This is a genomic window from uncultured Roseovarius sp. (genome assembly GCF_963972555.1).
Classification (GTDB): domain Bacteria; phylum Pseudomonadota; class Alphaproteobacteria; order Rhodobacterales; family Rhodobacteraceae; genus Roseovarius; species Roseovarius mucosus.
Window position 1 is genome coordinate 1 of the sequence record NZ_CAXAUM010000010.1, and the last position, 53,781, is coordinate 53,781.

The following is a 53,781-nucleotide window of genomic DNA, read 5'->3' on the forward strand; positions in this document are numbered from 1 at the left end:
CTCAAGTTGGGTCGGACTCTAATCGATGGTGGAGGAAAAATCCCGTGGCAGGTCACTATCCAAATCGTCCTTCGAATCAGAAACAGCAGTCGAAAAATCTCCAAAATCGACGTAGTCACCCCACCACAAGATTGGAGCACTGCTTCGAGTTTCAATTGACTGCCGGATTAGGGGCATTGACCGAAGATAAGTACTCTTTCCGGCACTATTCCTACCAACCAGGATAGTTATTGGTCTAATTTCAATAGGCGGCGTTTTTTTTAGACGCCGGAGATTCTCTACCGCATATGATATTTGCAAAATTTAGCACTTTCTGTACCGGTATGAGCCCTACTTTTAGCAACCCTAGTTCAAAGCTGTGGTTAGCACTGAATGAACCGTTCTTGGCATCGTCTAAACGAAACTGCAAAAAGATGCTAGAAAGGTTTCAATGCGCACGCAAGCCAGTTGTCACTGGCATGGCGACCACGCGAACGCACTCGGCTTTGACCTACAGCAGCGGACTATGTTTAGCTTGGGAAATGTGAGGGTCCGTTTCACCCCCTCTTTAACACCCCCCTAAACACCCCTTTCACTCCACATACCGAAACCCCTGCACGGCGCGGAAATGCCCGCCGTAGCCGGTCCCGGCGGGCTTGAGGCCTTTGCGCGCCCGTGCGGCGGCGAGGGTCTTCATGCTGCGCTCCTTGGATTCGGCGTAGAGGATGGCTGAGACCTGCGCCCAGAGGGGGTCGCGGCGGAGGGCTGCGGCGAGGCCGGGGTGCGAGGTGTGAAAGAGCATCGGCATGGGCCGCTCGTAGCGGTTCACGCCGCGCCGCCAGAGGGCGCAGACCTCGTTGAGAAAGCGCAGGCCCAGCCCCGCGCCCTGCCATTCGGGCATGACGACAAGGCGACAGGCGCGGCCCTCAACCAGCCCCGGCCGGGTCGAGACGGCGAGATGCGCCACGGGCGCGCCGTCGACGAAACCCACGTAGTAATTGGCCGCGATCATGCGGGGCAGCTTCAGGTAGTGATGCGGCTCAAAGGCGGGCCAGAAGGAGCCGTCTGTCTGGTGAATGTCCATGGCAATGCGCGGTGCCCGTCGAAGACGCCTCCAGCGGAACTCGGCCCGGCGGGTGTCGATCACCCAGTCGGGCTGCAACCAGGACACCACGTCCTCGTGACAGGTGACGGCGACGAACTGGCCTTTGCCGCGCCGCCACGCCTTGGCAAAGGCGGCCGCGCCGATCTGCGCCACGCGCCGGTCGATGGTCGAGGTGAACTCGTCGAGAATGGCAAAGCTCGGCCGCTCAGCCAGAATGCGCGCCAACTCAGCCCGGAACTGCTCGCCGGTGGAAAGGTGGCGGTAGGGGCGCAGCCAGCTCGGGACGGTGCCGAGGCCCACGGCCGAGAGTGCTGACGCGACCGCGTCGAACTCGCCGTCGGGATCAATCGCGTCGATCAGCGCGCCCTCGGGCCACGGGCGCGGATCAAGCTCAGCGCCAAAGGCCGCACGGGCGAGCGAGGATTTCCCGCTGCCCGAGGGGCCGACGATGAGGCCGATCTGCCATGGGCGGGCGGCGAGATCAGCCTCGACCTCGATGCGGAAATCCGCGTCGCCTTCGACGTTGAAGAGGCTAGAGACCCGGGCCGCGCGGTAGGTGTCGGGGATGGGGCTGGCGTGATGAATGGTGAGCTTCATGTCACCACCACGCGGCATTTGAAGCCTTGGCGGCGCAGGCGGCCGAAGGCGTCGATCTGAGCGGCCTCGTCTTCGAGCAGGACAATGACGCCATATTGCCGCCGGTAGCGGGTGCCCTTGGGCAGGCCCGGCGCACCGGGCGGCAGCTCAGGTTTCGGGAGGGTGGTCGATCTGGCCAAGTTTGGCTCCTTCTCTTAGCGCATCGCGCTTTGGGGGAAGGGCTCTTGGCCTCGGTGTGTTCATGGCCCGGCATCTTGGGCACTTGATCGAGATGCCGGATATCCGCGCGCCTCTCGAAAACTTGAATAACAAACGGCCGCATGCGCAGCAACGAGCATCTCGATCTTCCACTTAGAATCACCTCATAAGATCACCGCCCCCTTGGGGCAGGGAGCGGCCATGAGGTCTGTATGGTCGGCGGGGTCCCGTTTGGTGACTGGCCCCGTGCCCTAGGGCGCGTTCCAGAAGCGCGCGCCCTAGGGTCTCTCTCTAGCGCCACAGTGGGGCCAGCGGCCGGTGTGGTTCGCCAGTTTCGCGCGGTGCAATCGGCCATTCCAGATGAAGGATTTCCGAGGGTCCCACGGCCCCTTGCGCTGTTTGAACCCTTTGGCGCTGCCAATCTCTGAGCGGGCCGCCGGAGATACGCGTATCTCGCCGGGATGTGAACGGGAGTGAGGCCTTATGCAGCCCCGCAGATCTCGACCCTGACCACAGAATCGCCCATTGGTGCCGCCGCTCTCCTCCGAGCTTGGGGCGACGATTTGTTGTGCTGGTCGGCGGGGCCATGCGTTTTGCATCCTCGTGCCTCGGGACGTGCCCTCCCTGCGTCCCGAGGCCCCCAATAGAGGCTGGCCTATAAGGGCCACCAGTGGTCTGCGGCATAATCTGGCGGGACCGGGTCCATGGCCAGCAGCGCAGTCAGGATTTAGCTCTCGAACGCTGCTATTTCAGCCTCGAACTGCCCGAGCGCATCGTCAGTATCCGTTGCAGATTGTGCCAGGCTGATGGCCTGAATTGTTTCGATCCGCACCTTTTCCAACTGAGCGCCAATGCCTCTCCACTGGGCCGCCAGATTCAGAAACACTTGGGCAACTTCGTATGCGCTGCTGCCTGTAGATCCCACTTCTCCGGCGATGAACGGATATTGAGTTTCCCAGCCGGTCACCGTGCTTGGCTCTGGTGTCGCTGCGACATACGCCAAGGCCTCGGTTTCCTTGGCCATGTAGATCATGGATTGACCCGCAATCGGCGTGATGAACCTCGACCTGATCTGATCCATTCTCTTGTTGACGGCATCCTTGGCTTTAGCCTTGCAAACATTCAGTTCGCGCGCTTTGCTCACTTCGGAGCGGGACAATATGCGTGTCATTCAATTACCACCTCGGCAAATGTTGGAAGATGGGGAAATGGTGCTTCGACCTCGACCCGGTATGTTCCGGGGTCAATAAATTCAAATGTCTCCTCGTGGTCATCGGTTTCGGCAATGATGGTTGCCATGACTTCTTGACCAGTTTGATCAAATACATTGATCGTCGTCCCTTCGGAGCATGGCGGAACAATTATCTTGCCATCGCTTGAATAAGGTTGGGGCGACTTTGGTCTTGAAACAAGGATACCTTCGACAAGCATCATGTTACTCAGCTCATAGAGAGTCACCGGAACGGGTGTTTGAATCTCGCCGTCCCCTGGCTGATCGACCACAACCCTCATAAATCCCTCGGGTTGACCGCTGGTAGAAACTGCTTCCTGGACAATGCCCTGTTCGTTCAATTTCACAAAATATCCCATGTTACCTCCTTACTGCCCTTAGACTAATGGCTGCGTTTCTCAGGCAGTTTTGGGTTGTTGACAAACCTCCAGCCGAAAAATCATAGACCGTCAAAAGACGAAACTGGACGCTGTCCGCATTGTAAATTCGATTGGTTACAAGGTGTCTTTGAGTGTAAGTCGCCCCGATACCGCCGACAGCATAACCACTATTGTAAAGGTTCGCCCAAGCGCTCCAAGAGCCCGCAAAGTTGATCCGTTCTTGTAACAGGAATGCGGTGTTCACAACTCGGCCATCAAAAGCCGATGTTCCCGCTGGCCTATGTTCAAAGAAGGTACCAATTGTGTACATTGACTCTGGTGTGGCGTCTCCGGACGAAAGTGTGGTCAGGCAGTGAACTGAGTTATGTGCAACGTGCTGAGCGGCCGTGCTAAGTGCAGTTCCCCCATCAGAAACAGAACCTTCGACAAGCGAAGATCGAACGATCAAACTGTTGAATTCGGCGCTGCCGTTTTTGTTGATCTGCCATCCAATAGAACCGGCAGAAAAATCATCAGATTGAAGAGCATCACCAAAGAGAGCCAGACCAGCGGCCGCGAAACTTCCAGTGTTGATATGATTGGATTGAATCTCACCATCAACAATCAGCTTTCCAGTATTCATACGGCGCACCATGACGCCACCTATGTAGCAGTTGGTGGTGCCGTTGTTGCCTTTGATCAGACGAATGCGCGCGAACTTGAAGCCCGCCGGAACATTGATTGCGCCCTCGACCTTCGTGATAGAGGTAGAGGAGACGGTGCCAATATTCGCGAAGATATAATCGGTTCCGTTCACGCCGGAAAAGGTCGGGTTTCTGGACAACTGCAGGTCCGCATAAACGTTGCCTGTTCCGGCGACGATCCGTGCGAAATAACGGAAATAGAGGGTTTCCCCTTCACCGTTCAACTCAATCGTAAAGAGGCCATTGGATACGGTGTAGGACGTGCCCACCCCTTGCAAGCGCGCAAGGTTGGTGGACCCCCAGCTCGTGATGGCAGCGGTCGTGATCCAGTCGACGCCAGCAGGGTTGGACCATGCGGAATGATCATCAAAGTTGGCGTCGATATTCAGGTTGTCGAAGGACCCGATGGCCATATTCCGTGCGCGCACGGCGTTGACCGCCAATTGATCCGCGCCAATTGCCCCGGCTGCGATAGACGCCGCCGTGAATTGCCCCACCACGTCGGTGCTGGCGACCGAGGAGACGTAGGCCGTGCCATTCCAGCGATAGATTTTGCCGCCAAACGCGACCAGCTCAGTCGATTTGACCGTGGGCAGAGACCCCACAACCGTCACCGGCTCCAGACCCGCCGCAAAGCTCGTCGCGTCAATCAGCCCTTGAAGTGCCTCCTGATTGATCACGTCGCCCGTCGCGCGCGCGGTGGCCGTGACCCTCGCAGACCAGCCTGATTTGTTGCCCGAGGTGTCGACCGCGCGCACCCAATAGTTCAGGGTCTGGCCTCCTGTCAGGTTCTGGCTGATAAACTGCGGCGTGGTGGTGATATAGGTCGGCACAGTGCTGACGCCCGGAGCCGTGGCCGACACCCGCTCGACGATCTCATAGCGCGACAGATCGCTTTCGGTGTTGGCGGTCCACTTGACCCAGATGCCCTCGAACATCCCCTCGGCGGTGATGCCGCTCGGGACGGCGGGCGGTATCGTATCGACCGCCGCCGTGATGCCAACCGCCGCCGACCAAGCCGACTTGGTGCCAATCGCCGACACCGCACGCACGCGGATTGAGATCACCGTGCCCGGCACCCCATCGCGAGACCACGCAGGCCCTCCGGCCGGAAAGATCGTCTCGGTCCCGCCCGTGGTGACCCCCACCTCGTAACTGACCGCATTCGCAACAGCACCCCAGACGGCGGAGACCCGCGAGAGGGCGTCGGCGACCAGCACCGTTGCCAGTGCCAGCCCCGTCGGCACGGTCACGGTGGTGAATGCCGGATCAAGATCAGCGCCGGTCATGCGCAGGTCGGGCGTGGTCACGCTCAGCCATGGCGACCAGGCGGTCGGGGCATCCGCCACGTAGCGGGCGCGCACCTCGTATTCCGTGGCGGCGATCAGATCGCCGCGCACCAGCACGCGGCCACCGTCCACCGGCTTGATCCCCTCGGCGACGATCTCCTGCGTTGCTCGGACGCGGACCTCATAGCGCAGGTTTCGGATCGACGGGAACGCATCGTCGACCGTCCAGGTCAGCAGGATTGCCGGGCGGCGAGCATTGCCCGCATCGTCAGACAGATCAAAGGCCGCAACAGACAGCGCCACGACCGCCGGAGTGGGCGGCGTTTGCCCGTTGGTGGGCAGGGGGGCCGCGACTTCAAGCTCCGGCTTGATCGCAACGTCCCCCGCTTCGCGCTCGCGCACAGTCACGACCTGCAAGAGCGTGTCGGTGCGGTCCTCGACCTCGATCACCTCGAACACTTTGCTCGTGTAACCAAAGGCCTCGGAGGTGAAGCTGATGGAATCCAGCGGCTCGACCAGGGCAAAGGACGGCGGCAGCGTCATCTGATGCGTGCGAAACCGTCGCCCGTCCAGCAGATAGGCGTTCAAGAGTTGCTGCGCCTGCGCCTTGACGCTTACGGCTGGCAGGCCAAGGCTCGAGACGCGCTGACGGCCATCCTCGGCCACCCAATCCTCATTGAGGATCAGATCGGCGTCCCGACCCTCCCAAATGTCGTTTGGCTCAACATAGGTGCCGGTGATGCCGTTGGTCACGGTGTCGAACGCCGGGAACGGTGTCAGCACAGACCCTTCCGTAATCACGAAATCCGCGTCGGTCACATGCAGGACCGGGGCGGCGGGCGCACCCACGCGCACCCGGAACACACCGCCAAACTCGCTCATCTGGGCAAAGCTGGCGCGGTTCATTTCCTCGATCACATCGACGGGCTCCATTTCCTCGACGTTGATCTCGAACCCGGCCACGTATTGCTTGCGATCCCCCACGAGCACGTCGCACTCGTTCATGGCGGCGAACCAGTTATCGAGGGGCAAATCCTCTGCATCGACCCGCCCGCCCCAGATATCGCCGGTGGGCAGGGTGATGCCGCGCAGGATGTTGTAGTTGATCACTTGCGGATTGTCGGACCACTCCCACGTTGCGGGATCATCCCAGCGATGCGGCCCGGAGCCGCCCACGGTCGTATCCTTGCGCGGGTCATAGAGCTTGATGCCCTGCACCTCGAAACGCACCGAGGGCAGGCCCTGATAAATCTCGGGATCAAGCGCGAACTCCAGCACAGCGTAGGCCGTGCCGTGCAAGACGTGATCGGTTGTCCAAGGGCGGTCAACGTGGTGTTCGTAATAGCGCACCAGAGGCTCGGCGGCGGTGGTCTGGGTGCCGTCATAAAACCACAGCCACGCGGTTGGATCGGTATCATCCTGCCGGAACGCTGTCAGGATGCGGCGGCCAGACCCGGTAAACACTTCATTGAACGGCCCCGCGCTATCGGAGGGCGCTTCGATGTCGGAGTATTTCCCGTTGATCACGATCCGCCCGGTCAGGCCGCTGACAGGGACATTCGAGACCTCCAGAATATAGGTCAGGATGCCGTTGTTCTTGAACCGGGAATAGGCGGGTGCGACCGCGTGACCCTCGACGGCGTAGGTGCCAACGACGAACTTGGCGGGTGTCACATCGCCGGTGGTGGTCTGCTCTGTCTGGATGCCCTGGCCGTTCACCTTCGGCTTCTTGGCGAAGGCTTGGCTCAGCAGCGACAGGCCCGCGCCGACGATGATCCGCGTCGCAAAAGCCCCGAGCGCGCCGAACCCGGCCGCGATTGCGGCAAAGGTGCCGGCCCCCGCGCTCGATGCGGCCAGAGCGATGGCAATCGCAGACGAAATCGGCTCGGCCAAAGCTCCGGTGGGCGCTGCGATGAATGCCGCGAGGATCGCAAAGAAGAGGATCATATCTGGAAGGCCCTCGCCGCTTTGAGGCGGGACAGATGCCCAAGCCCGTCAGGCCGCAGCACGAACACGCGGTCACTGGCAAAGATGCCCATGGCGTTGCCCTCGCACACCGCCAGATCGCCCAACTGTGCGACGGCGGGCGGGATTTCCGGGAACAGGCTCGCGATGTAATCGACATGGCTGGCAAAGCCGTCCTCAGCCATCACGCGAGCGAGGCCTGCCATGCTGCGATAGCGCCCGCGCCACCGCTCGCCGTGATCGACGCCCGTCGCCACCTTCACCCATCCGGCCACATACATGCCGCAGTCGTGCGAGCCGGGCCGAAACCGCATGGCCCGCACGGCGTCGAGATAGTTGATCAGTAGCATTGCCCGGCTCATCCGCGATTGTCTCCGCTGCCCGAAAAGCCGCCTGTGCGGTCGTCTGCCGTTGGCGTGGCAGGCGCGGTTGCCGTCGGCGGCGGTGTGCCGTTCTGCGACTTGCCAGCCCCCCAGAACACCGGCACCGCACCGGAGACAGCCGCATATTCCCGGCCCCGATCCGCCGGGTTGATGCGTCGTTGTGCGGAGTCCGATTTCTTGAGGGCCACGGTGCGGGTCAGGGAGCGGGCGGCGCTGGCCACGGTCATTTCGATTTCGGCGCTCTGGCCCTCCGCCGCGCGCGGCAAGGGCATCTCCTCGACCGACCCCTTGATCACGCGCACCGGCTGGCCCACCTGCACGGCCTTGACCGGATCGAAAAACACGCGATGCACCTCAACGGGTGCGCCAAGCAGATGATAACTGTTCAACAGGTTCAGAACCGTGGCCGGGATGCCCGAAAACCGGATCGTGTGCATGCGCACGTTCAGGCCCACCTCGCCCCGGATCGGATCAAGCCCCAGCAGCGACCCGGCCGCGGCATAGCTGCGCGCCTCTGCGCCCACCGTGAACTGGCGCACATCGAGGCCATTCCAAAACCCGGCCGCCTCAATCAATCCGGTGTCGCGTCGCCGGGGCCGGACCCAGACCAGATGCCGGGTAATGACGCCGGTGAGGTTGGCCAGCATGGTCTCAGCGGCGCTGCCATAGTCGCGCATCTCAGACCCCCACGATCTGCACGAAAGAAAACTGTGCGCCTTCGGCCCTGCCTGAGCGATGCGCGCCGTAGGCCGGATTTGGTTCAAGCCGCGCCTTGATCACCGGCTTGATCAGCGTCACGGGGTCACCGACGACAACGCCGGGCTGGATGGGCGGCGTCACCTGAAACCACTCGGTCGTGCCGAGCGCTCCTGATTGAATATCGCTCACAACGCGGTGCAGGGCGTAGCGGGTGGGGCTGCTGCCATATTGCCAGCCAATGAAATCCCCTCCGCGCAGCCAGTATTGGCCCGGCAGGCCTTGCAGCTTGACCATCCGCGCATCGTCCGCGTCGAGTTGCGCAATCGTCGGTGTGGCCGCGCCCAGGATCGTCCCGGCCGGATCATCGGCCGGGTGCGTCTTGACCGGATCATAAACGAGAAACGATGCGCCCGGGGTGTTGAGCACGGACAAGAGCGCGTCGATCCGGGCCGCGTCCGAGCGGTTGTTGGTGGGGGGAAGAGAAAACGATCCGCGCCAGTTGCTTTCGCCTGTCTGGGCAGGGAGTGGCACACCGCCCGCCGTGCGGTCGATCTGCATGGGCGTGTTGATATAAAATTCCGAGACCGAGATTTTCAATCTGGCCTGAAACTCCGCGAATGAAAGCGGGAATGCGAGCGGGTCTGCCATTAGCCGCGCCTCTTGGGGTCTTTGTTGATCCTGTCGACGGCCTGCGGCAGGCCGTCGCGCATGAATTGCTTGATGCCCATCTTCGTGACTTCAATCGCCATGTCGCGCGCGCGCTCTTCGATCACGGCGTGGAATAGCTCGGATGGCTCGATGCGCAGGCGCGTGACGCCATTGCCCTGCGCGCCCGCACCGCCCGCCGCCCCGGCGCCACCCCCAGCCTGCGCGGGCAGGGGCAGGCCGCCCCCGGCAAAGCCCGGAATAATGGCCCCTGCATTCATGGCCTCGAGCAGCGTGCGGTTGCGGGCCGTGGCCTCGGCCGTCATGATGAATTCCCCGGCGCTGACCAGCGCGGGAATCTTGTCGCCCCGGCCCGTGCCCGCGCCCAAAAGGATGCCAGGGCGGGTGACAAGAGGATCGCCGCCGGTGGCGAAGCCGGGCAGGGCGGCGGCGGGCAGGCCGCCGTTTGCGAAGGGCAGAGACGAGCCGCCGGAGAACAGACCAAAGAGACCGCCGAGCGCGCCGCCACTGCCGCCGCCGAAGATCCCGCTCAGGAAGCCTCCACCGCCGCCAAAGAGGCCCGAGAGTGGACCGGTACCGAGGATCAGTGCCTCCTTGGCTGCGCGAATGATCATGTCGCCAATGCCTTCCCAGACATCCCGCAGGCTTTCGGCCTCGAGCAGCACGTCATCCACGGCGCGGCCGAACTCCTCCTTGCGCTCCAAGGCCACGCGCTCGGTCTCATGGGCCGCGATGAGGGCCTCGATCTCTTCGCGCTGCTTTGGGGTCGCGGCGGTCAGGCGCTCGCGCAGGCGGATCAATTCACGCTGGACCGGATCGCTCTCGCGCAGGGCCTCGATCTCGCGCCGCTTGCTTTCGATCAGCCGGTCGAGCGCCTGCTGTTCGCGCAGGGTCTCGTTGGTCGATCCGCCGCGCGCGCCGCTGGTGGAGCGCGCAGGCCGGGCGAGTTCATTGAGACGCGCGGTTTCCCGGGCCAGTTCAACCACAGCGTCCCGGCGCGCGTTGAGGGCGTCGACCGTTGCCAGATCACCGCTGGCCTCGCCTCTGATGACGGCGGTTTCCCGGTCGAACCGCGCCCCTGCCAAGGCCCCGGCGCGGCCCACTGGATCATCGCGGAACTCTGCCCGGATGCGGGCATTCTCCAGCCCCACTTCGCCTTGGGCCTGCAAGTCAGCTACCGCGTCGACCGCGCCGCGCACTTCGGCCGCAAGGCGCGAGGCCTCGTCGGCGGCCGCGCGGATGCCGCCGGAAATGTCGCTCGTGGCGATCTCGAATGCGGCTTGTGCCGCCTCGCGCAGGGCGTTTTTGGTCTCCACGCTTGCGTCCGAGGCATCGGCCTCCGCAAGTGCGGCATTGAGGGCGAACTGGGCGCGCAGGCGTGTCACGGCGGCGCTGTCCGCGCCATGCTGTGCGATGGCCTCTGCAATCGCATTCTGCTCAAGCATCGTCGAGAGCAAGGCCTGCGCGGCGGCCTCGGCCTTCAATTGCTCGCCGGTGGCCTTGGTTACCAGTTCGAGGAAGGCAAGCATTTCCTCATTCTGGCGGTTTTGCGCCGGGTCTTGGGATTGAAGCTCGGCCACCTCGGCCAGCCGAAGGCGCATCTGATCCAGCGTATCAAGCCGGGCCTGCTCCGCCGCCGAGATCTCGCCCGAAGCCTCTGCCGCGCGCGTGTAGCTTTCGATCAGCGCGTCAACGGCGGCGGCTTGTTCTTCGACCGTGCCTTGGGCCGCTTCTTGTAACCCGACGAGGTCGGCCAGAACGTCATTGATCAGGCTTCGGCTCTCTCGGCGCGCACGGCCGAAGAAGATGTTACCCAGGTCGAATTCCTGCGCAAGCCGCACCTGGTCGCCGCTGTCCGGGCGGGGCAGGTTGATATTGCCCTCTTCCAGAAAGCTGGTGATCCCAGCCGCCGCCTCACGCTGCGCCGTGCGCTTTTCGGCCTCGACGATCCGGTCGAGGATGTTTTGCGCGCGCTCGACGAAGCCTTCGCCGAAGCGCTCGGCCAATTCGAGCCGCGTGGCCGAGGCCTCCGTGATCTTGTCGCGCAGGCTGTCGATGCGGGTCTCTAACGCCTCGACGGTATCGGCAAAGCTCTCGCCCTCGTCAGTGGCGGAGGTGAACCAGTTGACCAACGCCGCCGTTGCCGCCAGCGCGCCGATGGTGATCAGATTGATCGGGCTCAGCATCGACAAGACAGCGCCGCGTAAGGCGCGAAACGCTCCCGCCGCCCCGAGAGGGCCGATCACCTGAGTGATTTGCGTGCCCTGCTGAATGGCGAGCTGAAACGGGTTTTGCCCCGCAGCCAGCATGACAAGCACATCATTGCCCTGCGATACGAGATTGCCCATCGATCCGGCGGCGAGGCGGGTTGCGCCGGACAATTTCTGGGTTGCAGCAGCGTTGACATCCGCGGCGGCGCTGGCCGTCGTAAGACCCGTCGCCGAGGTCCGCGCTGCGGTCCCGAGTTGCCCCACGCCGCGCGCGGCCGCAGCCCCTTGGGTGCCCACGCCGCGAATGTCTTGAGCCGCCCCTTTGGCGGCGGTGCCCGTGGCCTGCAGCTCCGCCTTCGCCTGATCGGCGTCCATCAGGATCTCGCCCTGGACACGCAATGTCATCTCAGCTCTCCCGCATCGCGGCCACGGCCGCGCCTTCGATCACCTGCACCTCGGCCCAAAGCTCGGGCGTGATCCGGACCCCGCTCATGCGCAGCCCCGCCCGCGCGGCCGTGTAATCGAGGCCCACCACGCGGAACCCTGCGAGCCCGGCCGAGACGGTGCGCCACTGGTTGCAGACCGCGAGGAAGGCGCGCACGGCAGGGACATTCTGCGGCCAGACACCAGAGCCGGGGCCGGACGGATCACGACTGAGCTGGCCCGGGTCGATCCCCCAGAAGGCCGCCTCGTCGTCATGGTCGCGCCCCTCGTCATCGCCGATCAGGTCGCCGCGCGCCCATGCCCGCCCGGCCCATTTCAGTTTTTTACCCGCTTCCCCATGATCGCCGCGTAATAGGCGTTGATCATCGCCACGCGGACGTAAGCCAGACCAATCAGCCGGTCGCGCAGGGCGTGGCTATAAGGCAGCTTCGCGCCTTTCTCGTCCTCGACGTCGTCAAAGTCTTGAACCACGGCCCCCAGAAACTCCCGCTCGCCGCGCGCGGTGCGCATGTCGAACGCCTCGACCTCCGCGTCGGGCAGCACACGGAACGTGACCAGCATGTCCTGCACCTCGTGGCCGCCGTCGGAGGGCACCTTGATCTCGACGCGGTGGGTGAAGGTGGGGGTGGGGTCGATCTTGAACATGTGTGTGATCTCTCTTTCAAAGGGGTGTTGAAGGGGGCGTTGAACCGGCTCAGGTGAGGGTCATCATCCACTGGTCGGCAGCGGTGGAAGTGGTGGGCAGCGGCACGAGACGCAGCGGCCATTCTTTGCGACCCTGTCCATCCTCGAGACCTTCAGGGCGCTGCATCTGCGCATTGGGGGCCGCGATGTTGACGATGTTTCCGGCGGTCTTGCCGTGCTCGATCTCGACCGGCACCTTGGCTTGGGTCGCGGCCATGACGAAGGGGTCGAAGGCGGCCAGCGCCACGGCGCGCACCCGCGCCTCGATGGTGTTTTCATGCCCGTCGAGGATTACTTCCTCCTCGCCGATCAGAAACTGCGGCTCGATGCGGTTGGCGAGCGTCAGCTTGAAATTGCGCATTACCAGCGCGGTGCCATCAATTGTGAAGACCGGTGTGTTGGTGTCGGAAGCGGCCAGCGGATCGGGAATGCCGGTGAAGTCCGCCGTGGGAACGGCCACGTCGGCCGGGGCCACGTAGAGCGCGGTGAACTCGAACTCGATATAGGGAATGCCCGAGGCCGAGACGTCAAAGGCGGCGGTCCCGCGCACGCCCACCATCGCATAGAGCGTGCCGTCGATATTGAGATGCAGCGTGACGCTCTCGAGGTTCGAATAGACCCGGTTGTAAACCACGGAGGTGGCGGCCGTTACGGTCTCGGCGCAGCCACAGGCGCGCAAGAGGCATCCCCAACGGGGCGCTGTCCCGGCGGTACCGGAGCCAGCCAGCTCGACCTTGAAGGAAATCGTGCGGTGCAGGTCAACCGGGATCGTGCCCGTGGGGCCGCCATGCGGCGTGTCGAGATTGCGGTCGAGGTCCTGACCCTGCATGGGCGACAGGCGCACGTCGGTGGCAAGAATGGCGTCGCCTCCCGTGGGGGCGGCGTCGGTGCCATAGGTGGTCTCGAGCTTTGCGAGCAGGACCTTGCGTCTCCAGAGGCGGCTCATTTCTCGGCATCCTTCTTGTCGGATTTGGGGGCAGGCGCGGGCTTGGGCGCGGCCTCGGCGCGTTTCAACGCGCCTTTGTCGTCGCGGGTGTAAGACCCGCCGGAGGTGGGGAGATTGGTCATGACAGGATCCTCAGTTGATCGTCGATGGAAAAATCGAGCTGATAGGCAAGCACACCGGCCCCGCTGGATACGAGATGCCCGCGCTCGAACCGGAAGACGCCGACCTCGTCGCCCGGTGCCCAACCCGCCAAGGCGCGCACCACGCGCATGAGGAACTGGTCGATCTTGTCGAGGGAGGCGGCCCCGGTGCGGTCAAAGCTCTGTGCGAAGATCACCACGCTCGTGCGATAGGTCAGCATCTGGCTGAAGACGCCCGAGGCGGCGTCGGGGCGGCTGCCCTGAATGCCGGAGGGAAAGACATAGGCCGCGACCGATTGCGCGGGCAGCTTCTTGGAGCGGATCAGATCGACAAAGGCGCGCCCGCCGTCGATCCGGCCTGCAAGCTCGGGCACCTGCGCCTCGATCCGGGTCATGACATCGGTGATGGTCATGCGAAGACCTCGCGCAGATAGGCCTCGACGGTGCCCGCGATGTCGGTCTCGTCCTTGTCGTCAAAGCCCAGAAAAGGCCGGGCCGGGATCTCGACCTGGTCGACCATGATGAATTGGCCGTTTGGCAGGGTGAAGGCCAGCTTTGCGGCGGCGTCCGTGCCGGTCGGCTCGATGAAGGCTCCGAATTGATGCGTGGCGGCATAGGGTACATTGGTGCCGATGCGCGCGGAAAAGCTGTCGGCCTCTGTCACGATGCTGTCGCGCAGGCGTGTGCTGTCGACCAGCGTCTTGCCGCCGAATTCGCGCGCGCGGTGCGAGACCGGCCAAACGATGCCGCCCGGGCCTTCACTCTTCTCGAACCGCTCGGAGACGGAGGTTTCCAGAACGGTGCCGATGCGGCGCATCAAAGGGGTGAGGTCGGACAACTGGCGCAGGCCATTGGCGATGGCGCTGTCAAAGTCGAGACTGTCGAGGCTGACGGTGAGGGTGACCATCTCAGAACCCCTTGAGGCTGTCGCGGCTGAAGGTGGCCTGCGGCGCGCTGATCTGTGGCAGCTGGGGATTGCCGGGGCCGGTATCGGCGGGCGTCTCGTCGCCGAGCGAGGCCTCGCCCCGGCGCACCTCGCGCAAGAAGCTGAGGGCGGCCTCATAGCCTTCCTTGGCCCCGTCATAGGCGGCGGCCCGCGCGCCCAAGAGGCGATGCCAGGCAATCGCGGCGGCGTGCATCGTGAGCGCGCGCGGCGGGGTGTCGGCGTTATAGAGCCCCGCGACATAGCTTTCGGTGACCGACACGGCATCGTCGATGGCCGCTTGCAGAACGCCCATATCCACGACGCCGGGGGCTGCGTCCCGCGCTGTGACCTCAGCGAGGAAGCTTGCGCCGTAGCGGTCGATCATATCCTGTGCGGTGAGGTAGGGCATGTCCGTCTCCGGCTTGGGTGTTTGGCTGCCGGTCTCTCCCGGCTGTCACGCCCGATCCTTGGCGGCGTCCCCTAGGGGGTATTCTCAGGAAGCTGCGCCAGCGGCGGCCTGCATCTCGGCCCAAACCGCATCCCGCACACCGGCGGTGATCTGGTCGCCGAGGCCCGGGGCAGCGTCCTGCAGCGCCTTGACCTTGGGCTTGCCGCCTTTGTCGAAGGCGTCGCCGGGCAGGGCGTTGATGGCATTGGTCAAGGCCACGCGCAGCGCATCGTCGAGGACGGGCGGCGGCGCGGTGTCAGCCCCGCCGTCGGCCTCCTCGATTGCGCCCAAGGCCAGAAGGCGCGCGATCTGCGCCGCGCTGCCGATCTCTTGCGCGGGGTAGGTCGATCCCGCCTCCAGCCGCGAGGCTGCGATGACGGTGCGTTTGATGCGGTAGCTCATGCTGCGTCCTCAATCAGATAGCCGGTGGCGGGGGCCGCGATGACTTCGCGGAGCTGCTCGCCCACGCGCAGGGTGGTGGCGCCTTTGAGGCCGACCTTGGGATCGAAGAAACGCCCCGAGACGCGGCCGTCGAATTGCGCGGTCCAGCCCCATGCGGGGGCGGTGCCATCGGGACCGGCCTGTGTGTTGCGGTGAAGGAGGGCGATATTGCCGCCCCAGACCTTCTCGAAGGCGGCCGTCTGACCTTTGCGGGCCGAGTTGATGTAGCTGTCGCCCACGAGGATTTCTGACAGCTCGAAGAGCTCGGCCACCGCCTCGCGGCTGGCGCGGCCTTTGTCGCCCGAAGTCCGGTTGATCGCCTTGAGGATATCGGGATGAGTCGAGAGCGCCGTCCAGGCCTTGCGCCCCATCGCGGCCACATTGGGGCGCATGATGAACGTGGCATCAAGAGCGGCAGAGATCACGCCGATAGGGTCAGAGGTGGGATCGGTGAACTGGCCCGCGCCCGACAGCACCACCCGCTTGTCGGCGTCATAATTGGCCGCGTCCTGCACCATGGCGGCCACGCGCTTTTCGCGGTCGAGCTGGATCAGATGGGTGAGGCCTTCGACGGCACGCGCCTCGGGATCGAAGGCCGAGTTGCCAGCGGCGCGGAGTGCCCGGGCGGCGTCGATGTCGCGCTGCGGCACCACGTCGTCGAGACCGTAGTCCTTGACCGAGGAGGTGCGTTCTTCGCCGGTGAACTCGACCTGTTGGACCAGACCTTTGCGGCCCACTTCCGTGTCGGGCACGGTGAACATCTGTTCGGGCGGATAATAGGTCCATTTGAAATCCATCCCCATGACCGGCACGCGGGGCATGACCTGGTCGGCAATGAAGAAGATATCGGGGTTGCGGTAGTTGACGGCGATGGCGGTCAGGACCGGATCGACGACAAAGGGGGTGGGGGTGCTCATGGATCAGCTCCTCAGGATCAGGTGACAGAGTGACGGGCAATGGCCACGTCGATGATGTCGCCAGCCACGCCCGCCTGCAGCGCGTAGCCGATGGCGATGTTTCCGGCCCCGGCAGCGGCGGCGACGCCAAGGCCCGAGGCGTCCGACGCGATGGGCACACCGGCGGCGACCGCGCCCGCGAGCTCAAGCTCGGCGGAGCCAGACATGATCACGTCCTGAAGGTCGCCCAGTTTCGCGTCGAGCTGGTCCGAGATGCCAATCGCGAGATCGGTCGCGGCAGCGGCCGCAAGGATGCCGCCCGCAGCACCAAACTTGACGATCCGGCGGCCGGGCAGGGCGGCCTCGGCGGTGTAGGATTTGATGAATGCTCCGGGATTAGCCATTGTCGCTCTCCATGGTGTCCTCGATCTGGCGCGCGGCCTCGGCAAAGCTCAGCGTGCGGCCCTCGGCCTCTGCGTCCTTGATGAGGCGCTTGGCGGCGGCGGTGATGTCGTCTGGCCCCTTGACCTGCGGCAGGGCATCCCCGCCCGCCCGCTCGCTGAAATCGATCAGCGGCTTGGTCTGCTTTGAGAGCAGGTCACGGAACCATTCGCGCGGGCTGGCGCTCTTGCCTTCGGCAAAGGCCACCTCGTCTTGCGCGTCGAGGCTTTCCATGAACGCGGCCATCTCCTCCTTGAGACCCGGCGCGATGCGCCCGTTCTTGGCAAGGGTGTTGAGAAGGGCCGCGTCTTCGGCGCGGCGCGTCTTGGTCAGGGCCTCGGCGAAGGCGGCTTCCTTCGCGTCAAGTTCGGCCGCGCGCGCATCGAGCGCGGCTTGGCGGTCTTCGGGGGTTTGCGTGTCCGTGCCGGACATGTCGGGGTCTCCTTTTTGGGGTTCGGCGAATGGGGTTTGCGTGGTCTCGGGTGCGCCTGCGGCGTCGCGGAGCGCCTCCTGACCTGCGGGGGTGCGTGCCCAGGACAGGACGGCGGCAATCGCGCCTTTCAGGGCGTCCGCGAAACTGGCGGCGGGCGCGTCTTCTTCCGAAAAGGCGATCTCGAGGGTCACGGCCTCGGCGTCCTCGGCGAACTCGGCCGCCTTGAGGCCTTTGACCGCAGGGGGCTGTGCGCCCAGAAACCCCACGTGCTTCAGGTAATAGGTGCCGGGGGTCGGGTTCGCGGCGGATTGAGGAGGGTAGAAGGAGGCGCTGATCCGCTTGAAGCGGCCCGCGCGCACCATCTCGGCGAAGGCAGGCTCCACCTGGTCAGGCTCGGCAAAAAGCTCAGCCCCTTCGGCGCGCAAGCGTTTGACCCAGCCGTAAGCCGGGGCATCGGTGCGAGGATGGCCCACGACGATGGGGGCCTCATGGAGGGCGGGATCATAGGCGGCGGCAATGCCCTCGACCTCGGCTTCGGAAAACTCGAAGCTCTGCCCGGATTGGGCGGTGTGGCGGCCAGCGCGGAAGATGTGCAGCGGTTTTGTCATGACCCGACATTAAGCCGGGGCGACGGGCCAGATCAGATGAAGGGCTTCAGGGGAAAGGGTGGCGTGCTGCGCGCGCCACCTTGGGTCAGACTAGCGCCCTCTGAGGGCAGGCGGCAAGCCCGGAATGCAAACGGCCCCAGAACGGCCCGCTGAGTGCGCTTCCGGCTCTGGCGGGGGTTGGGTCGCAAAATCGCCGAGGGGGGTATTAAATGGGTATTTAATGAGGCGCTGAGAGGCCATTGCGTCTGGTGGGGTCGATTGCAGTTGCGCCTGCGGGGTCAACTAGCCCCAAATTGCCTCAGGAGGCCGATTTGTCGATGAAGGACCGGAGGAGTGCGCGGCGCTCTTCGGGCGTCCTCTTGGGGCGGTCGAAATAGACCCGAAGGTCTTCGCGGCGGACCGCGACCAGCTCTTCCTTGTCCGGATCATCGTCGGGCAATGCTTCGGCTTCACGCAACGCGGCCTCATAGGCCTCGCGGCTCCATTCGTCGGGGGGCTCAACCAGCAACGTTCGCATCACGCGTCTCCGTTCATGGCCCTGACAATGGCGGCGGCGACTGCCCGGGCGGTCTCTTCTATGCTTTGGCGGATTGCTCGTGACCGCGCGCCAAGGCTTTCTTGATATAAGAGCAGGCCCTGAGACTGCAAGACGTCGAGGACCGCGAGGCGCACCGCATGGTCGCGCTCTGTGTTGGTCAAGCCCGGGGCAAACTCGTCAATGAGTTCGGCCGCGACCTCCGCAAGCTCGCGCATGTCGCCACGGCTGGGCCTCAGCATCTGCGCCCGGTAGAGCGAGCCGTCGTGACCAACGGCAAAGATTGACCGAACTTGGCGCTGGAACATGACCGCCATGTCATCCGGGCTGAGCGGGGCGGAACTGGGGTGATTGTGCACGAGGCCGACACCCGTGCCGCTCTCCAGCCGCCCGATTATGGAGGGGGTCAGTTTGACGCGCTTAGGCTTGCCCACGTTCCAGTCGATTTCTTCGCCGGTCCCCAGGTCGAACGCGCCAAGATGCTCGCGCCCGTCGCCCAGGCCCATGAGCCGGGCGCGCATGGCAAAGCCCAGCTCGGTCGCCGCCGCCGGGGCGGAAAGCCCGGTCGATATCCCTGCATGGCGCGCTCGCAAGTCAAGCCATGCATGGCCCGCGTTGCCATCCCATGCCGGATCGACCCCGAGCGCCGTGGGTTCGATCTCGCCGGTGCGACGGTTCAAGACCCCGCGCTCCTCCAGCTCGAAATCCTCCGTCACCTTGAGGCCGCGTCGCTCCAGCATGCCTTGCGAGAGTTGCTGGACCGTGCAGCCGCAGCGCCAGCCGTTGGGGGGAAAGATACGAAGCCATGCCGGGTGATCGACGGGCAGGATCAGGTCGTGATAGCGCGCGTGGTCCTCGCGCTTGGTGTCGCGCTGGATCTGGACGTAGCGCAGGAAGGGGAAGGCATTCTTGGTGCGCTGAATGCGTGCCCATTTGCCCGCAGCGTGGGCTGCGCGCATATTGGCGTCGAAGATCACCCGCAGGCGGCGGGGCGAGCCAAGCTGGACGTTCTTCAACTCGCCGGTCAGGGGATCGCGCTCCGTGGCGCTGCCCCACCAGCCGAGCCGTTTCAACTCGGGCTCGAGGTCATCCATGAAGCTGCTGAGCGTTCCGCCATTGGCCAGCGCACGGTCGAGCGCCCCACGGATCGTCTCGAGCACGTCAGTCCGCATGGCCTTGGCGACAACGAAATTGCTGGCGTGCTCATTGCGCCAGACGTCGCGGAAATCGAAGCGCGCATCGGGCGGGGCGAGGCCCTTGGAGCGAAAGAAGGACAGCGCATCCTCGGGGCGCAGGCGCTGCAGGTCAATCATGGGGCCACGGAGCCAGGCAGGGTGTCCGACCCGTCGGCAGCCTCGCTGTCATCCACCACGGCCCCCAGCTCACCCGCCAGACGCGCGGCGAAACTGGCCTCGGTCAGCAGATCAGTCATCGCTTGTCCGTCGCTCGGTGCGGCCGCCAAGGCGTCGAGACGGGCGCGCAGCGCCTCAAGCGTGGTGCCCGGTGCGATGCCGCCCAGAAGGGCCGCGATATCTGCGAATAGCGGCTCGACGGCCGTCTCGGCATGACCCTCTGCGATGATCTCGGCCGCAAGCCTGTCGAGCGCGCTCTCATGGCGATGCTCGGCGAAACCAGCCTCGGGCGCGTCTTCTCCCGGTGGGGTAGGGTCGGGGGGTGCTGTGCGCTCATAGCCGTCGCCATAGATTTCCTTGACGCGATCCTCCGTCATCTGCCAGCCGATGCGATGCAGCTTTTCATCGCGGTCGACGGCGGCGGTTGTATCCTCCGGGTCTTCCATTTTGCGCCAAACCCGTGGCGGCGCAACACCGGGAAAGTTGAATTCACACAATCGTGCGACAGGCCCCTCGTTGAAGGACTGGCAGACGAGATCGGCGTCGGATTTCTTGACCGCGTCGCCCACGTCGTCATGCACCTCGGCCTGCGACCGGCTGGAGCCGTTGTCGGTGGTCATGGTTTGCGACAGCACGATTTTCGAGATGGCGGCATCCATCGTGTCGTGCAGCTTCTGGTAATCAAGAGAGCTGGCACCTGCGGGTGCAGACAAAAGCTCGATATCCATGCCGTCGGGAATGATGATCCCGGCCTCCGACCGGATCGCCATCACGGCCTCGAGCAGCGTCTGTTGCTCCTCCTTCGTGGCCTGCGCGGGGTATTTGCCGCGCGCGGTCGGCATGCCGAACTTGTCGAGCGCAATGAGCCAGAGCTTCAACCCGTTGCGCTTGAACCAGACCGGCCAATAAAGCCAATGCGCGAGGCCCAGACCATAAGGCTCGTCGTCGTGGTCCGCGCCGGTCGAGAACACCCAGAACTTCTCGGGGGGCATTTCCTCGCCGGTCAGCATGTTGGACAGGGTCAAAAGGCGCAGGCCGCAATTCTCGTCAAAGCGAAACCGCACCCGGTCGCGCACGCGGATTTCCTCCCAGCCCCAGAGCCGTCCATCGCGGCGATACATCTGTTCGGCGACGGAATAGCCATAAAAGAGCCCCCAGAGCATTTTCTCGGTCAGGCGGTCGAACTTCAGGGCCGCAAGTTCGTCGCGCAGCCAGTCGGCCGCGCGTTTGCCCGCCGCCGTATCCTCGCCCGGTACCACCTCCCATTCCCGGCTGGTGACGGCCGAGATGCGCTGCGTCATCACCGATTTGACCTGCGGGTCTGTCAGGATGGGCTTGTAGATGTCGAAACTGCCGCCGCCCCGGGTGCGCAGGATCGGGTCCGTCGGCTCGAGGAGCGGGCCAATCCACGGCCGGGTGATGTCACGCCCGCCCTGAATGCCCGCGAGCTCCATCGGGTTGCGCAGCCGTACCGAGCGCAGCCGCATGGTGCTGGTCTTTCTCGCCATCTCAGAACCCTCCGAAATCCAAGCCGCCCCGGCCCCGGGCAAAGCCCATGCGCCGCCCGCCCAAGGGGCTGGTGAAGTCCTGGGCCGTCAAAGCGGTGCGCGGCCCGGTCGATTGAAACTCCATCGGCACCATGTCCTGATTGCCCGCATACCAGGCGAGCGCGCCTGCAATGGCGCTGTCGCCGTGCCGGTCGAGCCCGTCTGAGCCCTTGAAGCGGAAATTCTCGGGCACACGGATGATGCCGTTTGTGTATTGCAGCGCCTGGTGGTCGCGCAGCACGTCCTCATGCGCGGGCAGAACAATGGTGCGATCCGAGAAGGCCTCGATATAGGGGGGCATCTCGAGCTCGTACCATTGCCGCGTGAATGAGACTTCGACGATCCGCGCGCCGTAGCGTTGGGCCGCGACCTCGGCGAGATAGGCCCCGTTCCCGGTGCGGTCCATCGCGCCCTTGTAGAACTTGGGCAGCCGATCGAGCAGCCAGAAGAGCACGTCGCGCTGCTGGTCAAAGGGGATGTTGCGCAGCTCGACAATGAGCTTGGTGCGCCGCGTGAGATCGACGCCCTGCTCGAGAATGATGATGTCGGTGGCATCGCCCGAGCGCGCAAAGTCCTCGCCCATGAAATGCGGGCGTGTTGGATCGAGGGTTTTTAGGACCGGTTCAAGGTGGGTTTTACACCAGGCTTCAGCGGCGGCCTTGCGGACAGGTTCGTCGGCATTCTTGAAGCTGTCGGGCTGCGTCCAGCGGTGGAACGGGATACCCTTGGCCATGCAGGCCTCGATCTGCACGCGGGTGAGGGCTGCGCCTTCCATCTCGGCGGGTTCGGCATCAAGCTCCTGGCGCATGGCGGCCTCGCGCGCGCCGTAAGCGCGGCGCACGGTGGCCTCCCACGCGGCCTCTGCCTCCGGCGTCCAGGTCTTGCCCTGCATCATGCAGACGCGGGCATAAAGCCCGTTGGCGACCGCGTCGCTGAATGTGTAGCGATGCACCGCAAAGCCGTTCTTGCCTGCGCGGGCTTCGCGGATCAGCTCGTTGAAGGCGTTGAGATAGCCGTTGTGGGTCGAGATGATCCGGACCTTGCCGCCCCAGATCAGCATCGCATTCACGGCGTCGATCACCTCGCGCACGTCCTTGTGGAACGCGGCCTCGTCGATCACCACGGTGCCCTGAAGGCCCCGAATATTGGCGGGGTTGGAGCTCAGCGCCTCGACCCGGAAGCCGGAGGCGAAGCGCACGCGGTAGGCCGAGATGAATTTGGTGGTGCCGTCGGGCTGCTGATCCTCGAAGAGGAACTCCTCGATAGGGTGGGCCGCCCCCGCAATCACCCGCGCGAAATGCGCCACATAGCCGATGGCCTCGCGGCCTTTGTCCTTGGTGTCGCCGATGTAAAAGCAGTTCTGCCCGCCCGCACCGCGCGCGGCGGCGGCAATGAGCGCGCATCCCAGCATCTCCGCAAAGGTGATGCCGGTGCGGCGGCCCTTCTCGCAGACCTTGAGGTCGCTTTCGTCAGCCAGCCAAGAGCGTTGATGCGCCATCAGGATGCCGTCGGCGAGCGGGTCGAGGCTCTCGGGGATCTCCGAGCCGCGTGGCAGTTCTTCGGGCAGGGCGTCGGGGTCGCGGGTGAGGACGGGGGCGGTCACGCGCGCACCCCCAGAAACTCGCGGCGCAGTTTGCCGATGACGTCGCTAGACAGCCCCAACTCATCGCGGGCGCTGTCCAGTGCCTCGACGGCATTGGCGCGTTCTTCGGCCGCGATGCGGGCGCGTTCCTTGACCATCAGCTGCTCGCGAATGCCCGCGCTCGACATGATGTCCTTCATCATCTTGCCCAAGAAATGCAGCTCGCGCGGGTCGATATCCTCGCCCTCTTTGCTCATCTGCGATTTTAGAACCTTGAAGGCCACGCTCGTCATCATCTGGAAAAGAACGCGGTGCCGGTCGGCCTCCTCCGAGAGGTCATTGTCGGCCAGCCATTGTTGCGCCCAAGCGCCGGCCTCGTCCTGGAGCTTGACGAACTGCTCGTATTCCTGACCGTAGGCATGCAATGCGCTCTTGCCGATGCGCAACTCGAGCCCGTCTTCCGCAAGGCGGAAGTTCAATTCTTCGGCCAGCTCCTCGTAGCCGTGAAAACCCTTGGCTTTCCACCAGTCATGCAGCCACTGGCGCAGCTCGGGCGGCAACAGCTCGACCTTGCGGGGTGGGGGCATGTCAGAGCCTCCGCGCGCTTGGACGCTGGATCTCCGGATGCACGGCCTCGCCGCGCGCGACCTCGATGCCGCGCCGGGTGGCCTCGGCAATGACGAAGTCGCCGTGATCGGCGACGGTGACCATGCCCACCTCCTGCAGCCATGCCAGTTCGGTGGTCACCTGGTCAAAGGTGGAGCCGACGCCCACGCCATTGAGGACGTCGCGCAGGATCGACGCATTGGCGGTATAGCCCGAGACCTGTTCGAGATGCCGCAGGATCGCGAGGCGGCGGTGTTTGCGCAGGGTTGCATGATAATCGCTCACTTCTTGCCTCCATCGAGCAGGTGTTGTTCGTGGCGGGACACGATGGCCTCCAGCCGCGCGGTGATCATCGCATTGCCCTCCATGACGGCGGCCATCTTCTCCATCGACCCGGTCTGTCGGACCAGCTCGAGCTGAAGCGCGTGCATGTCATCCTTGCCCGGCATGTTCTGCACCGCCTGTTCGAGCCGGGAAATCCGGGCCTCGTGCCGGTCCATCCGCTCGTGGCCTTCCGCGAGGGTCTGGTCGAGGTCTTTGCGGCGCGTGGCGATGAATGTGTAAAGCGCCACCAGCATCGGGAAGATGACGCCCAGCCCTTTCCAGAAGAGGTCCCAATCCATCATGCCGTGCGCTTCCAGTCGTCGAGCGCCGGGTTGTCGGTCACGTCCACGGCGGCCAAGGTGATCTCGGCATCCGGCCCTGTATCGGCAGCACCCGGACTGTCGGGACGCAGCGCCCTCAACTGGGTGACGCTGCGCGCGACTTGCGGGGCCTGTGCGATGATCCGCGCGGCCTCCTTTTGCATCGCGGTTCCCCGGAACTTATGCAGCTCGCGCGCGCCGAAATAGAAGGCAACAATGGCCCCCATCAGCGCCCAGAGCGGTTCGGGCACGAGGGCGAGGCCGGTCATCCGCTCCGCAAACCAGATCGGGTCGGACATGGCCGACCAGAAGAGGAAAAGGCAGCCAAAGGCCATGGCCGGGCGCGGCAGGCGGTTGAGGCCGTCCACGAACTGCCCCCAGAGGCCCTGCGCGCCGGTGAACTCCGCCGCCATTTGGGAAAGGGCCGCTTGCTGAAACGCGGCCTCGCGCATATCCGCCTTTTCGGCATTGGGCCGAAAGACCTCGGCCGTCTCGGCGATCACATTGCGGCCTCCGCCAAAGAGCGCCCCCAGAAACTTGATCAGCCCCATGATGCCACCCTCTCTTTGAAATCTGCGTCCGTCATGCGGTAGCGCGCTGACATGAATTCCTCGGCGCGCCGTATCCAGCCGCCTTTGACGCCCGCGCGCGAGCGTGCGAACTTGCGGCTTGCGGGCCGGGCATCGGCGAGGCGGAGGTAGTAGTTGCGCCGGGCGATGGCATAGGCGTCGGCGATATGGGCCGGGGCCGCGTCATGGGCGGCGTGCACCGCGCGCAAAGTGGCCGGGCCGATCACTCCGTCGACCGTCGCGGGAAACCCCATGTCTGTGACGAGGCGCTGCAGGATTTTCACGGCATTGGAGCCTGCGTTGACCTGCATGTCGAAGACGCTCGCCTGCAGCGCCTCGGGCAGTTCCGCGATGCGTGGCCGCACGAAGTAATGCTCGATGAAGATGTCGACGGCGCGGGCACGGGTCATGAGGCGTACATCGGCCACGTCCACGTCACCGTCGCGGTCGAGATCAAGACCGAGGCTGCGCATGGTGTGGATCGTGACGCCAAAGTTGGTGGCCCCGCCGGGATCGGCCGGGTCATTCACGAAGCCGCCTTCGCGGGCGACAATCTCTTCGGCAATGGTTCGGACTGTTTGCATGGATGCCCCCTTTCCCATCAGGATAAAGGGGGACGCACAGCTTATTCAGATGAAGCCCTTCGCATGACCTTGAGGAGGGGTGGTTCTTCCTCCTCTGCCAGCGCTGCCTTGACCTGCAAAACACGGCGGGCGGTCACGCCAAAGCGGTTGGCCAGTTCATTGACCGGCGTATCCGGGGCCTCGCGCAGCGCGTGTCTCAGACCGTCTCGGGTCTGCGCCCGGATGGAGGGCACGTCAACGTAGTCACCAGCGTAGCGGTCGGAAATCCATCTGGCAATATCCGGCCCTCCAAGCGCCGTCAGTTGGCTTTTGGTCTTTGGCGTGCCGGGCACATAAAGGCGCATGCCACCTGCACGGAGCAAGAAACGCTCGACCGGGGCGTCGCCCAGATCGGCGCGCATCTCATCGACCCAGAGAGGATCATTCTCCATCGGGCTTTTTCACCGGCGGTGATCCTCCCAGTCGAAGTCGATGCTCTGCCGATGGCCCCATGTTTTGAGGGCCTGAATGACGGCGTCGATCTGTTGCCACTCGCGCAGCATGTCGACGTCAGCCGGGACCGATCCCCAGACTGTGCCGAACCGGGCGCGGATGAACTTGTTGAGCCCGGCGCGGGAGGGATCGCGCAGTGCGCCGGATTGCCCGAGCTTGCGCCAAAGCACATGGATCATGCGCAGGTCGGCACGGGGTGCGGGCTTGTGGCGCGGGTTGCGGGGTTTGTCCTCGAACCCGGCCTGCTTCAGCCGGTTGACGACGAGCTTTAGCTCGCCGTCGTTCATGTCGCGCAAAGATGCCTTGCCCGTGACGCTGACCTGCAAATCCCGGCGCGCGTCCTCGTCGAGGCCCAACTGGCGGCAGGCCGCGAAGATCAGCTGTTGCAGGGCGCGGTTCATCGGCTCAGACTTTCGCCAGATCGATGGTGATCGGCTCCCATGGGGCGTCATGCGTTGCCCGGTGCCAGCACCGCACATAGGTCTTGGAGCCGACCGTGCGCATTGCATCACGGATCGCATCCTGCCCGCGTTTCCAGCGCGGATCTGTGCTGTCGCGGCGCAGGAGCATGAAGATCAGCGCACGGTTGATCTGCCCCTGCTTGTCGGTGTTGAAGGCGTCGGTCACGAGGCCGCGCAGCTCGGCGCGCGCCTCGGCTGACCACTCATTCAGGCATTCGTCAAAGAGCTGCTTTGCCGTCTGCAACTCGGGACCGAAGTCAATCCGGTCCGACACGCGCACTTCGACCTTGTAGAGCTGGTCGACGCTCATCAGCGTCTTGTTGCCTTTCTTGCCGCCGATCCTGGCATCATATTCCTGCGCAAGGATCGCCTCGAATGCACCGATATCGTCGAAGGTATGTGCCTTGAAACGCTTGACCTGTTCGGAAAGCGGCAGGCCGTAGCTGACAATTTTGCGCACGGTCTCATCCTCGAGCATGTGCTGCGGCTTGATGGTCTCGAGCGGCTGCCAGCCGCCTCGGCCGTCGCCCATATAGATGTTGCCGTCGATCTCGCGGCGTCCGTCCGGGATGGAAAGGGGGGTGAATTCAGACATTTTACTCTCCTGTTGAAGGGGGTGTTGAAAGCAGACGCGGACCCACGCCATGCAGCGCGCAGACGGCGGCCATGGCGGCGATTTCGTCCATCGAGCAAAGCGTGCTGCCGCGCGGGCCAAGCAGGTCGACCTTGGTCACGCCCGAGGCGGCGAGGCGCAGCATCTCGTCGGGGCTCCAGCGGGCGATTTCGGGGGCGTTCATGGGTTGGTCTCCTTGTCGTCGAGAATGGCGTCGACCAGATTGTCGCGGATCACGACGTCGAGGATGCGGACGGCGAGCGCCTTGGTTTCCATCCCGCGCGCGATGGCATGCGGCGCGAGCGCGGCGCGGGTCTCGGCGTTGAGCCGGGTCAGCTGTGCGCCTTGAGGCCCGCAGGGTTTGCCTGGTCGAACCGGTGGAAAAGCGGCCCCGTGACGGCGCAGGTAGTGCAGCACCGAGTGGACTCGCTGCGTCGTGACCCCGAGGCGGCGCGCGATCTCTGAGGCGGGCACCGCCTGCGCCGCAAGCTCCGTCACAGGCGCATCAAGGCCGTCGTCATGCCGCGTCATCGTCGGCCCCCTTGTGGATCGGACACCGATTGCAGGCGCGGTACATGGAGACGCTGAGCGAGTTCACATTCTCGAACTGCGCGGCCTTCCCACGCCAGCGGCGGCAGACCTGTTTGCCGATCTCGCCCAAGGCGGGGCAGTCGACCACCTCGCGCATGAAATGCCCGCGCACGAGGTCCTCGACGATGCTGGTGTCGGCGGGGTAGCGGTTGCGTAGGATGTTCGACACGAGCGTCGCGCTGCGTTCCATCTTGACCGCGACCTTGTTCTGGCTGGTCTCGTCGCAGGCGCGCGCCAAAGCGGCCACCCAATCGGGCAAGGCGTCGCCCCAGAATTCCCGGGCGGTGTCACGCGCACTCATGCTGCGCCGCCTTTCGCCGGGCTGAAACCGCCCGTGTTGGGGTCGAGGATGCCCGCCAGACGCACCGGCTTGGGCGCGCGCGGGCCTGTATCCTCGATCAGGCGATAGACCGCCTCGCGGCGACCGGGGATGGCCATTTCGACGACGCGCAGATGTTCGGAGGCCAAAAGCTGGCGGCAATAGGCGCGTGCTTTCTCGACGGTCACTTCGACGCCTCCTGCATTGGCATGCGCGGCAACGTCTGTTGGGTTGAAGTGGCGCAGCGTGCGCATGGCGCGCCACATATTGCCCTCAGGCGTGGCCTCGCCAGAAACCGGCTGCGGGCCGGGCAGGGGGCGGTCTGTGGGGGCATACCAGCGTTTGCCATTGCGGGTGACGCGGCTCACGCGGATCTTGCCCGCGTCCCGCCAATGGCGCAGGTAACGCACGGCGGTCTCGCGGCTGCAGCCGAGCAGGGACACGGCCTGCCAGTCAAACTCCTCGAGTTCGCGGACCTGCGTCCAAAGGCGATCAAAGAGGTCACTCATGCCCGGCCTGCCTTTTTCTCAGCCGCGAGCGGCACGATCTTTTCGGGCACGCGCGGGGCGACGGGGCGGAAGTCGTCGACCCGGCGCACCGCTGGAGGTTGCCCGGTCTCGAAGGCCCGGTTGCCCCAAAGCTCGAGGTCGGCCAAACGCCGCCCCCGGCCCATGGCCAGCTCCTTGGCGCGTGCCAGATTGATCGCCACCCGGCGGATCGAGCCGCCCGAGGCGTCGACGATGGCAGCTAGCAGGTCAGCGCCGACGTCGATGCCTGCCGCGTAGATCGGCGCGAGCTTCTCTGCGTCCGGCAGGTTGCAGGCGAGGGCGGGTTCCCATGCGAGTTGGCGGTTGTGGATGTTCTCCCAGCGGGTCAGATCCTGCGGCAGCTTTTCTTCGCCCACAAGAATGACTGGGGCCTGACAGCTCTCGTAAATGTCGCGGGCCAGCTCGATCATCCGCTTGCGCAGGAGGTATTGCGCGTCGTCGATGATGAGCGGGCGGTCGTTGCGCGCAAGCTGTGCGCCGATGGCATCGACCATGGCAGCCACGCCGCGTTGGGGCGGCAGGCCGATTTCACGCAGGATCGCCTGCGCCAGATAGGTCGGCGTCCAGCAATCTTTGACCTGGACGACATGGGCCTGATATTCATTGGCCGCGACCGTCACGGCCGTCGTCTTGCCCCAGCCGGAGGGACCGTAGAACGTGGCCATGCCGGGCAGGCCAAAGGCGCGGGACTGGACGCGCTCGACGAGGCCGATCAGCGCTGCGACGTTTCGCAGGGGCGCAATGGAAAGGGTCATGCTGCTCTCCTTTTCTTGTTACTCTTGGGCACCAAAGCGGCGCTCCATGCGCAGCTGGGCGCGGTAGTCGGAACTTTGTTGGTAGTCGGCCAGCCAATCGGCTTGTGCCTGCGTCAGCATCTCGCCCTCCGCCTGTGCGGTCTCGAGGGCGCGGGCACGCAGAAACAGGGCCTTTGGATCGTCTTCATCGACCTCGACGGGGCGGGCACGATGCTCGGCGAGGCGCGTCACACGGGCCTCAAGTGCGGCTTCGCGCTCTATCTCCTCGACGCTTTGCGCGCGCCGCCGTTTGGGGGCGGCCTTATGCGGCGTCACCAGCTGATGCACCTGCGCCTCGGGCAGGGGGTCGTCTGCCGCCAGCCCCGAGGCCGCGCGCACTCGGGCGGCCACCTCTGCTGCTGAGAATTCGCGTGCCGCCTTGGCCTCATCACGCTGCGCACGGATCCAAGCTTTGCGCTTGCGGTTGTGGTCCCTCGCGGCATCGACATCGAAGAACCGCGCCGCCTCGCGGCACTCCGCATGCCCAAGATAGTGACCGGCCAGATCATAAACCTCGAGCCCGGCCGTCAAGTTGTCCGCGTCGAACCGGATAACCACCTTTTCCCCTGCGATCCGATACATCCACTCGGACCAGTACTCGGTGTCATAGAGCTTCAGTGCGCCATTGCCGCGCTTGGCCCGCCCGCCCTCTGCCCGCAGGAGCCAGAGGCGGTATTGTTCATCTGTCGCGCGTTTGATTGTCGCCTTGGCATAACCCTCGTTGAACACCTCGTTGAACGACCGCCCCATGGCCACTTCGCTGCGTCGCCCGGGGCGGGCGTTGTGATGCGCAAGCTCCTCCTCCAACACGAGGCGGAACTCTTCGAGTGGGATGGCGCGGGAGCCGTAATCTTCAGGCTTTGCGGTTGGCTTGTTGCCGGTATAGGCCCCGTCAAAGGCGGGGTGTTTGGCCACCCGGTCGCAGAGGTCGCGAAAGGCGCGCTCGATAGGTTTGGATTGCCCCGAATAGGGCGTCGCCCAATGGATGCGTACACCCAAGAGCGGCAAGAGCCCGGGAATATCTTCATCTGTGACCTTGAACGTGTTCCGCTTGTCGTCCCCGCCGGTCATTGCCTTGTTGGCGAACTCCTTGCCGTTGTCCATCAAGACGGATTGCGGAATGCCCCATTTGCGGATCAAGTCGCCCGTGACCAGTTGCACGGTGTGGCTGTTTGCCGTCGGCGATAGACGCCACGCCAAGAGCTTGCCGGAATAGACATCTGACCAAGCCATCATCTGTGGCCGCACGGGTTTGTCATAGCCCGGCCAGTGAACAAAGTTATCAAACTGGTGGAAATCGCCCACAACGCATTCCAGCGGCACCATGAAAGCCTTGCTGCGGACTTGGGCGGGATAAAAGCGACGCAGAGCCTCCGCGCCCTTGCGTAGGTAGATTTCAGTCGGGACCGAGACGTTGGCCTTGATCCAGCGTCGCACCTGATGAAGGGGTGGCACGGGGCTGTTGCGCCGCTCGGAGGTCCAGACGCGCACGGCGCGGTCATAGCAACTGGTGAGTGAGGGTTGCGACAGGCGCAGCCAATCGCTGCGCACCAGTGCCAGAAAGGCCGGGTCGATGTCGCCCCGCTGGGCGGGGGCACGCCGCACCGCGCGCCCGTCGATCAAGTAGGCCAGCCGGTCGGCGGGGGCCACGCCCTCGACCTGCGCGAGGTAATTCCAGAGAGATTTCTCGGACCGCCCCAATTTGCGCGCGATCTCGCGCACGGCCGCAGAGCGGGTCAATCCGGCCCCTTCCAACAACTCGATCTCACCAATGGCCTCCAGCCGCGCCTCAGCCTCAGTGCGGGCCTTGTCGCCCGCCGCTGCAAAGCGCTCCCAAGCCTCATCCTTGCCGGGCCGGGCCGAAGGGGCGTTGACCAAATCCGCGCTCAAATGCATGCGGGCGCGGATGGGCAGGAGGCTCCAGTGATATTCAAGGCCGCCACCGGCCCCTTTGCGCCGCCGCACCTTGCCCGCGTGCCGCACCCAGCCCTCGCGCTGTGCCAACTGGTTGATCTTGCGCTTGGTGCCGGGCAGGTCGGGCAATCCGGCCTCCGCCAGATCGGCAGCACTCCACCATTCCTGCGCGGGGGCTGGGCCAGTCATTCCGCATCCCCTTGGTCAAGCGCGCCAAGGAGCGCCGCAACCTCTGCGCCGCGCTCTTCAAGGAATGCCCGGCGTTCGCGCTTTCCCGCGCGGTCCCAAGCGTCCAAGAGGCGCGACAGTTTCTGGTCTCTATCGCTGATCGGGGCAGGGGCCTCGCCGCGCGCGGCGCGGTAGGCTTTGCGGGCGGCGGACACTTTCTTTGCCTCACCGGATGCGAGCGCTTTGACCACGAATTCGCGTTCTTCGACCTCGCCAAGCTTTCCGATTTCCATGAGGTCTACCACTCCAACTTGACGTGGAGCTTGGCGTAGTGCCTCTACTTCGGACCGTTTTAAAACCATCCCGGCATTTACAAAGCGTCGGATATGCCGCTCCGACATATTCAGATGCTCTTGAACGCTGGCCACAAATGATACGACGGACATCATGTCCGCCGTATCCCACCGCTTTGACACGAGGTCCGCGCCGGTCGCCGCCTTGGCTTCCGGGTGCAGCGTTTCGTAGGCGCGCTTGCGCTCTGCCAGAAACATTGCCAGATCAACCGGGATCAGCGGTGCACCTGCAAGATTGGCGTCGATCTCGATCAGCCGAGCCTCGGCGTCGTTGCAGCGGACGAGCCGCACTGGGATGGACTTTCGACCAATCTCTCGCAGCGCGGTCAGGCGGTGCATTCCGTCGAGGAGGTAGTCGCCGTCGCGCTTGCGCCGCACGGTTATGTTCTGCAACAGGCCGCTCTGCTCGATTGACTGCTTGAGCCCGTCTAGCGTGGCGGTGTTCACGTCGCGCAGCCGGTCCTCGATGATGATCGCATCGACAGGAAGTTCGGTGACGGTCGAAAGATGCTCAATCATTCCGGGGCCTCATGCGCAAAAACTTGCGAGAACGAAGAGCATGGCGAACAACGCCAAAGCCCCCACCACATCCCCGATGACAGAAAAGACGCCCCGACCGGAGCAAGCAGACTGGGCACAGCCGGGGCGCAAGGACCGCGCAGCGCACAGGCCAGCACGCGCGCGGAGACGAAACTCATGGGCAAATCGGCGGATCATCGGGCACGCTCCCGAACGAACGCTTCCTTGCGGATTGACAGATGATGGTCCTCGGCCAAACGGCTCAGGCGCATCAGCGGCAGCGCGCAACACGGCTCGTCGATGTCGCGGACCAATTGCAGGGCCAACGCAACGCGTTGCGCCTGCGGGATGGCCGCGATCTCAGCCTGCAACCGGCCCGCATTGGGGATCAGATCGGAAAGCCGCATCACATTAAATCCTGTGTTGAAGGGGGTGTTTCAGGGGCGGCACCTTGTCGCAGCACTGCGACGGAAAGACCTGTGGCGACCACGGCCCAAAAAACGAGGGCTAAAAGGAAGGCTATGGCAAAACCGCTTCCGGGAGGAAGGTTGCGTTCTGGCTCGGTGCGTGGGTTCATGCTGCATGGCCCCGCTTGGAAGAGGGGCGCGAAATGTGGTTGGGCCACTCAAGGTCTTTGGGCCAGTTGCGGTCGAACCACGCGACGGAAGCTTCAACTCTGTCGGTGGATATACGATGCCGACGCGACCCGTTTGCCTCACGCAACTTGAGCCTCCGGTAAGTGTCTCCGCTTCCGGTGCTAAGGCGGGACACAGTCGAGAATGCTCGATTTGTGTGAGCTGCCAGCACCTCAATTAGGGTGCATATTGTGTCGGGTGTGTTCATCATAACACGTATATTAGTGTCACAACAAACACAGTGCGTCAAGCAAAGTTACGTGCTATGTGTCACACATGACACGATTCGGAGCGCATATTGAAGAACAGCCCCTTTTCTCAATGATTAGGGCTGGAATTGAAGAGAAAGGGTTGCGTCCCTACGCTCGTGAATTAGGCGTGCCAGTTGGCGTCTTGCGAAGCGTGCAAGCTGGCCGTGACGCTCCATATTCAAGCCTAAAGGCCCTGAGTGAGGCGCTAGGCTTAGACTTTTATATTGGACCACCGCGTGAGGCTGCCCCAGTCTACACACCCCAAGTCGGCCACGATGATTTCGACGTGATCCTACGCCTGGATGCCCGCCTTGCTGCCGGGGCAGGGGTGGAGAATGGCGAGGTCTCCTATGAGGGCGCACTTGCTTTCTGCCGCAAGTGGTTGAATGAGCATAATATTTCGCCGTCCCAAGCCTGTCTGATGCGCGTCTCTGGCGACAGCATGTGCCCAATGCTTCGTGACGACGACGTGGTCATGATCGACCAACGCAAAACCACGATCCGTAATCGCCACGTCTATGCGTTGGTCGACATCGACGGTTCCTCGAGGGTGAAGCGTGTCGAACTGGTTGATAATGAGATGATCATTCTCAGCTCTGACAACCCGGATTACCCCACCGAAACGCGCCGAGGTCCAGATATGAACCGCATTCGTATTCTAGGTGAGATCGTGTGGTCATCGCATGCGTGGTGAGGGCCGGCGACAGCAAGTCTTAGCTTCGGCTCGATGGTAACAAGGGCGGAAATCGACATTCGCCGCAGTTCGCATTTACAACCGCTATGCTGACGAAGGTGACGTTCGCTTGGATACCTAAACCTTGATCGCTGTTGTTGCCCTGTAACCAAAGAAAGCATAGCTTGAGCAAACGCTTAGATAACTGCTAGCCGGAGTTCGACTGCGCGATCCAGCCAGTGAGCATTTCTTTTTTTTGATAAGTTAGGTGGAAAAATTGACAAATTTTCTCAACGAGTGCACTTTTGGCTCCGCTTCCGAATTCTTGGCAGCGCTTTCACCTTTGACGTCGTCGCATGACTTCGAAGGTTACATTTTTCGCGGTCACTCAGACGATACGTACGAACTCGTCCCATCATCTATTCGCCGCGCGGAAAAAGATAAGCTATGGCGCATTTGCGGGCTCGGTAAGCCAATTGAGGATCAGTCAGAGTGGGAGTTATGGCAATCAAGAGCTGAATACAATCTATTACGAGAATTCTATAAAATTGCAGATCGGAGAGGGCTTTATGTGCCGAAATCTGACCGGGTTCGAGCGCGATTGGCAAGCACTTTCGACATGTTTAACAATGTGAGACTCCATCCAGAAAAATGGTTGCCAAATGATCTGCTCGAACTTGCCGGCTTGGCTCAACATTATGGTTTACCAACTAGACTTTTGGATTGGAGTTATGATCCTCTGATTGCAGCTTATTTTGCGGCTGCATCCGCTAAACCGGACAAATATCTCTCGGTTTGGGCACTTGATGCTGACGCAATGATCTACATGAACGAAACTGTTCATCGTTCGCCGCTAAACATCGTGACGCCGCCATACCATGGAAATCCAAATCTTGCAGCGCAATCGGGTATTTTCACCAGTTGGTCGGTCGTAGTTCGTAATCCACTAGTGCTTGATGGAAATAGTCCATTTGTTGAACGGAGATCATTGGATACGCTCATCAAAACGCACACAAGTAATAACTCGTGGAATTTTCATCGTAGCGCTTTCATGAAATTCAGGCTCCCGTCAACGCACGCAACGGATGTATTGAAAATTTTGGAGAGAGCAGGATATGGTCCCTCACGTATTTTTCCAGGGTATGGTGGGGTTGCGAAAGAAGTTTCCCGACAATGTCGATCAGAGGCATAGGCACAGCCTTTCTTCAACCAATGCAGCAATACTGTTGAAATAGTAATGGCTGGGAAACTTCGGTGTTACAACAGGGGTAAGACAAAAAGGCTGCCATTGCCTCGATTCTGCCGATCGCTGCGGTCGGCCCGAGTGACTGAGCTACTCCCATTCCTTGGGCCGGTTTAGGCTGAAATTAGGGGGTTTTATACTTAACTAGCCAAAAGTAACTTGCGTCGCGTGGCTAGTTAGGTTATGAATGATGCAGGAGGAGCCTGTGTCATGTCGAACCCCAAGCCTGAAACCCTCTCCACCTTTGAGTTCTTCCGTAAGTTCCCGGATGAAGATGCGGCGCGCAAGTTCTTTGAAGTCGAGCGGTGGAGCAATGAGCCGGTTTGTGGTCACTGCGGTTCGGTTGATGTGGCAGAGTGCAAAGACCACAAGCCTATGCCTTACCGTTGCAAAGACTGCCGCAAGCATTTCAGCGTCCGCACAGGCACAGTTCTGGCCGAAAGCCGCCTTCCCCTGCAAAAGTGGCTTTTGGCGATCTACATACTCACCAGTACCCGTGAGGGTATTCCTAGCACCCAGATGGCGCTGGAACTTGGAGTCACCCAGAAAACCGCGAGATTCCTTGCGCAGCGCATCCGCGAAACTTGGCTCAAGAACCGTGACGACCACATGGACGGGCAAATGCACGTTGATGAAACCTATGTTGATCGTGTTGAAAAGAACAAACACGCTAAGGACAAGATACGCGCTGGTCGCGGCACGGTTGGCAAGAATGCCGTTGTTGGCGTTCGTGATGAGCATGGGGAAATCCGCGCCGTTGTGCTCGAGAACACCAGGGCCGCAACCCTTGAGAAATTCGTCCGTGAATACTGCAAAGTGGGCGCAACCATCGTGACCGATACCCACGGCGGATACATCAATCTGAATGCCCGTGGCTACAACCACATCACCATCAACCACTGTGCTGGCGAATACGTCCGCTACATGGCGCACACCAACGGCATTGAAAGCTTCTGGTCACTGCTTAAGCGCGGCTACATCTGCATCTATCACTACATGAGCGCCAAGCGCCTGCACCGCTACGTGAAAGGGTTTTCATTCCGTCACAACACTTCCCATTTTGGCACAACGGACTTCATCGGACTGGCAATCGAGCGAATGGACGCAAAGCGTCTGACATACAAAGGGCTGATCAATGGCTGAAAAGAAAGACGATGTAATTGAACCTATAGACGCGACATTTGATCAGGTCGCCAGCAAGATGATTGGCGCCAAAAGCGATAGCGCTGTCTTAGATGCGATCTACTCCGGCAAACTTCCAATCGGGGACATTGAACTAGATTGCGCGGTCTTAGACGGTGGGGTGCGCGTTCTGTCTGAAAGAGCCGTTCATAGAGCATTTGGAAGCAAAAGGGGTGGCTCTCACTGGAAGCGCATGAGGGAAAAGGAGGGTGGCGCCAACTTACCCTCTTTTCTTTCCGCAAAGAACTATAAGCCCTTTATTTCTAAAGATTTAGAGATGGCGCTGAAAAGCCCCGTTGTTTACCGTATTAATCAAGGCGCCACCCCTGCAAACGGTATTCGCGCGGAATTGCTGCCGGAAATTTGCGGCGTTTTTCTCTCTGCACGGCGCAAAGGTGAACTTCACCAATCTCAAGAGCATCTAGCGATACAAGCTGAAATACTTATGGAGGCCTTCGCCAAGGTCGGCATTGTTGCTCTAGTTGATGAGGCTACTGGCTATCAGCTTGATAGATCGCACGACGCATTGCGGCTTTTGCTTTCCAAATACATTGCAGAAGGTTTGCAAAAATGGCTTAAGACATTTCCCGACGCTTTCTTTGCGGAATTGGATCGTCTCTATGACACAGACACGAGCCACGGAAAGCGCCCGCAATACTACGGCAAGTTCATCAACAAGTATGTCTATGAACCATTAGAAAATGGTTACGTTAAGAAAGAATTGGACAAGCTGAACATCACTGACGAAGGAAAACGCCGCGCACGCTTTCACCAATGGCTCAATGAGGAAGGGCGCAATATGCTTATCCATCAACTAGGGCGGGTTCAGGGACTGATGGAAATGTGCTCTGACATTGATCACTTCAAAGCCGCAGCCAAAAAGCAAAGGACCGTATCTATCGCGCCTTACTTGTTTGACGAAATGAACCGCATAATTGAGTGAAGAACTTCCGAGCAACATTTTACCTAGACTCACATCAGAACAAGCCTGTATGAATTCATAGACGGCTATGCATGTTTGAGATCAAGATCTGCGACGACTCACTAGAGGTGCCGCGAGTGGCGCGCGATCACTGGACCTTCATGGTGGAAAGCCCTTCATTGAAAGAAGTGATAGTTTTTGCCTGGGACGCTGAATTTTATCGGCCGACTATCCTCTAACAGGGGCGTTTCTAAAGTGAACGATCTTAACACCCGAGAAGATGAATGGTCCTTTCAGGTCACATCGGATGCCTCCAAACGTTTTTTTATAAGGTTGTTGATGCCAAAGGCGGCCAGGACATCATTAATATTCTCAGACTTTATTCTAGGCACGAATGACAATGCCCGTGCGTTGATGGCGCTGCACGTAATAAAAGATCGGTTCAATCTCCCAACGCCTAGAATGAAAATTATCTTCAGGAACATCTACCCTTCGTACAAAAATGAAGGCGATTATGCCGAACTTGTCAAACGTCACGATCAGATCGTAGCTATTGCAAACGACTACTTAGCACAGGCTGGGTTGACGCTTGAGAATGTAATTCTTCAACCCAAAGAGGGGCAATTTCAAACTGAGGTATTGATTGCATGACCGAAACAAATGCGAGGAAAAATCGTGGCCGAAGTCGGGATATACGGCTCTACACCGTTTTTTGGTGGGCAGTGCTGGCGTCGAGCGTTACCTCGCTAATATTGATGGCCGTGTCAGGAATTATCTTTGATCAGGCGAACGCATCCTCAATGGCCGAGCAGTTACGGTCTATTGTCGATCATTTAGGGTTGTCATGGCTTTTTAAAGAAATTGGCAGTCTGGTTAGCAATGGCGTCGTGTCTAGTGTTCTTTTTGGATTAACATCTGCCGCAATAACCATGTCATTAATATACATCTATAAAATACCTTCTATCCGGCGAATCTCCATCCAGATTCTTGTGGCAGGATATTATGAAAACTTTCTGCATGGCGTGATTCAAAAGGTATATTCTCAAGTAGGCAGTACAGAAAACAGTGTCATTATCATTCTGCCGGGTTTTGCTCTGGTCGAGAACAAGTCGATCTACTGGAAGAGTTTCCAGTCCTTCGCCGAGAAGCATGGCTTCACGTTTGTGCAAGAAACGACGGATAGTGATTTTGGGCGAAATGTCTTCACTATTCAGAAGAGTGACAAATCTCCCATTCCAATATTCATCGACATGCCGACGACCCTCACAAATCTCAAGAAGATAATTGAGCTTGAAGAGCATTCGCCAGTGGGGACAATATCCAGTCGCAAACGGATCAAGGAGAGATTTTATTTCCTACGCGATGCCTTCGAGGAAGAGCTCAGAACTTACGTCAATGAGCATGACTGGGGGAATGTTCGGATCGTCGATGGGCGTTCGTTGAGGGAGTTTGAGCAGGAAATAAGCGAAATTCTTGAGAGTATCTCAGAGCAGATAGTCTCATAGTTAATTTCCCATTCTGGGCTGGGCACCTCTCCTAACAGCAAAGCGGCAAGCGGTCCCATGTTTCACTACAGAAAACAGTTTTTCCTTAACATATGATCCATTATGAGACACTTGGACCGAACGCCCGACCGGCGGTGAGCGGAGGAAGACGGCTTTAGCTGCGTCTGCGCCAAGGTTTGCTTTAGCCATGTAAGGCTCCACTGACGCCACGCAAATCCGTCCGAACGAGCATCACCATGGATAAAAGACCGAGGAGTGCAAATGGGAGACAGGCAGCAAATATCCATCCGGCAGTTTTCACCGCCTGTGCCGCCGTATCCATCGTTGCGAAACCAGCCGCATTCGCGACAATCCCAATGTAGGCAGCGCCCAGGGCATAGCCGAGGCGCTGAATGGTAGGGATCGCCCCGGAGATCCGCTGCACTTCTTCCGGATCAGCAAGGGCGGTGGTTCGTCTGAGGATGAATGTCCACGCCATCCCGAATCCCGCACCTTCCAGCGCTGAGAACACGGAGATGAGCCAGACCGGCCCGTTAGGAACGGCGTAGAGAAACCCGACGATGCTCGCGGCCACGAGCGCCATCCCGATTGCGATCATCAGACGGTCCAGTCTTTCAGGCGATCCACTGAAGAGCACCGCCGTCACAGTCCACCCAATCGAGGAACACGCGACAATGTAACCTGCGGTCAAAGCTGATGTATTGTGAATTACGACGACAAGAAGAGGGCCAAAGGCGGTGATGGCAATCGTGGCAAGCGAGAGCGACAGGATCATCAGCAGGGCCGATCCGGTCGGCTTCGTTAAGTCAAACGGTCGTAACGGAAGGAGACGGTCGTCCTGAGCGCGATGGTCCAGCCGAAGGAACAAGATCAGGCAGGAGCCCCCGGAAAGAACGCACAGGGTGGTCTGCATCGGTTTGATCTCCACACCCCCATAGGAGACCAGAAGCACAGACAGACAGAGCAATGCCAGACGCCTCCATGGGAAGACAGTTCTGACTCTGGCATCAGATGGTGCGTGATCCGGGCGCAGCGCAATCCAGAGGGCGAGGGCGATGGCCTGCCCGCCGAAGAATGCAAAGCCCCACCGCCAGGTTGCAAACTCTACAAAAAATCCGCCGATCAACGGCCCGAGGAACGCCGATACGCCCCAAAAAGTCGAGACAGCGGCCATAGCCCGCGCGGTGTAGCGTCGGGGAAAGATGACTCCTACCGCCACAAAACCCATGGCTACCAGACCGCCGCCACCCAAGCCCTGAAAGACCCTGCCGGCCAGAAGGAGGGGCATGGAAGGTGCAACCACACTCAGAAAGCACCCGAAGCCGAAGACAAGGGCCGCTAGGCACATGGGCATGCGAAGCCCGTAGCGTATCGTCAGAAGGGCACTTGCCGCTCCGGCAACGACAGATGCAATTTCGTAAAGCGAGACCGACCAGCCGACCAACCCGGCCCCGCCGATCTCAGCCACAACGGAAGGCAGCATCGTTGCCACGATCAGCGAATCCGCCGCGTGCAGCCAGACAGATAGGCAAACCAGGGCCAGAGCCGGAGTGTAGGCGCTGCTCAAAAACTCACGCCATGAGACGAATGCGTCTCCCTTGAAAGTCGGGTTTTGTTTCGTATCAGCCATCTTGATCTCCTTGACAGCCGTATGTCTGGAACCTCAACAATGGTTTAGGTCAAGGAGTTTCTCATGGCGGAAAGCTATTTATCTGTCGGTCAGGTCGCGAAACGAAGCGGCTTGCCGATATCGACGCTGCATTTCTACGAGCGTCAGGGGCTGATAGCCTCTACACGGAACAGCGCAAATCATCGTGTCTATCGCCGTGAGGTCCTACGACGGGTAACGGTGATCAAGGTCGCTCAAAGTGCCGGAGTGCCACTTTCCGAAATCGCGGAAGCCCTCTCAAGCCTGCCCACATACTCTGTTCCGGACACAAAAGATTGGGCGCGGATCTCTGAAGTGTGGCACGACGATCTTACACGTCGGATCGAAGCGTTGACGGCCCTTCGCGACAAGATGGCGATGTGCATCGGCTGTGGTTGTCTGAGCGTAAATCGTTGCCCGTTGGTCAACGAAGATGACCATCTGGCAAAAGAAGGAACAGGAGCGCGATTGCTCTGAGGTTCGCAGATCGGTTGTTCTCTGCATTGATGCATGCTCCGTAGGAACGGGCTCGATCGAGTCATTCGAAGGCTGGTCAGACACGTTTTGCACCAGCAGCGACAGCTGTGTTTCGATCTCGACAAGGGTCCCACTTCTTTTTTGACACCATTCCGCCTGCAATTGCCAAGCCTTTGATTTCAAAGGCAGCAGCCGGGATCTGGGAAGACAAAGTAGAACTGGGTGGTCTGGGTCCCAGTTCCGGATGCGGAAAAGACCTTTCAATGGCTTGTTTAATGCCCATCCAAGAGACGCTTAAACCCTGTTTTAATGGGGTTTGGTACGGTTCGCCACGTCTGCGCCCATGCCCGGTCAACGCGCTAAGTTTCGCCCTGTTGGCGCTGTTTTGCCGATTTACTGCAAACTTTGTACTCGCGCGTCCTGGCGGTCCCCTTAGCGCTCGAAACCTTTATTTCATTGGGTAATCCGCCTTCTTCCGGCCTCATCCTGAGTCATCCGGCATCACTGTAAACTAGAGTGTAACCCTACAGCGTTTGTAGCGTGACAGCGAAGTTTGCAGTGAATTACAGTGTAGTTTACAGCAACGGGATTTTTTGGAAACGGCGACTTTCATAGCCGGTCTCTCCGGAAAATTGCCAGGATGGTCTTCGCTGCGTTGCGGCTTCCCTGAACCTAACCTTGAAGGCAACGTGCAGCGGCATCTTCCAGCCCGAGCTCCAAAGTGCGGACCATCCCATCGTTCGCGGGGCCTGCCAGGTGGACTGGTTTGTTTGGTGGCAGGGCGAAACGGGGAGGAATTTCCAAGGTCGCAAAATATGGTTGCCGTTTGAGGCGGCTCCGGTACGATCTACTAAAACTCAGGATCCAACGTTTCTCACATTAAGAGCGCTATGAAGAACAAACTGAACAAGTACGGGCTTTCAAGACATATACCTGATGCAGTTAAGTTGGAGGTTCGCCAGAGATGTGGCTTCGGCTGTGTGTCCTGTGGACGTGGAATTATACAGTATGACCATTTCGATCCAGAATACGCTGACGCAATGGAGCACAACCCCAAAGGCATTACCTTATTGTGTGGATCTTGCCATGACGAAAAAAAGCATGGCTTGCTGACAAATGCGCAGGTCGCAATAATGGATGCAGATCCTTATTGCAGGCGTAATGGGAGTGCATTTGGAGCATTTCGATTGACCGGCGATCAACCGATTGTTCTCCTCGGCAACTCAGAGTTCCGCCAGTGCAAAATAATATTAGAAGTCGCGGGGGAAAAGGTAATTTGGTTCACCAAGCCCCGGCAGGCTGATGAGGGATTTTACCTCAATGCGAGGATTAGAGATGAGAGCGGGAAAGTAATTCTCGAAATTCGAGAAAATGAGTGGATAATTGGTGATGAGCTATGGGACGTCAATACAAGCGGCAATGGCATTGTCATACGTTCGCGTTCTCGAAATTATTCTTTGATTCTGCGCTTTTTGCCCCCCGAGACTGTCAAAATGGAGCGATTAAGTTTTGTACACAAAGGCGTGAGCATAAGGATAGAGAAGGACGGTAGAATTATCACCGCACAAAATGGCACGTTTTCCAATTGCGCCGCGTCGAATTGCTATACTGGCATCAGTTTTCGGGCGTCTGGGCATGTTGAGTTTGGTTGCGGAAGGCCGAGAAGCTTGAACACCTGGATTCGCCTTAATCTGTCATCTGCTCTTGTTCCTGTTAAGGCATTGGCAGGTTAGAGTTACAGTCGCTTTATGCCCTCTATGTCGATAATCACGGTTCGGCTGCGTTAGGTAGACTGAATGCCAGCTTCTGTATTGGGCCCTGGCTGCGTTCACGCCTGCGGCGAACTTCCGGAATCCGTCCTACCTGAGTCGGCTTGCTGGGAGCTTGATATCGGTCTGCTTCAGGCTGACTTCGGTCATTGAGCAGGAACTTGACGGGCATTTTCAACATCCCTTCAACACCCCTTTCACTCCACATACCGAAACCCCTGCACGGCGCGGAAATGCCCGCCGTAGCCGGTCCCGGCGGGCTTGAGGCCCTTGCGCGCCCGGGCGGCGGCGAGGGTCTTCATGCTGCGCTCCTTGGACACGACGTAGAGGATGCCCATCGCATCGCTAATCCAGAATGCCTGTCTGAAAAGGCTGCAGTTTGTGCAGCGCAGAGAATGGATGGATCAAACCCATTTGGTTGAATGCCGCAATTTGCATGCATAGTAGATTTCCGGAATTGAAAGGATGGCTCGGGGTGCTCGGAGCCCAGTGTATTCACGGTTAGGGAGACTGGTGGTCGCCCCAAGATGCGGGCAACTTAGCTGAACTTGATGTGATTAAGCGTTACTTTGCTGGTTTCTGAGGCTCTGACATGGTCGGCCGCATGTCAGGAATAGGTCTGGCATATATCGACATGAATGGAGATCTCAGTATGGCCAAAAAACTCTTCGCCGCGATCGCTATGGCGGCCACCACAGCAATGGTCTTGCCTGCAAGTGCTGCCAACACCCTCGGGACTGCCTTCGCCGGTTATGATCCTGTGACGTATTCTCAGGGAACGCCAACACAAGGCAAAGCAGAGTTTTTCCATCATTGGGACGGAGCGCTCTGGGTTTTCAGCTCAGAAGAGAACCGTGATACCTTCAAGGCAGATCCGGCGGCCTATGCTCCGCAGTTCGATGCCTATTGCGCGTGGGCTGCATCGCAGGGCTACAAGCGTCCGGGCGACCCCAACGTTACGCAAATGGTTGACGGCAAGCTTTATACCTTCGTCCACGAAGGCGCACGAAAGAAGTGGCAAGAAAACATTGCGAAACACATCGCTGATGGTGAAGCCAACTGGGTTCGGATCGAGCCTTTCTAATTCCACGAACTCCTCTAATGCGGCGGCCAATTGGCCGCCGCACGTTCGTTTTTTTCAGATTCGTCTTCATTAGATAGCGGGGCCGCGCAGTTTCAACGCCCCTTCAACACCCCCCTAAACCCCCCTCTCACTCTACATACCGAAACCCCTGCACGGCGCGGAAGTGGCCGCCGTAGCCGGTCCCGGCGGGCTTGAGGCCGCGACGCGCCCGGGCGGCGGCGAGGGTCTTCATGCTGCGCTCTTTGGACTCGGCATAGAGGATGGCTGAGACCTGCGCCCAGAGGGGATCGCGACGGAGGGCTGCGGCGAGGCCGGGGTGTGAGGTATGAAAGAGCATCGGCATGGGCTTGTCGTAGCGGTTCACGCCGCGCCGCCAGAGGGCGCAGACCTCGTTGAGAAAGCGCAGGCCCAGCCCCGCGCCCTGCCATTCGGGCATGACGACAAGGCGACAGGCGCGGCCCTCAACCAGCCCCGGCCGGGTCGAGACGGCGAGATGCGCCACGGGCGCGCCGTCGACGAAACCCACGTAGTAATTGGCCGCGATCATGCGGGGCAGCTTCAGGTAGTGATGCGGCTCAAAGGCGGGCCAGAAGGAGCCGTCTGTCTGGTGAATGTCCATGGCAATGCGCGGTGTCCGTCGAAGACGCCTCCAGCGGAACTCGGCGCGCCGGGTGTCGATCACCCAATCGGGCTGTAGCCAGGACACTACGTCCTCGTGGCAGGTGACGGCGACGAACTTGCCGGTGCCGCGCCGCCACGCCTTCGCAAAGGCGGCGGCCCCGATCTGGGCCACGCACCGGTCAATGGTCGAGGTGAACTCGTCGAGAATGGCAAAGCTCGGCCGCTCGGCCAGAATGCGCGCGAGCTCAGCCCGGAACTGCTCGCCGGTGGAGAGGTGGCGGTAGGGTCATACTTGGCAGTTTTCTTGAGGGGGAGTTGAAACTCCATCACCCCCTCGGTTTTCATCCGTCTGTTAGGAGTGTTTCCAACGGCCGTTCGCGCCGCCCTCAAGGGCTCCGGCACCGGCCATCGCACCATTGAACTGGCCGATAGGCGTGGCACCCTCTAGAAAGTTGATCTGGAGTATGCCACCGCCTTCACCGGCGCCCTGTACGTGGAACCCAGTTGTTCTTTTGAAGAACGGATCCCAAGCAGTATAGGCGGTGTAGAGGAACCCAATTGCAGAACCGCCCGCTGCGCCGAGGCCCCAAATTGACTCGTCGAATGACCAGACCTTGTATGGATCTTCCGTAGGATTGCAGGTCACGTTGCCGTAGATCAAACCCATGACAACTGATCCCTTCGCACCTATGGGCGCGAGCGCCGCGGCAGCCGTCGCTTGCGCGACGAAATGTTTCAGCTCGCCTTCGGGCACACGGCCTTTCAGGCCGCCTTCCATAAGCAGGTTTTTATAGATCGTATGATCTGGTGAAAATTCTTTGGCGTCCATTAAATCTCTCCTTGTCAATTTGCCATGTGGCTCATCGAATCGCTTCGACACGCACTTGGCTAACTGAAGCTTCAGCTTTAAAGTGTATAAAATCAAATTATTTCTATCCGTAGTGGTGTTTGCTGTCGTTGGCGCTTACTGAGTTGGGCGGATCAAAGGGCATGATCCGGTCATTCGAACGCGGGTCGGACGTGCTCGGGCCACGAGCGCGGATCAAGCTGCGCGCCAAAGGCCGCGCGGGCGAGCGAGGATTTCCCGCTGCCCGAGGGGCCGACGATGAGGCCGACCTGCCACGGGCGGGCGGCCAGATCAGCCTCGACCTCGACGCGGAAATCGGCGTCGCCCTCGACGTTGAAGCGGCTCGAGACCCGCGCCGCGCGGTAGGTGTCCGGGATGGGGCTGGCGTGGTGAATGGCGAGCTTCATGTCACCACCACGCGGCATTTGAAGCCTTGGCGGCGCAGACGGTCGTCTTCAGACCGCGCCGGTATACTCTCCGCGGGCTGGGTAGTTGTTCTTGATCGCGAAATCCAGCGCTCCGACGAGTTCCGAGAAATGCGGCCGAACGAAGGGCATGGTCTGGACCGAACCGTAATAAAGTGACTGTTCCGGTGTGACCATGAAGAGGCCCGGTTCAGAGAAGAGAGCCGGCTCTTCGATCCCGATCGAGGTCTTGCCCCGCGAGGTCGAGATATACAGCCCCCATTCGCGCGCCTTCGCCAGAGAGAGGAAGTAGGCAAAGCGCAATGTGTCCGCGCCGATCTTGGTCGCCATCTCGCGGGCACGATCCTCGCCGTCAGAGCTGACCGCGATTGTGCCGACACCGCGTTCGGTGAAATCGGCGACCCGTCTCTGGAACTCGGTCAGGTAGGTGGCGCAGATCGGGCAATGCAGCCCGCGATAGAAACAGATCACGGTGCCGCGGGGCGAGGCCTCCGACGACAGGTCAAAGGTACCGTGATCGAGCGTCGGAAGCTTCAGATCCGGGGTTTTCTGGCGGGGAACAAGCATCAGGTGTCTCTCCATTAGGAAGGTTGCGCCCTCTCAGTATCAGATTTATGATCACCAAAATCCTGAAAATCAGACCGAAACACCCAGATGGAACGATACGACCGACTGACGACCCTGATCGACAGGTTCAAGCTGGCCGTCAGGTCGGCGCTGGCGGAAAACGCGAACCTGGTTGTCTGCACGGCCCCCGACGGCACACCGCACCAGGCGTGCTTTCGGACGCGCGGCACCGGTTTGCCAACGAATGAGGCCCCGGTCCTCTTCTGGGCGCTCGTCGATTGGAGCGGTGCGCAAAATCCCTTTCTGACCGCGCTTCCCGAAACGGTCGCTATAGATTTGCGGGATGATCCGGACAGCATCGGGCTGGTACGGATGATGCAATCCGAGATCATCGGGCAACGATGCGGCGTGGACTCTGTGTTGAGCCGTCTTGGCGAAGTGCTGATCGTGCGGATGATGCGTGCGCAGATCGAGGCCGGACACACACGACCCGGACTTCTCGCCGGCCTCTCGGATCAGCGCCTGAGCCGGGCCATCGTCGCGATGCACGACCGTCCGGGGCAGGCGTGGCGCAACGAGGATCTCGCGCTGCTCGCCGGCATGTCCCTGAGCCGGTTCGCCGAGAGGTTTTTGGCGGAAGTGGGCGAACCGCCAGCCTCCTATCTTCGGCGCTGGCGGCTGACATTGGCGCGGCAAGACATCGCGAAAGGACACCGGGTCGACGTGGTTGCGCGACGCTATGGTTTCTCGTCAGTGGAGGGATTTTCAAGGGCGTTCAGAAAGCACCACGGCGAGACGCCGATCGCGCTGCGGCGTGCACGAGGCGCATATACGAAGAACGAGCGTCCGGTTTTGAAGGATTGACAGAATTAGGACAATCGTCCTAAGTTTTGTCTGACCTTCAGGCAGGTGCCCATGACCCGAACCAAGACGCGCGACCTTATCGAGGAAAAGGCTGACGACCTGTTCTATGAGAATGGGTTCGAGGCGACATCCTTTGCGGATATTGCGGATGCGGTCGGGATTTCGCGGGGCAACTTCTACCACCACTTCAAATCCAAAGACGACATCCTTGACGCCGTGATCGACCGGAGGCTGTCAAAGACGGCGCGCATGCTCGAGAGTTGGGACGCCGACAAATTGCCCAAGGCACGCATCTTGTCCTTCATCCGCATCCTGTTGACCAATCAGACCAAGATCATGGCCTTTGGCTGTCCCGTGGGTACGCTCACGACAGAACTGGCAAAACTTGATCATATCGCGCAATCGCGTGCTGCTGAGGTATTTACCCTGTTTCGGGATTGGCTGACCGACCAATTTCATGCGTTGGGCCATGGAGACGAATCCGCGTCTCTTGCGCTCCACCTCCTTGGGCGTTCGCAGGGCATTGCGGTGATGGCCTCTGCCTATCGCGATGAAACCTATCTGCGGGCCGAAGTGACTGCACTTGAAGACTGGCTCGACACTGTCACGACAAAACTTCGCTGAAAGGCCAAACATGTTCATTATCCTGCTCAAGTTCTCCGCGAACAAAGCCGCCGCCAAAGACTTCATGGCGGGGCACAACCAATGGATTGCAGAGGGGTTTGCCGACGGTGTTTTCCAATGCGTCGGCTCGTTGACGCCCGAAGGGGGAGGCGCGATCCTGGCCATCGGCGAAAGCCGCGAGGAGGTTGAGACGCGCGTGAAGGCCGATCCATTCGTCATCAACGATGTCGTCACCGCCGAATTCACGGAGGTGGACGTCAAAAAGACGGCGCCGGGCCTCGACGCGTTGAAAGGTTGAGCGATGGACAAGGTGGTCGCCGGGCCGGATGGCCAGCTTCGTTGTCGCTGGTGCAGTGCCGCGCCCGAATTTCTCGACTACCATGATAGCGAGTGGGGCTTTCCGGTTGTTGATGACATCCGGCTGTTTGAAAAGCTCTGTCTCGAGAGCTTTCAGTCCGGCCTGAGCTGGCGCACGATCCTGAACAAACGCGAGAATTTTCGCGCGGCTTTTGCCGGTTTCGACTACACGAAAATAGCGGCCTTCGGGGATGCGGACCGGGCGCGCCTGATGGCGGACACAGGGATTGTCCGAAACAAGAGCAAGATCGAGGCGACCATCAACAACGCGCAGCGCATGGGGGAACTGGTCGAGAAGGAAGGTTCGCTTGCGGCATTCGTTTGGCGATTTGAACCCGCGCCAGATACCCTTGCGGAGCCCCAGACCATGTCGACCTCCGCCGCCTCGCGCGCTTTGGCAAAGGAACTGAAAAGGCGGGGCTGGAAGTTCCTGGGACCCACGACGATTTTCGCGTTCATGCAGGCGACAGGGTTCATGAACGATCATGCGGAGGGATGCGTCATTCGCGACAAGGCGGAACGTGCAAGACAAGGCTTTGCACGGCCGCCTTGTTGATGCCCGCCACAGAGTAGAGGTGGGCTCAATCCAGCCTGGCACCGAAGATCAGGGGGCAGCATCAGGGGCAGGTGCAACGCCCCTGCAACACCCGCACGTCACGGAAAAGGCCGCCGGGCTGATCCCGGCGACCTCTGGGGTCTATGTGCGGCGGGCTGCGATTGGGACACGCTGGCCCGATCCGCTCAGAGCAAGAGCACCTGCGTGCCGACCTCGACCTTGGCGAAGAGTTCCTCGATATGCTCGTTATAGAGGCCGATGCAGCCCGAGGAGGATTGCCGCCCGATTTTGCGGGTGTCGTGGGTGCCGTGGACGAGATAGGCGGGCCAGCTGAGGTAGAGCGCATGGGTGCCCAGAGGGTTGCCGGGGCCGGGGGGCATATAGGCGGGCAGGGTGGGATCGCGTTCGCGCATGGATTGGGTCGGCGTCCAGTCGGGGCCGACACGCTTGCGCACGATCTCGGTATAACCACGGCGCGTGAGTTCCTCTGTCATCGGAACGGAAGAGGGGTAGAGCGCGTAGGTCTCGCCATCCGGTCCCCAGTAATGCAGCGCGCGGCTGTCGATATCGGCCAAGAGAGCGCCCTTGCCCAAACTGTCGAAATGGTCGCGCCAGTCGCGGGTGACAAAGGCGGACGCGTTGCGGCGGTTAGTGGTCTCGGGTTCGGCGCGCAGGATACCGGGGGTTGCAAGGGCTGCAACGCCGGTGGCTATGGCATGGCGGCGGGTCAGAAGGCCGGGTTTCACGGGATTTCATCCTCTCTGTGGTGACTGCTGCACTCTACTTAAGGAGGATGGCGGCAAAAGCGAAGAGCTGCGGGGGCGGATACCCGGACACGCTCACGGGATTGTCATCATGGAGAGCTTTTTGATGTCGCCATGCCATTCGCCCCAAGATTGCGCGACAGGCGGTTTTATGGTCTCTTGCCAAGATAAGGCGCTTTGATTTCAGCATACATATTTCAAGGGGGGCATTGCCATGCCAGAGGAACACCGGGTTGCCGTGGCGGTCATTCACGGCATGGGCAGCCAAGGCGACCGGCCGCAGGCGGCCAATGCCGTCAGCTTTTCCCGCGATCTTTACGCAGGCTTGCGCAAGCGGATGGGGGCCACGCGCTTTGACACATTGGTCGGCTGGCGCGAGATTTTCTGGTCGGACATCCTGCAAGAGCGGCAACAGCAATATATGGATGCGGCATTGGCGGGCGAGGCCAACTGGATGGCTTGGCGGGATTTCGTGATGCATCGGTTGGCCGATGCCGCCTCTTACCGCTGGGAGAAGGGCGATCACGCCTATGTCTATCCGCGGGTCCACGCCCGCGTGTCGAACGCCATCGCGCATCTCGAAGGGGTGACAGGAGGCCGCGCGCCGCTGATCGTGCTGGCGCATTCGTTGGGCGGGCACATCATCTCGAACCATATCTGGGATATGCAAAAGGGGCACACGACCGCCCCCACCCCGTTTCAGCGGTTCGAGACCATGGCGGGATTTATAACCTTTGGCTGCAATATCCCGGTCTTTACGTTCAGTTGCAGGCCCGGAGAGGTCAAGGCCATCGACCGTCCCGGCACCGCCATTCCGGCGGGCAAGTGGTTCAAGCCGTGGTGGATCAACCTCAACAGTCGCAATGACATTCTGGGAATGCCTCTGGCGGGGGCGGGTGGGGGTTATGCGGTGCTGAAAGAGCGCGGAGAGTTGCGGGATCGTTGGATCAGCGCGGGCAATGCGCTGAGCGCGTGGAACCCGCTGTCGCATAACGCCTATTGGGCGGATTCCGATGTACATGGCTCGGTCGCGGCGATGATCGAACAGGCGATGCAGATCGGGCCGGTGGGATAACGGGTGAGGTCATGAAAAAGGCCCCGGCGTGATGCCGGGGCCTTGGGTCGTGAGTGGTGAGATGGATCAATCCATCGGCTTGAAATTGAATTCGCCGCCTTCCTTGATGCCGGACGGCCAGCGGGCGGTCACGGTCTTGGTGCGGGTGTAGAATTTGAACGAATCCGGCCCGTGCTGGTTGAGATCGCCAAAGCCGGATTTCTTCCAGCCGCCGAAGGTGTGATAGGCCAGCGGCACGGGGATGGGCACGTTGATGCCGACCATGCCGATATTGATACGGGCCGCGAAATCGCGCGCGGCGTCGCCGTCGCGGGTAAAGATCGCGGTGCCATTGCCGTATTCGTGGTCCATCGCCAGCTTCAGGGCCTCTTCGTAAGAGCCTGCGCGCACGGTCGAGAGCACCGGGCCAAAGATTTCCTGCGTGTAGATGTCCATATCGGGTGTCACGTGGTCAAAGAGATGCGGACCGACAAAGAAGCCATCCTCATAGCCCTGCAATTTGAAATCGCGCCCGTCGACCACGAGTTTGGCACCCTGTGCGATGCCTGTCTCGACAAGGCCGAGAATGCGGGCTTTGGCCTCGGCGGTCACGACCGGGCCGTAATCCACGTCATTGCCAGCGGTGTAGGGCCCCACCTTCAGCTTTTCGATGCGCGGCACCAGCTTTTCGATCAGGCGGTCGGCGGTTTCATCGCCCACCGGAACCGCGACGGAAATCGCCATGCAGCGTTCGCCCGCCGCGCCATAGCCCGCGCCGACCAGGGCATCGGCGGCCTGATCCATATCGGCATCGGGCATGATGATCATGTGGTTCTTGGCGCCGCCAAAGCACTGCACGCGCTTGCCGTTGGAGCAGCCACGCCCGTAGATGTATTGTGCGATCGGGGTCGAGCCGACAAAGCCGATGGATTGGATCACCTCGTGGTCGAGGATCGCGTCCACCGCCACCTTGTCGCCGTTCACGACCTGCAGGATGCCTTTGGGCAAACCTGCCTCTTCCATCAGTTCGGCCAGCATCAGCGGCACCGAGGGGTCACGCTCGGACGGCTTGAGGATGAAGGCGTTGCCACATGCCAGGGCAGGGGCGAACATCCACATCGGGATCATGGCCGGAAAGTTGAAGGGCGTGATGCCCGCCGTCACGCCAAGCGGCTGGCGCATGGAATAGATGTCGATGCCTGGGCCCGCGCCATCGGTGAATTCACCTTTGAGCATTTGCGGCGCGCCGATGCAGTATTCGACCACTTCAAGGCCGCGCTGGATGTCGCCCTTGGCATCGGGGAAGGTCTTGCCATGTTCGCGGCTGAGCGCCTCGGCCAGCTTGTCCATATCGCGGTTGAGCAGGCGGACGAATTCCATCATCACGCGGGCGCGGCGCTGTGGGTTGGTGGCGGCCCATGCGGGCTGGGCGGCCTGTGCCGCGGCGACGGCGGCATCCATTTCTTCGATGCTCGCGAGCGGGCATTTGGCCTGCACTTCGCCGGTGGCAGGGTTGAACACATCTGCAAAGCGCCCGGAAGTGCCCTTGACGTGTTGACCGTTGATATAATGGGTAAGCTCTTGCATCGGGATTCCTCCTCCTTGGTTGGCGGCAGGGTAGTCTTGCAAAACTCCTGCGGAAAGAGGCAATGTTCCAAAAGTGATTTGCATTTCTGCAAAGGGGGCCGGGAATGACGCCGCATTGGGACGATATTCGCATATTCCTCGCGGTTGCCCGCTCAGAGAGCCTGTCGGGGGCGGGGCGGATATTGCGAATTGATCCGGCGACGGTCGGGCGGCGCATCGCGCGGCTCGAGGAAGAGCTGGGCGCGCCCCTTTTTGCCAAATCGCCCACGGGATATGTGCTGAGCGAGGCGGGGCAACGGTTGATGGGGCCGGCGCTGCGGGCGGAAACCGCCATGCAGGAGGCCACCGAGGAAATGGCCGGGCAGGCGGGGGGCATCGCCGGGCAGATCCGCATCGGTGCGCCGGATGGCTGCGCCAATTTCCTGTTGCCGCAGGTCTGCGCCGCGATTGGCGCGCAGAACCCGGATCTGGAGATTCAGATCGTGGCGCTGCCGCGCGTCTTTAACCTGACCCGGCGCGAGGCGGATATGGTGATCGCGGTGAGCCCGCCCACGGCGGGACGGCTGACGGTGCAGAAGATCACCGATTACCGGCTGCATCTGGCGGCGACAGCGCGCTATCTTCGGTCGCATCCCCCGATTTCGACGCTGGCGGACCTGCGCGCGCATCGGATGGTGGGCTATATCCCCGATATGATCTTTGACAAGGAACTGGACTATCTGAGCGAGGCGGGGATCGAGCGTGTCGGCCTTGCGTCGAATTCGGTGTCGGTGCAGCTCAATTGGGTGCGTCAGGGGGGCGGGATCGGGGTGTTGCACGATTTCTCACTGCCTTGGGCGCGGGGGCTGCAAAAGGTGCTGCCCGCGCAATTCTCGCTCACGCGCAGCTTTTATCTGGTGCGCCATGCCGATGATCGGCGGCTGGAACGGCAGAACCGTTTTGCCACAGCGCTGGTCGAGGGGCTGCGCCAAGAGGTGCAGGCCTTGGAGGCGCGCACTTGACAGAAATTTTATTATAGATCACGCTGATTTAATGGACATATTCTTGCGGAGGGCCGTGTCATGCTGGTGCAGCAAATCCTGAAATCCAAGGGCGATAGCGCGGTGATCACGATCACACCGCAGACCAAGGTTTCGGAGGCGGCGCAGATACTGGCCGAGCGCCGAATTGGCGGTCTGGTCGTGTCGCGTGACGGTGAGGGCGTAGAGGGCATCCTGTCAGAGCGTGACATCGTGCGCAGTTTGGCCGTGCGCGGCGTGGCCTGCATGACCGAAACCGTCAGCGAGATGATGACCCGCAACCCGGTCTGCTGTTCGCGGCAGGATACATCCGATGCGGTGCTGGCACGGATGACCGATGGCCGGTTTCGTCACATGCCGGTCGTCGAGGCGGGCAAGCTGGTGGGGATCGTGACCATTGGCGACGTGGTCAAGGCGCGGCTGGAAGAGCTGGCGATGGAGAAGACCGCCCTTGAAGGCATGATCATGGGCTACTAAGCACTTGCATCCCCTTGCATAGTATTGTTGCGTGAGCGGCGATTGCAGCAATGGAGGGCCGCATGCGCATTGGTCTCTATCCCGGCACGTTCGACCCGATCACCTTGGGCCATATCGACATTATCCGCCGCGCGGCAGTGCTGGTGGACCGGCTGGTTCTGGGGGTTGCGATCAACCGGGACAAGGGGCCGCTCTTTACGCTGGAAGAGCGGGTTGAAATGATCGAGGCGGAATGCGCCAAGCTGAGCGCGCAGACCGGTACCGAGATTGTGGCGCATCCGTTTGAGAACCTGCTGATCAATTGCGCGCATGATGTGGGCGCGCAGGTGATCGTGCGCGGGCTGCGGGCCGTGGCGGATTTCGAATATGAATTCCAGATGGTCGGCATGAACCGGGCGCTGGACAATTCGGTCGAGACCGTCTTTCTCATGGCCGACGCCAATCATCAGGCGATTGCCAGCAAACTGGTCAAGGAAATCGCCCGGTTGGGCGGAGATGTGACCAAATTCGTCACACCCCCGGTGCGCGAGGCGCTGCTGGCCAAGTTTTCCTGACGCCGTTCAGGTGGGTTCCATCACCCGTGCGTGGCGTGGCGCGGGGCCGCGCCCGGAGTCGAGGTGACGGCCCATGGCGGCGGCCACGTCCAGC

66 protein-coding genes (1 of these 66 only partly in view) are annotated in these 53,781 nt (G+C 61.3%); 18 read left to right on the top strand and 48 right to left on the bottom strand.

The genetic code is table 11. The features are described 5' to 3' along the window. Positions 1-571: 571 nt before the first annotated feature. The 40 genes from AACZ65_RS11075 to AACZ65_RS11270 all read right to left on the bottom strand — a co-directional run bounded on the left by AACZ65_RS11075 (position 572) and on the right by AACZ65_RS11270 (position 32,389). Positions 572-1,681: an ABC transporter ATP-binding protein gene (locus AACZ65_RS11075; protein ID WP_339670798.1), complete on the bottom strand. Its 1,110-nt coding sequence runs from the start codon at positions 1,679-1,681 to the stop codon at positions 572-574. Further along, entirely contained in the window at positions 1,678-1,860 is a 183-nt protein-coding gene (locus tag AACZ65_RS11080; RefSeq protein ID WP_339670799.1) for a hypothetical protein, read from the bottom strand. The genes AACZ65_RS11075 and AACZ65_RS11080 overlap by 4 nt, the downstream gene beginning before the upstream one ends. A 746-nt stretch (positions 1,861-2,606) precedes the next feature. Then, a complete protein-coding gene (locus tag AACZ65_RS11085; RefSeq protein WP_339670800.1) occupies positions 2,607-3,050 on the bottom strand; it encodes a hypothetical protein in 444 nt (147 codons plus the stop codon). Then, a complete protein-coding gene (locus AACZ65_RS11090) occupies positions 3,047-3,469 on the bottom strand; it encodes a hypothetical protein (RefSeq protein ID WP_339670802.1) in 423 nt (140 codons plus the stop codon). The genes AACZ65_RS11085 and AACZ65_RS11090 overlap by 4 nt, the downstream gene beginning before the upstream one ends. 1 nt (position 3,470) lies before the next feature. Further along, positions 3,471-7,409, bottom strand: a complete 3,939-nt coding sequence (locus tag AACZ65_RS11095; protein WP_339670803.1) for a phage tail protein — start codon at positions 7,407-7,409, stop codon at positions 3,471-3,473. Further along, positions 7,406-7,777 carry a hypothetical protein gene (locus AACZ65_RS11100; protein WP_339670805.1) on the bottom strand — a complete coding sequence of 124 codons (372 nt, stop codon included), beginning with the start codon at positions 7,775-7,777 and terminating at the stop codon, positions 7,406-7,408. The genes AACZ65_RS11095 and AACZ65_RS11100 overlap by 4 nt, the downstream gene beginning before the upstream one ends. Positions 7,778-7,785: 8 nt before the next feature. Continuing rightward, a complete protein-coding gene (locus AACZ65_RS11105) occupies positions 7,786-8,487 on the bottom strand; it encodes a hypothetical protein (protein ID WP_339670807.1) in 702 nt (233 codons plus the stop codon). Position 8,488: 1 nt separating this feature from the next. Further along, positions 8,489-9,157, bottom strand: coding sequence for a hypothetical protein (locus AACZ65_RS11110; RefSeq protein ID WP_339670809.1), 669 nt, complete (start codon positions 9,155-9,157; stop codon positions 8,489-8,491). Next, positions 9,157-11,790, bottom strand: a complete 2,634-nt coding sequence (locus AACZ65_RS11115) for a phage tail length tape measure family protein (protein WP_339670811.1) — start codon at positions 11,788-11,790, stop codon at positions 9,157-9,159. The genes AACZ65_RS11110 and AACZ65_RS11115 overlap by 1 nt, the downstream gene beginning before the upstream one ends. A gap of 1 nt (position 11,791) precedes the next feature. After that, the gene (locus AACZ65_RS11120; RefSeq protein WP_339671057.1) at positions 11,792-12,148 is read right to left on the bottom strand and encodes a DUF1799 domain-containing protein; all 357 of its coding nucleotides are present in this window, start codon (positions 12,146-12,148) and stop codon (positions 11,792-11,794) included. Beyond that, the gene (locus AACZ65_RS11125; RefSeq protein WP_339670813.1) at positions 12,145-12,474 is read right to left on the bottom strand and encodes a hypothetical protein; all 330 of its coding nucleotides are present in this window, start codon (positions 12,472-12,474) and stop codon (positions 12,145-12,147) included. Before AACZ65_RS11125 ends, AACZ65_RS11120 begins: the two co-directional genes overlap by 4 nt. Before the next feature lie 49 nt (positions 12,475-12,523). After that, positions 12,524-13,459 (bottom strand): phage tail tube protein, encoded by a 936-nt coding sequence (locus AACZ65_RS11130; RefSeq protein WP_339670815.1) that lies wholly within the window; start codon positions 13,457-13,459, stop codon positions 12,524-12,526. Continuing rightward, on the bottom strand, positions 13,456-13,581 hold the full coding sequence (locus AACZ65_RS11135) for a hypothetical protein (RefSeq protein WP_339670817.1): 126 nt from the start codon (positions 13,579-13,581) through the stop codon (positions 13,456-13,458). Before AACZ65_RS11135 ends, AACZ65_RS11130 begins: the two co-directional genes overlap by 4 nt. Next, positions 13,578-14,012, bottom strand: a complete 435-nt coding sequence (locus tag AACZ65_RS11140; protein WP_339670819.1) for a hypothetical protein — start codon at positions 14,010-14,012, stop codon at positions 13,578-13,580. Before AACZ65_RS11140 ends, AACZ65_RS11135 begins: the two co-directional genes overlap by 4 nt. Continuing rightward, entirely contained in the window at positions 14,009-14,506 is a 498-nt protein-coding gene (locus AACZ65_RS11145) for a phage virion morphogenesis protein (protein WP_339670820.1), read from the bottom strand. The genes AACZ65_RS11140 and AACZ65_RS11145 overlap by 4 nt, the downstream gene beginning before the upstream one ends. Before the next feature lies 1 nt (position 14,507). Then, positions 14,508-14,933 carry a DUF1320 domain-containing protein gene (locus tag AACZ65_RS11150; protein WP_339670822.1) on the bottom strand — a complete coding sequence of 142 codons (426 nt, stop codon included), beginning with the start codon at positions 14,931-14,933 and terminating at the stop codon, positions 14,508-14,510. A gap of 84 nt (positions 14,934-15,017) precedes the next feature. Then, on the bottom strand, positions 15,018-15,374 hold the full coding sequence (locus AACZ65_RS11155) for a hypothetical protein (RefSeq protein WP_339670824.1): 357 nt from the start codon (positions 15,372-15,374) through the stop codon (positions 15,018-15,020). Then, positions 15,371-16,330, bottom strand: coding sequence for a hypothetical protein (locus tag AACZ65_RS11160; protein WP_339670826.1), 960 nt, complete (start codon positions 16,328-16,330; stop codon positions 15,371-15,373). The genes AACZ65_RS11155 and AACZ65_RS11160 overlap by 4 nt, the downstream gene beginning before the upstream one ends. 17 nt (positions 16,331-16,347) lie before the next feature. Further along, the gene (locus AACZ65_RS11165) at positions 16,348-16,713 is read right to left on the bottom strand and encodes a hypothetical protein (RefSeq protein ID WP_339670827.1); all 366 of its coding nucleotides are present in this window, start codon (positions 16,711-16,713) and stop codon (positions 16,348-16,350) included. After that, positions 16,706-17,791 (bottom strand): hypothetical protein, encoded by a 1,086-nt coding sequence (locus AACZ65_RS11170; protein ID WP_339670829.1) that lies wholly within the window; start codon positions 17,789-17,791, stop codon positions 16,706-16,708. The genes AACZ65_RS11165 and AACZ65_RS11170 overlap by 8 nt, the downstream gene beginning before the upstream one ends. A gap of 298 nt (positions 17,792-18,089) precedes the next feature. Then, positions 18,090-18,308 carry a hypothetical protein gene (locus AACZ65_RS11175; RefSeq protein ID WP_339670830.1) on the bottom strand — a complete coding sequence of 73 codons (219 nt, stop codon included), beginning with the start codon at positions 18,306-18,308 and terminating at the stop codon, positions 18,090-18,092. Then, positions 18,308-19,639, bottom strand: a complete 1,332-nt coding sequence (locus tag AACZ65_RS11180) for a phage minor head protein (RefSeq protein WP_339670831.1) — start codon at positions 19,637-19,639, stop codon at positions 18,308-18,310. Before AACZ65_RS11180 ends, AACZ65_RS11175 begins: the two co-directional genes overlap by 1 nt. Continuing rightward, entirely contained in the window at positions 19,636-21,186 is a 1,551-nt protein-coding gene (locus AACZ65_RS11185; protein ID WP_339670833.1) for a DUF935 family protein, read from the bottom strand. Before AACZ65_RS11185 ends, AACZ65_RS11180 begins: the two co-directional genes overlap by 4 nt. 1 nt (position 21,187) lies before the next feature. Then, positions 21,188-22,828 carry a hypothetical protein gene (locus AACZ65_RS11190; RefSeq protein WP_339670835.1) on the bottom strand — a complete coding sequence of 547 codons (1,641 nt, stop codon included), beginning with the start codon at positions 22,826-22,828 and terminating at the stop codon, positions 21,188-21,190. Further along, positions 22,825-23,394, bottom strand: a complete 570-nt coding sequence (locus tag AACZ65_RS11195; protein WP_339670837.1) for a phage protein Gp27 family protein — start codon at positions 23,392-23,394, stop codon at positions 22,825-22,827. The genes AACZ65_RS11190 and AACZ65_RS11195 overlap by 4 nt, the downstream gene beginning before the upstream one ends. Before the next feature lies 1 nt (position 23,395). Continuing rightward, positions 23,396-23,698 (bottom strand): hypothetical protein, encoded by a 303-nt coding sequence (locus tag AACZ65_RS11200; protein ID WP_339670839.1) that lies wholly within the window; start codon positions 23,696-23,698, stop codon positions 23,396-23,398. Continuing rightward, positions 23,695-24,039, bottom strand: a complete 345-nt coding sequence (locus AACZ65_RS11205) for a DUF2730 family protein (protein WP_339670841.1) — start codon at positions 24,037-24,039, stop codon at positions 23,695-23,697. Before AACZ65_RS11205 ends, AACZ65_RS11200 begins: the two co-directional genes overlap by 4 nt. Then, positions 24,036-24,608: a holin family protein gene (locus tag AACZ65_RS11210; RefSeq protein ID WP_339670843.1), complete on the bottom strand. Its 573-nt coding sequence runs from the start codon at positions 24,606-24,608 to the stop codon at positions 24,036-24,038. Before AACZ65_RS11210 ends, AACZ65_RS11205 begins: the two co-directional genes overlap by 4 nt. Continuing rightward, a complete protein-coding gene (locus AACZ65_RS11215; RefSeq protein ID WP_339670845.1) occupies positions 24,599-25,210 on the bottom strand; it encodes a holin-associated N-acetylmuramidase in 612 nt (203 codons plus the stop codon). Before AACZ65_RS11215 ends, AACZ65_RS11210 begins: the two co-directional genes overlap by 10 nt. A gap of 41 nt (positions 25,211-25,251) precedes the next feature. Continuing rightward, positions 25,252-25,641, bottom strand: coding sequence for a hypothetical protein (locus AACZ65_RS11220; RefSeq protein ID WP_339670846.1), 390 nt, complete (start codon positions 25,639-25,641; stop codon positions 25,252-25,254). 9 nt (positions 25,642-25,650) lie between these two features. Continuing rightward, positions 25,651-26,103 (bottom strand): regulatory protein GemA, encoded by a 453-nt coding sequence (locus tag AACZ65_RS11225; RefSeq protein ID WP_339670848.1) that lies wholly within the window; start codon positions 26,101-26,103, stop codon positions 25,651-25,653. Between the two features lie 4 nt (positions 26,104-26,107). Further along, positions 26,108-26,758, bottom strand: coding sequence for a DUF3164 family protein (locus AACZ65_RS11230; protein WP_339670850.1), 651 nt, complete (start codon positions 26,756-26,758; stop codon positions 26,108-26,110). Between the two features lies 1 nt (position 26,759). Further along, entirely contained in the window at positions 26,760-26,960 is a 201-nt protein-coding gene (locus AACZ65_RS11235; RefSeq protein ID WP_339670852.1) for a hypothetical protein, read from the bottom strand. Then, positions 26,957-27,307, bottom strand: coding sequence for a hypothetical protein (locus AACZ65_RS11240; RefSeq protein WP_339670854.1), 351 nt, complete (start codon positions 27,305-27,307; stop codon positions 26,957-26,959). The genes AACZ65_RS11235 and AACZ65_RS11240 overlap by 4 nt, the downstream gene beginning before the upstream one ends. Next, complete coding sequence (locus AACZ65_RS11245) at positions 27,294-27,668, bottom strand: hypothetical protein (RefSeq protein WP_081508197.1); 375 nt, start codon at positions 27,666-27,668, stop codon at positions 27,294-27,296. Before AACZ65_RS11245 ends, AACZ65_RS11240 begins: the two co-directional genes overlap by 14 nt. Then, on the bottom strand, positions 27,665-28,195 hold the full coding sequence (locus AACZ65_RS11250) for a crosslink repair DNA glycosylase YcaQ family protein (protein WP_339670858.1): 531 nt from the start codon (positions 28,193-28,195) through the stop codon (positions 27,665-27,667). The genes AACZ65_RS11245 and AACZ65_RS11250 overlap by 4 nt, the downstream gene beginning before the upstream one ends. Next, on the bottom strand, positions 28,192-28,989 hold the full coding sequence (locus AACZ65_RS11255; protein WP_339670860.1) for an ATP-binding protein: 798 nt from the start codon (positions 28,987-28,989) through the stop codon (positions 28,192-28,194). The genes AACZ65_RS11250 and AACZ65_RS11255 overlap by 4 nt, the downstream gene beginning before the upstream one ends. 18 nt (positions 28,990-29,007) lie before the next feature. Continuing rightward, complete coding sequence (locus tag AACZ65_RS11260; RefSeq protein WP_339670863.1) at positions 29,008-31,131, bottom strand: transposase domain-containing protein; 2,124 nt, start codon at positions 31,129-31,131, stop codon at positions 29,008-29,010. Then, on the bottom strand, positions 31,128-31,982 hold the full coding sequence (locus AACZ65_RS11265) for a ParB/RepB/Spo0J family partition protein (RefSeq protein ID WP_339670865.1): 855 nt from the start codon (positions 31,980-31,982) through the stop codon (positions 31,128-31,130). The genes AACZ65_RS11260 and AACZ65_RS11265 overlap by 4 nt, the downstream gene beginning before the upstream one ends. A 194-nt stretch (positions 31,983-32,176) precedes the next feature. After that, positions 32,177-32,389 (bottom strand): hypothetical protein, encoded by a 213-nt coding sequence (locus AACZ65_RS11270; RefSeq protein WP_339670866.1) that lies wholly within the window; start codon positions 32,387-32,389, stop codon positions 32,177-32,179. Between the two features lie 504 nt (positions 32,390-32,893). On the opposite strand from AACZ65_RS11270, the gene AACZ65_RS11275 reads away from it, so the two are divergent. The 7 genes from AACZ65_RS11275 to AACZ65_RS11305 all read left to right on the top strand — a co-directional run bounded on the left by AACZ65_RS11275 (position 32,894) and on the right by AACZ65_RS11305 (position 38,393). Further along, positions 32,894-33,562, top strand: a complete 669-nt coding sequence (locus tag AACZ65_RS11275; protein ID WP_339670869.1) for a S24 family peptidase — start codon at positions 32,894-32,896, stop codon at positions 33,560-33,562. Positions 33,563-33,809: 247 nt separating this feature from the next. After that, on the top strand, positions 33,810-34,733 hold the full coding sequence (locus tag AACZ65_RS11280; protein WP_339670871.1) for an FRG domain-containing protein: 924 nt from the start codon (positions 33,810-33,812) through the stop codon (positions 34,731-34,733). Between the two features lie 261 nt (positions 34,734-34,994). Continuing rightward, the gene (locus AACZ65_RS11285; protein WP_339670872.1) at positions 34,995-35,927 is read left to right on the top strand and encodes an IS1595 family transposase; all 933 of its coding nucleotides are present in this window, start codon (positions 34,995-34,997) and stop codon (positions 35,925-35,927) included. Further along, positions 35,920-36,909, top strand: a complete 990-nt coding sequence (locus AACZ65_RS11290) for a P63C domain-containing protein (protein ID WP_339670875.1) — start codon at positions 35,920-35,922, stop codon at positions 36,907-36,909. Before AACZ65_RS11285 ends, AACZ65_RS11290 begins: the two co-directional genes overlap by 8 nt. A gap of 71 nt (positions 36,910-36,980) precedes the next feature. Continuing rightward, a complete protein-coding gene (locus AACZ65_RS11295) occupies positions 36,981-37,127 on the top strand; it encodes a hypothetical protein (RefSeq protein ID WP_339670877.1) in 147 nt (48 codons plus the stop codon). Positions 37,128-37,143: 16 nt separating this feature from the next. Then, positions 37,144-37,539 (top strand): hypothetical protein, encoded by a 396-nt coding sequence (locus AACZ65_RS11300; protein ID WP_339670879.1) that lies wholly within the window; start codon positions 37,144-37,146, stop codon positions 37,537-37,539. Further along, positions 37,536-38,393 (top strand): STING domain-containing protein, encoded by an 858-nt coding sequence (locus AACZ65_RS11305; protein WP_339670881.1) that lies wholly within the window; start codon positions 37,536-37,538, stop codon positions 38,391-38,393. The genes AACZ65_RS11300 and AACZ65_RS11305 overlap by 4 nt, the downstream gene beginning before the upstream one ends. Before the next feature lie 181 nt (positions 38,394-38,574). Here AACZ65_RS11305 and AACZ65_RS11310 read toward each other — a convergent pair whose 3' ends face one another. Next, entirely contained in the window at positions 38,575-40,023 is a 1,449-nt protein-coding gene (locus tag AACZ65_RS11310; protein WP_339670882.1) for an MFS transporter, read from the bottom strand. A gap of 63 nt (positions 40,024-40,086) precedes the next feature. Between AACZ65_RS11310 and soxR the strand changes: the two genes are divergently transcribed. The 3 genes from soxR (at position 40,087) to AACZ65_RS11325 (ending at position 43,371) form a co-directional block, all read left to right on the top strand. Then, positions 40,087-40,518 carry a redox-sensitive transcriptional activator SoxR gene (soxR, locus tag AACZ65_RS11315; RefSeq protein WP_339670884.1) on the top strand — a complete coding sequence of 144 codons (432 nt, stop codon included), beginning with the start codon at positions 40,087-40,089 and terminating at the stop codon, positions 40,516-40,518. A gap of 890 nt (positions 40,519-41,408) precedes the next feature. Then, positions 41,409-42,251, top strand: coding sequence for a hypothetical protein (locus tag AACZ65_RS11320; protein ID WP_339670886.1), 843 nt, complete (start codon positions 41,409-41,411; stop codon positions 42,249-42,251). Positions 42,252-42,939: 688 nt separating this feature from the next. Continuing rightward, positions 42,940-43,371, top strand: a complete 432-nt coding sequence (locus AACZ65_RS11325; RefSeq protein ID WP_339670888.1) for a YHS domain-containing (seleno)protein — start codon at positions 42,940-42,942, stop codon at positions 43,369-43,371. Positions 43,372-43,498: 127 nt separating this feature from the next. Here AACZ65_RS11325 and AACZ65_RS11330 read toward each other — a convergent pair whose 3' ends face one another. The 4 genes from AACZ65_RS11330 to AACZ65_RS11345 all read right to left on the bottom strand — a co-directional run bounded on the left by AACZ65_RS11330 (position 43,499) and on the right by AACZ65_RS11345 (position 45,831). Beyond that, complete coding sequence (locus tag AACZ65_RS11330; protein WP_339670890.1) at positions 43,499-44,164, bottom strand: hypothetical protein; 666 nt, start codon at positions 44,162-44,164, stop codon at positions 43,499-43,501. A gap of 180 nt (positions 44,165-44,344) precedes the next feature. Continuing rightward, on the bottom strand, positions 44,345-44,821 hold the full coding sequence (locus tag AACZ65_RS11335; protein WP_339670892.1) for a hypothetical protein: 477 nt from the start codon (positions 44,819-44,821) through the stop codon (positions 44,345-44,347). Positions 44,822-44,991: 170 nt separating this feature from the next. After that, positions 44,992-45,246, bottom strand: a complete 255-nt coding sequence (locus AACZ65_RS11340; protein WP_339670894.1) for a hypothetical protein — start codon at positions 45,244-45,246, stop codon at positions 44,992-44,994. Between the two features lie 48 nt (positions 45,247-45,294). Then, positions 45,295-45,831: a peroxiredoxin-like family protein gene (locus AACZ65_RS11345; RefSeq protein WP_339670896.1), complete on the bottom strand. Its 537-nt coding sequence runs from the start codon at positions 45,829-45,831 to the stop codon at positions 45,295-45,297. An 87-nt stretch (positions 45,832-45,918) separates the two neighbouring features. Between AACZ65_RS11345 and AACZ65_RS11350 the strand changes: the two genes are divergently transcribed. The 4 genes from AACZ65_RS11350 to AACZ65_RS11365 are packed head-to-tail and all read left to right on the top strand — an operon-like array spanning position 45,919 to position 48,232. Further along, positions 45,919-46,695 carry an AraC family transcriptional regulator gene (locus AACZ65_RS11350; protein ID WP_339670898.1) on the top strand — a complete coding sequence of 259 codons (777 nt, stop codon included), beginning with the start codon at positions 45,919-45,921 and terminating at the stop codon, positions 46,693-46,695. Positions 46,696-46,746: 51 nt separating this feature from the next. Beyond that, positions 46,747-47,319, top strand: coding sequence for a TetR/AcrR family transcriptional regulator (locus AACZ65_RS11355; protein WP_297541971.1), 573 nt, complete (start codon positions 46,747-46,749; stop codon positions 47,317-47,319). A 10-nt stretch (positions 47,320-47,329) separates the two neighbouring features. Then, on the top strand, positions 47,330-47,617 hold the full coding sequence (locus AACZ65_RS11360) for a hypothetical protein (protein ID WP_297541973.1): 288 nt from the start codon (positions 47,330-47,332) through the stop codon (positions 47,615-47,617). A 3-nt stretch (positions 47,618-47,620) separates the two neighbouring features. Beyond that, entirely contained in the window at positions 47,621-48,232 is a 612-nt protein-coding gene (locus tag AACZ65_RS11365; RefSeq protein ID WP_339670900.1) for a DNA-3-methyladenine glycosylase I, read from the top strand. A gap of 185 nt (positions 48,233-48,417) precedes the next feature. Here AACZ65_RS11365 and AACZ65_RS11370 read toward each other — a convergent pair whose 3' ends face one another. Next, positions 48,418-48,978: a L,D-transpeptidase gene (locus tag AACZ65_RS11370; protein WP_339670902.1), complete on the bottom strand. Its 561-nt coding sequence runs from the start codon at positions 48,976-48,978 to the stop codon at positions 48,418-48,420. 232 nt (positions 48,979-49,210) lie between these two features. Between AACZ65_RS11370 and AACZ65_RS11375 the strand changes: the two genes are divergently transcribed. Then, entirely contained in the window at positions 49,211-50,071 is an 861-nt protein-coding gene (locus AACZ65_RS11375) for a hypothetical protein (RefSeq protein WP_339670904.1), read from the top strand. Between the two features lie 66 nt (positions 50,072-50,137). Here the strand turns inward: AACZ65_RS11375 and AACZ65_RS11380 are convergent, their stop codons facing one another. Then, on the bottom strand, positions 50,138-51,637 hold the full coding sequence (locus tag AACZ65_RS11380; RefSeq protein WP_339670906.1) for a CoA-acylating methylmalonate-semialdehyde dehydrogenase: 1,500 nt from the start codon (positions 51,635-51,637) through the stop codon (positions 50,138-50,140). A gap of 104 nt (positions 51,638-51,741) precedes the next feature. Between AACZ65_RS11380 and AACZ65_RS11385 the strand changes: the two genes are divergently transcribed. The 3 genes from AACZ65_RS11385 (at position 51,742) to coaD (ending at position 53,687) form a co-directional block, all read left to right on the top strand. Further along, positions 51,742-52,638 (top strand): LysR family transcriptional regulator, encoded by an 897-nt coding sequence (locus AACZ65_RS11385; RefSeq protein ID WP_339670908.1) that lies wholly within the window; start codon positions 51,742-51,744, stop codon positions 52,636-52,638. A gap of 60 nt (positions 52,639-52,698) precedes the next feature. Then, on the top strand, positions 52,699-53,133 hold the full coding sequence (locus AACZ65_RS11390; protein WP_037268481.1) for a CBS domain-containing protein: 435 nt from the start codon (positions 52,699-52,701) through the stop codon (positions 53,131-53,133). Between the two features lie 62 nt (positions 53,134-53,195). Beyond that, entirely contained in the window at positions 53,196-53,687 is a 492-nt protein-coding gene (gene coaD, locus AACZ65_RS11395) for a pantetheine-phosphate adenylyltransferase (RefSeq protein ID WP_037269746.1), read from the top strand. A 6-nt stretch (positions 53,688-53,693) separates the two neighbouring features. Here coaD and gap read toward each other — a convergent pair whose 3' ends face one another. Next, positions 53,694-53,781: the final stretch of a type I glyceraldehyde-3-phosphate dehydrogenase gene (gap, locus tag AACZ65_RS11400; protein WP_339670912.1), read on the bottom strand. Its footprint extends 965 nt past the window's final position; the window shows 88 of its 1,053 coding nt (coding positions 966-1,053); the start codon falls outside the window, past its right edge; it ends in the stop codon at positions 53,694-53,696.

Coding starts and splice junctions, on each gene's coding strand:
- AACZ65_RS11075 (WP_339670798.1), bottom strand. CDS start 1,681: ATGAAGCTCACCATTCATCACGCCAGCCCCATCCCCGACACCTACCGC.
- AACZ65_RS11085 (WP_339670800.1), bottom strand. CDS start 3,050: ATGACACGCATATTGTCCCGCTCCGAAGTGAGCAAAGCGCGCGAACTG.
- AACZ65_RS11090 (WP_339670802.1), bottom strand. CDS start 3,469: ATGGGATATTTTGTGAAATTGAACGAACAGGGCATTGTCCAGGAAGCA.
- AACZ65_RS11095 (WP_339670803.1), bottom strand. CDS start 7,409: ATGATCCTCTTCTTTGCGATCCTCGCGGCATTCATCGCAGCGCCCACC.
- AACZ65_RS11100 (WP_339670805.1), bottom strand. CDS start 7,777: ATGCTACTGATCAACTATCTCGACGCCGTGCGGGCCATGCGGTTTCGG.
- AACZ65_RS11105 (WP_339670807.1), bottom strand. CDS start 8,487: ATGCGCGACTATGGCAGCGCCGCTGAGACCATGCTGGCCAACCTCACC.
- AACZ65_RS11110 (WP_339670809.1), bottom strand. CDS start 9,157: ATGGCAGACCCGCTCGCATTCCCGCTTTCATTCGCGGAGTTTCAGGCC.
- AACZ65_RS11115 (WP_339670811.1), bottom strand. CDS start 11,790: ATGACATTGCGTGTCCAGGGCGAGATCCTGATGGACGCCGATCAGGCG.
- AACZ65_RS11125 (WP_339670813.1), bottom strand. CDS start 12,474: ATGTTCAAGATCGACCCCACCCCCACCTTCACCCACCGCGTCGAGATC.
- AACZ65_RS11130 (WP_339670815.1), bottom strand. CDS start 13,459: ATGAGCCGCCTCTGGAGACGCAAGGTCCTGCTCGCAAAGCTCGAGACC.
- AACZ65_RS11135 (WP_339670817.1), bottom strand. CDS start 13,581: ATGACCAATCTCCCCACCTCCGGCGGGTCTTACACCCGCGACGACAAA.
- AACZ65_RS11140 (WP_339670819.1), bottom strand. CDS start 14,012: ATGACCATCACCGATGTCATGACCCGGATCGAGGCGCAGGTGCCCGAG.
- AACZ65_RS11145 (WP_339670820.1), bottom strand. CDS start 14,506: ATGGTCACCCTCACCGTCAGCCTCGACAGTCTCGACTTTGACAGCGCC.
- AACZ65_RS11150 (WP_339670822.1), bottom strand. CDS start 14,933: ATGCCCTACCTCACCGCACAGGATATGATCGACCGCTACGGCGCAAGC.
- AACZ65_RS11155 (WP_339670824.1), bottom strand. CDS start 15,374: ATGAGCTACCGCATCAAACGCACCGTCATCGCAGCCTCGCGGCTGGAG.
- AACZ65_RS11160 (WP_339670826.1), bottom strand. CDS start 16,330: ATGAGCACCCCCACCCCCTTTGTCGTCGATCCGGTCCTGACCGCCATC.
- AACZ65_RS11165 (WP_339670827.1), bottom strand. CDS start 16,713: ATGGCTAATCCCGGAGCATTCATCAAATCCTACACCGCCGAGGCCGCC.
- AACZ65_RS11170 (WP_339670829.1), bottom strand. CDS start 17,791: ATGACAAAACCGCTGCACATCTTCCGCGCTGGCCGCCACACCGCCCAA.
- AACZ65_RS11175 (WP_339670830.1), bottom strand. CDS start 18,308: ATGCGAACGTTGCTGGTTGAGCCCCCCGACGAATGGAGCCGCGAGGCC.
- AACZ65_RS11180 (WP_339670831.1), bottom strand. CDS start 19,639: ATGATTGACCTGCAGCGCCTGCGCCCCGAGGATGCGCTGTCCTTCTTT.
- AACZ65_RS11185 (WP_339670833.1), bottom strand. CDS start 21,186: ATGGCGAGAAAGACCAGCACCATGCGGCTGCGCTCGGTACGGCTGCGC.
- AACZ65_RS11195 (WP_339670837.1), bottom strand. CDS start 23,394: ATGCCCCCACCCCGCAAGGTCGAGCTGTTGCCGCCCGAGCTGCGCCAG.
- AACZ65_RS11205 (WP_339670841.1), bottom strand. CDS start 24,039: ATGATGGATTGGGACCTCTTCTGGAAAGGGCTGGGCGTCATCTTCCCG.
- AACZ65_RS11210 (WP_339670843.1), bottom strand. CDS start 24,608: ATGGGGCTGATCAAGTTTCTGGGGGCGCTCTTTGGCGGAGGCCGCAAT.
- AACZ65_RS11215 (WP_339670845.1), bottom strand. CDS start 25,210: ATGCAAACAGTCCGAACCATTGCCGAAGAGATTGTCGCCCGCGAAGGC.
- AACZ65_RS11220 (WP_339670846.1), bottom strand. CDS start 25,641: ATGGAGAATGATCCTCTCTGGGTCGATGAGATGCGCGCCGATCTGGGC.
- AACZ65_RS11225 (WP_339670848.1), bottom strand. CDS start 26,103: ATGAACCGCGCCCTGCAACAGCTGATCTTCGCGGCCTGCCGCCAGTTG.
- AACZ65_RS11230 (WP_339670850.1), bottom strand. CDS start 26,758: ATGTCTGAATTCACCCCCCTTTCCATCCCGGACGGACGCCGCGAGATC.
- AACZ65_RS11235 (WP_339670852.1), bottom strand. CDS start 26,960: ATGAACGCCCCCGAAATCGCCCGCTGGAGCCCCGACGAGATGCTGCGC.
- AACZ65_RS11240 (WP_339670854.1), bottom strand. CDS start 27,307: ATGACGCGGCATGACGACGGCCTTGATGCGCCTGTGACGGAGCTTGCG.
- AACZ65_RS11245 (WP_081508197.1), bottom strand. CDS start 27,668: ATGAGTGCGCGTGACACCGCCCGGGAATTCTGGGGCGACGCCTTGCCC.
- AACZ65_RS11250 (WP_339670858.1), bottom strand. CDS start 28,195: ATGAGTGACCTCTTTGATCGCCTTTGGACGCAGGTCCGCGAACTCGAG.
- AACZ65_RS11255 (WP_339670860.1), bottom strand. CDS start 28,989: ATGACCCTTTCCATTGCGCCCCTGCGAAACGTCGCAGCGCTGATCGGC.
- AACZ65_RS11260 (WP_339670863.1), bottom strand. CDS start 31,131: ATGACTGGCCCAGCCCCCGCGCAGGAATGGTGGAGTGCTGCCGATCTG.
- AACZ65_RS11265 (WP_339670865.1), bottom strand. CDS start 31,982: ATGATTGAGCATCTTTCGACCGTCACCGAACTTCCTGTCGATGCGATC.
- AACZ65_RS11270 (WP_339670866.1), bottom strand. CDS start 32,389: ATGCGGCTTTCCGATCTGATCCCCAATGCGGGCCGGTTGCAGGCTGAG.
- AACZ65_RS11275 (WP_339670869.1), top strand. CDS start 32,894: ATGACACGATTCGGAGCGCATATTGAAGAACAGCCCCTTTTCTCAATG.
- AACZ65_RS11285 (WP_339670872.1), top strand. CDS start 34,995: ATGTCGAACCCCAAGCCTGAAACCCTCTCCACCTTTGAGTTCTTCCGT.
- AACZ65_RS11290 (WP_339670875.1), top strand. CDS start 35,920: ATGGCTGAAAAGAAAGACGATGTAATTGAACCTATAGACGCGACATTT.
- AACZ65_RS11295 (WP_339670877.1), top strand. CDS start 36,981: ATGTTTGAGATCAAGATCTGCGACGACTCACTAGAGGTGCCGCGAGTG.
- AACZ65_RS11305 (WP_339670881.1), top strand. CDS start 37,536: ATGACCGAAACAAATGCGAGGAAAAATCGTGGCCGAAGTCGGGATATA.
- AACZ65_RS11310 (WP_339670882.1), bottom strand. CDS start 40,023: ATGGCTGATACGAAACAAAACCCGACTTTCAAGGGAGACGCATTCGTC.
- soxR (WP_339670884.1), top strand. CDS start 40,087: ATGGCGGAAAGCTATTTATCTGTCGGTCAGGTCGCGAAACGAAGCGGC.
- AACZ65_RS11320 (WP_339670886.1), top strand. CDS start 41,409: ATGAAGAACAAACTGAACAAGTACGGGCTTTCAAGACATATACCTGAT.
- AACZ65_RS11325 (WP_339670888.1), top strand. CDS start 42,940: ATGGCCAAAAAACTCTTCGCCGCGATCGCTATGGCGGCCACCACAGCA.
- AACZ65_RS11335 (WP_339670892.1), bottom strand. CDS start 44,821: ATGGACGCCAAAGAATTTTCACCAGATCATACGATCTATAAAAACCTG.
- AACZ65_RS11340 (WP_339670894.1), bottom strand. CDS start 45,246: ATGAAGCTCGCCATTCACCACGCCAGCCCCATCCCGGACACCTACCGC.
- AACZ65_RS11345 (WP_339670896.1), bottom strand. CDS start 45,831: ATGCTTGTTCCCCGCCAGAAAACCCCGGATCTGAAGCTTCCGACGCTC.
- AACZ65_RS11350 (WP_339670898.1), top strand. CDS start 45,919: ATGGAACGATACGACCGACTGACGACCCTGATCGACAGGTTCAAGCTG.
- AACZ65_RS11355 (WP_297541971.1), top strand. CDS start 46,747: ATGACCCGAACCAAGACGCGCGACCTTATCGAGGAAAAGGCTGACGAC.
- AACZ65_RS11360 (WP_297541973.1), top strand. CDS start 47,330: ATGTTCATTATCCTGCTCAAGTTCTCCGCGAACAAAGCCGCCGCCAAA.
- AACZ65_RS11365 (WP_339670900.1), top strand. CDS start 47,621: ATGGACAAGGTGGTCGCCGGGCCGGATGGCCAGCTTCGTTGTCGCTGG.
- AACZ65_RS11375 (WP_339670904.1), top strand. CDS start 49,211: ATGCCAGAGGAACACCGGGTTGCCGTGGCGGTCATTCACGGCATGGGC.
- AACZ65_RS11380 (WP_339670906.1), bottom strand. CDS start 51,637: ATGCAAGAGCTTACCCATTATATCAACGGTCAACACGTCAAGGGCACT.
- AACZ65_RS11385 (WP_339670908.1), top strand. CDS start 51,742: ATGACGCCGCATTGGGACGATATTCGCATATTCCTCGCGGTTGCCCGC.
- AACZ65_RS11390 (WP_037268481.1), top strand. CDS start 52,699: ATGCTGGTGCAGCAAATCCTGAAATCCAAGGGCGATAGCGCGGTGATC.
- coaD (WP_037269746.1), top strand. CDS start 53,196: ATGCGCATTGGTCTCTATCCCGGCACGTTCGACCCGATCACCTTGGGC.